The sequence below is a fragment of the Peribacillus sp. NPDC076916 genome (assembly GCF_050269675.1).
Lineage (GTDB): Bacteria > Bacillota > Bacilli > Bacillales > DSM-1321 > Peribacillus > Peribacillus aracenensis.
In genome coordinates this window covers 115,344-173,014 of record NZ_JBNNIU010000007.1, presented here as the reverse complement: position 1 = coordinate 173,014, position 57,671 = coordinate 115,344, and the positions used below count along the sequence as shown (strand labels likewise).

The window sequence follows — 57,671 nt, the reverse complement described above, 5'->3', positions numbered from 1 at the left end:
GTCGATCATCTGATTAATGATATGCTTCCAATCGTCTCTGAAGAAAAGCTTGCTGAATTCAATGATGTTTTTTGTGAAAAGGGGGTTTTTACCCCTGAGCAATCAGAGCGGATTTTAAATGCGGGGAAAAAGTACGGCTTGATCCCTAAAATTCATGCTGATGAAATTGAGCCATACGGTGGAGCTGAATTAGCTGCGAAGATAGGAGCCATTTCAGCTGAGCATTTGTTAAAAGCTTCCGATGAGGGGATTACTGCTATGGCGAAGTCAGGCACCATTGCCTGCTTGCTTCCAGCCACCGCCTTGTATTTACGAGAAGAAGCGGCCCCTGGAAGACGAATGGTTGATGAAGGTGTGGCTGTAGCCATTTCGACAGATTGCAATCCCGGATCTTCACCGACGACATCCATGCCGCTTGTCATGAATCTGGCATGCATTTCGATGCGGCTTACCCCTGCAGAAGCTCTGACGGCGGCGACATACAATGCTGCTTGTGCAATCAACAGGGAAGAAAGGGTCGGTTCCCTCGAAGTCGGAAAACAAGCGGATGTCGTTTTATGGAATGTTGAAAACTATCAGGAGCTGCAATATTTATTTGGGGTCAATCACGTTAAATCTGTATGGAAAAATGGTGTGCAAGTAGTGAATGATAAAGTGAAGACTGATTCCAAAAGCCTGACTGGTCTATAAAATTCACTAAAAGAAGAGAGGCTATACCCATCGACCCTTCATTAGGTTGACCGGATCTCTCATGAAACGCCCATTAAATGAACTTCTATGTATCAGGAGCCTCTTTACATCCGCTGGAATTTTGGCGGATGTAAAAAGGCTTTGATACGTACAATATGATCTAACAGTATTCCGAGTTGCCAAAGCAAGAGATGTATCTGATATTTCAGTTGCACTGGTATACATGCTTCTATCCATGGTGGAATGCCCGCTGATGGTTTTTTAATAGTTTACTAGAATTAAGCCAGTATTCGATTGTCATCATGGCTGTAATTTATTACAGGCTGCATAATGCAAACTAGATTTAGGGTCTTAAGATTACTGTTTTTTATGTTTAAAATCAGTCAGTATTGCTGCTCTCTAACAAACATCTAGGAGTGATTACATGTTGAGAAATAACTATCGTTATTTTATCATTTTTATGATTATTGTTATTACAATCATAAATTATATTGATAGAGGTGCACTTTCATATGCCCAAGCTGAAATAATCAAGGAGTTCAATTTAGATCCAGTAAGTTGGGGAGCAATCCTGGGGTATTTTGGATATGGATATATATTCGGTGCACTATTTGGTGGTGCTTTAGCAGATAAGAAAGGTCCTAAATTCATGTGGATCATTGCCGGAACTACATGGTCTTTTTTTGAAATTGGGACAATATTCGCAGGTCACATAGGTGCAGCATTATTTGGAGGCTCTGCCTTGGCAGGATTTGCGGTGTTTCGTGTTTTATTTGGTTTAGCTGAAGGACCTACATTATCAACGATGAACCGAACGATGGCAAACTGGGTATCTCCTAAAGAAAAAGGGTTTGCTGTAGCTCTTGGATTAGTGGGGACACCAATTGGAGCATTGATTACTGCACCCATCGTAGTAGGTCTTCTAACATTCACTAACTGGAAAGTAACTTTTGTTATTCTCGGTATATTAGGTTTTATTTGGGTAGCAATTTGGAACAAAGTATTTACAAACTTACCTGAAGATCATCCAAGAGTCTCGAAAACCGAACTAGAAGAAATTCGAAGAGCAGATATTTTAATAAAAGGTGAGACGAAATTAGACGAACAAATAAATGTACCATGGTACCACTTTTTTAAAAACCCTACCTTAGTATTTAATGCAATTGGATATTTTGCCTTTTTATATGTAAATATTCTATTACTTACATGGACCCCCAAATATCTGCAAGATGAATTTAATTATTCACTTTCTTCTCTTTCATATATTGGTATGATTCCCTGGGTAGGAGCTATTATCACTGGATTATTAGGTGGTAAAATCTCGGATATATTACGAAGGAAAACAGGGAATTTACGTATTGCAAGATCTTGGTTTACAGTAGTCTCCTTATTTTGTACAGCTGTATGTTTTATGTTGATTCCGACTGTCGAGAGTGCGGCGGCCGTACTTGCTTTAATGTGTATAGGAAATGCCTTTAATTATTTGCCTAATTCCATTTATTGGATCGTGGTTCTGGATACAGAACCGAATAAAGCTGGAACATTTGGCGGGGTAACTCATTTCATTGCGAATCTGGCTACCATAATTGCCCCTACCTTGACTGGAAGTCTTGTCGCCATATATGGATATAATGCCATGTTTATTGCAGCATCAATAGCCGTCACGATTGGCATGTTAGCCATGGTATTCGTGAAGCCTGGCAAAAAAGGCAATTCATCGGAAACCACCACTAATATGGTTAGCTAAGATAAGGCAAATGGATGTACATTGATTACGGATTATGCTTTTCACTTTCAGAAGAAGTTTACAAGAGGAGCCTCCGATGATCTAGTTCCTGCTTTTAAGAGAGCCCGTGCGGTTCCAAAGGATAATAAAGGCCTTGAGCATGAATTTGTCGAGTAAAAACTCTCTTTAACGCCATTTGTGAAGAGTGATTACTAAAGCCTGAATGGCCTTTAAGAATCATTTAATAAAATAAGGTCTTGAACTTCCATTTCAGCAGATGAACTGGGCTTTTAGAAGTATTTATCCACATGTAATGGTGTTGAATAGTAGGATGGTGATTTATCATCCTACCCATTGGCAGCGTTCAATGCTTTACTGCTTTACAGTGAAATTAAATGAAAGTGTTTCAGGAAATCGGGAAATTAATCTTCCATGTGGAGGGAATTTTATGTGGGTAATTACTATCCATTCGAAAAATGGCATAAAAATGTTTGAATTTACCACAGAAAAGGAAGCTAGGGAAAAATTTGAGATAATTGAAGGCTGTAAAATCCTTAGTGAAGTCATTTATTTCAATGATAAACAATTGATCCAATCCTAAAACTATATTTTCAAAATGAAATAGTAATTAAAAGGTATAATGGGTTGATATAAATCATAAAAAGATTACTATTTCATAATATTCTTTGGTGAATTTTAGTACGAGTCTTAACCATAAAATGAAAACTACCTGTAAGTGCTAGATGTTTAACAAACATGGAGGTGTACATTCCATGTTTGAAGGTCAGAAAATCTCATTATTTAGTGTGAACTGAAATCCAGTCATTTCATTTCAGGTTCAATACCGGAGTATTGCAGTAAAATTTTTTTTGATCCACAAATCTGATAAATCAAAAAATGGAGGGGATTCTTTGAACGAACAAAAATACACTATAGACGATGCCCCATTTAAAAAGTTTCATTTTCGAATTGCTGGACTTACCTTTGGATCAAGCTTCTGTGATGGCTATTCCCTAGGGATTATCGCGATGGCCCTGACAGTATTCGGGCCTCAAATGAATATGAATGCGATGTGGACAGGGCTGATCGGCAGTTCTGCTTTAATCGGTCTGTTTGCTGGATCTTTAATACTTGGAAGACTTTCCGATCGTGTAGGCAGACAGAAAATCTTTCTCGTAAACTTTTTACTTATTACGGTAGCTACCATTTTACAATTTTTTGTCAGCAGTCCAGAAGAGCTGTTAATTTTACGGTTGCTAATCGGTTTTGGACTTGGAGGAGATTACGCTGTCGGTACAACTTTACTCGCCGAGTTTTCACCAAAAAAGTACCGCTCCTCGCTCCTCGCGTCCATAAACGTAGTATGGACGATTGGATATGTAGCATCGAACTTTGTTGGTCATTACCTGGGACAGGGTGGTTCAGACTCATGGCGTTGGATGCTTGTCAGCGCTGCCATTCCAGCTGTTGTGGTTTTAATCTTAAGAATAGGAACGCCTGAATCACCAAGATGGCTTGTCAGCATGGGGCGTGTCGAAGAAGCTCGCCAAATTGTAAAAAAACACCTTGGACCGAACGTTGAAATGGGAGAAATGACGACTGGCACTGAAAACCAAAAGACTTTAGGATTTCGTGGACTTTTCAGTAAAAAGCTTCGTAAGCGGATGGCTTTTGGTGGAATATTCAAATTAACTCTTGTTATTCCGTATTTTGCCATTTACACTTTCCTGCCGTCCATACTAAGTACAATGGGTTTTGAACAAAACTTTTTTGCCGATACGATGCTGAATTTATTCTTGCTTGTTGGGGCAATTGTTGGTCTTTGGTTGCTTGCAAAATTTTCTCGTAGAGGATTCACCATCGGGGCATTTACAATCCTTACAGTTTCATTGTTTTCACTCAGCTTCTTACACAATAGTTCTCAATTCTTAATGCTGATAGCCTTTTTGATCTTTACTTTTTTCATGTCAGCAGCATCGAACCTTACACTAGTATACCCAGCAGAGCTTTTTCCAACTGAGATTCGTGGATCGGGAATAGGCATGGTTACGGCAATTAGTCGAATTGGTTCTGCGATTGGAACATTCCTGCTGCCTGTTTCTTTAAGTTCATTTGGATTAGGTGCCTCAATGGCAGGAATGGCAGCCATTCTGCTGGTCGGCTTGATCGTATCGATCGCTTGGGCGCCTGAGACAAAATCGCTTTCACTTAATGATGCCAGTAATCCTTTACTTGAAGCGGGGCACCCTCCGATGGAAACAGATATTCCCTTTACTAAAAAAGAAAAAATAACATAAGATTAATTTTCAAGCAAATAAATGAGAAGGACCAAAACTTTTTCTCCTTCTTGATGAGTCATATGAGAGGAGATGTGTAAGGATGACAACTACTAATTGTTCACATCCTATGGATATTAAAGAGGTGGCACTAGGGGATGGTGCGATTTCGATCAAAGAGGTAATTGCGGTTGCAAGATATGGTGCAAAAGTTACTTTCACTGAGTCATATTGTGAAAGAGTAAATAAATCACGAAGCTTAATAGAAAAGTTTTTAGATGATAATAGAATGATTTACGGTGTAACGACTGGTTTTGGCAGTAATATGACAGAAGTGATTTCCCCACAGGACGCAGAAACCCTTCAACGTAATATTGTTCGTTCACATGCTGTTTCAGTAGGGGATACTCTTGAAAAAGAAGTCGTAAGAGCCATTCAATTGATGATCCTTGTGAATTTAGGCCAGGGCTATTCAGGAGTCCGTTTACAAGTTTTAAATCTGATCGCTTCACTGTTGAATCACGATATACTTCCCTATGTTCCAGGTGAGGGGTCTGTGGGGTATCTGTCTCCTGAAGCACACATGTCTTTATTGGTGATCGGGGAGGGGCGGGCGTGGTACAATGATGAGCTTCTCCCGGGAAAGGATGCGTTAGCGCAAGCTGGATTGAAGCCAGTTACGCTTGGGTGTAAAGAAGGACTGGCTCTTATAAGCGGAACTCCTTCCGTCACTGCGATGGCCGTTCTGGCTTTATACAATAGCATGCAAGCAGCGAAAACCGCGGACATTACGGGAGCTATGTCCTTAGAAGTGCTAAAAGGTACAATAAAAGCATTTGATCCCCGTCCCCATACATTGAAAAAACATGAGGAACAGGCAATGACAGCCAGAAATGTAACAAGGATTCTTGAAGGCAGCCAAATCATTGAAAGATACCAGGATCATAGATTACAAGATGCACTAAGCTTACGTTGCATCCCACAAGTCCATGGAGCGATAAAAAGAGTATTGAAAGACGCAGCTGTTTCGATTGAGAATGAAATGAATTCCGTAAGTGACAATCCTCTGATTTTTCCGGAAGAGGAAGATGGAATTGCACTAATGGCTGGAAATTTTGATGGTTCATTTGTTGGGATATACGCGGATGCGATTTCCATAGCGCTAGCAAACTTAGCAAAAATAACAGAACGCAGAATAGATCGGCTTGTAAACCATCACCTTAGTGAATTACCTAATTTCTTAGTGGTTAATCCAGGATTGAATAGTGGCTACATGATTCCACAATATACAGCTGCTGGGCTACTGAATGAAATCAGGGTGTTATCGCATCCAGCCACTATCGATAATATCCCTACATGCGCAAATCAAGAAGACGTGATAAGTTTTGCTTATTTCGCTTCGAAGAAAGCCTATCGGATTTCGAAGAAACTTGAATATATTTTAGCCATTGAACTGATGACGGCAACGCAAGCAATGGATTTTCATCTGCCATTGAAACCGTCACCGGTCACGGAGGGGGTATATCATTTAGTTCGGAGCGAAGTCCCGATGGTTGAAGAAGACCGCTTTTTCCATCCTGACATTGAAGCGGTTTATCGGCAAATTCATGAAGGAGAAATAGTGAAGCTCGTTGAAATGAAAATCGGGGAAATAGAGTTCTAAAAAACCATGTGGAAGCTGTTTTACTTTATTTTATAAGGTAAAGTGGCTTCCTTTTTTAAAAAAGAAGGTTCATATTTAAAAGAGGAGGGATGCAAGATGCACTATGATGTAATTGTAATTGGAGCTGGATCTATGGGAATGTCTTCAGGATATTACCTTTCAAAAAAAGGACAAAAAGTATTATTATTGGATTCCTTTGCTCCTCCTCATAATAAGGGCAGCCATAACGGGGAAACAAGAATTATTAGACATGCTTATGGTGAAGGAAGGGAGTATGTATCGTTGGCACTTAAAGCCCAAAAGCTATGGGGTGAATTGGAAAGAAATTCGGGGGAACAATTATTTCTTCCAACGGGGGTCCTGAATGCTGGAAGCGAAAATTCCACTTTCATTAAACAAGTGAAAGCTGGGGCAATGGAATATGGTTTACCTATGGAATTCTTGGATTCACATGAAATTCATGATAGATGGCCTGGTATAACACTGCCAGAAGATTACATTGGTTGCTATGAATCGACTTCTGGCGTGTTGAAAAGTGAAGAGTGCATAAGTGCCTATCAACAACTTGCGAAATCTAATGGTGCCGACATCATTGTAAACAGTGAAGTAAGGAAGATAGTTGTGCATGGTGATGGGGTCACGGTTAAAACGGATGAACAGACATTCCACTCAGGATCTTTAGTGGTTGCAGTTGGGGCATGGGCGCCGAAAATACTGGCGATGTTAAATTTAGACCTGCCGCTAGAACCCATTAGAAAAACATTTGCTTGGTTTCATGCAAATGAAAAATTATATAATCATAATGATTTTCCGGCTTTTTCTTTTGATACTTCAATTGGTACATACTATGGCTTTCCTAGTATAAATGGTTCTGGATTGAAGATAGGGAGACATGATGGAGGAAACCGTATAAATCCTGATGGCTGTATTGAAGGGTTTGGTGAATTGGATGATGATGAGGGTGATTTGGTGAATTTTTTAAGGAAATATATGCCTGCTGATCAAAAAATGAAATTTGGGAAAACTTGCATCTACACCATGACCCCTGATGAGCATTTTATAGTGGATAAACATCCTTATTATCCACACATTGCTATAGCAGCAGGGTTCTCTGGACACGGTTTTAAATTCAGCAGTGTCATGGGTGAAATTTTGAGTGACTTGATTATCTCCGGTACTAGCAAGGAAGATATTTCATTGTTTTCTATTAATCGATTCAATAATTGAATGTCATAATATGCTTCACACCTTAATGCTCTAATCATCGCCGTTGCTTTGTTCCAAAGGAAACAACGGCTTTTTTTATTGCTTAATATTTATGAAGAGCTCTTCTTGTATCCAACTTTAATGTTAGGTTATCTAACAAAGTATTGTCGAAATAATTAGAATATGATAGGATAAGAATATTCCGAAATGCGAAACTCAAATTCCGAATTTCGGAACTTATAGTATTGAGTGAATGAAAGAGTACCTACATATTCATATGGATTATTTACTGAAATTTTCGTTAATAAAGGAGAAGGTCGTATGAACACGGTTGATTTGAATTGTGATTTAGGAGAAAGTTTTGGCGCTTACCGTATTGGTAATGATCAAGAGATTTTGGATTATGTAACATCTGTCAATGTAGCTTGTGGATTCCACGCTGGTGATCCGACCGTCATGAGAAAAACGGTTCAGCTTGCTTTAGGGAAAAATGTCAAAATCGGAGCCCACCCAGGTTTACAGGATTTAATAGGATTTGGAAGGCGCAATATGAATATTTCACCACAGGAAGCTTATGATATTGTCGTCTATCAAATTGGTGCATTAAATGGCTTTCTGCAATCCGAAGGCGGAAATATGCAGCATGTGAAACCGCATGGGGCTTTGTACAATATGGCCGCAAAGAATAAAGAGTTATCCATGGCCATTGCCGAAGCGGTATATAAAGTGAATCCCGAGCTTATCTTATTTGGTTTGTCAGGCAGTGAATTAATACGTGCCGGACAGGCTATCGGATTGCAAACCGGGAGTGAAGTATTTGCCGATCGTACCTACCAACATGATGGTTCATTGACTTCTCGATTGGAAAAGGACGCATTGATCGAAAACGATGATGATGCCATTGCGCAAGTCATTCGCATGGTGAAGGAGGGAAAGGTTCTGTCTCAACAAGGATCGGATGTGGCTTTAAAAGCAGATACCATTTGTATTCATGGGGACGGGGCACATGCTTTATCCTTTGCTCGGCATATTAAAGAATCTTTACAATTATCTGAAATAACAGTCAAGTCCTTTTCTTGAAAATTCAAAACCATCAGGAGGTAGTTTCCATTGGAGCCAATTAAAAATACAACAGCACAGGAAAAGAATCCAAATAAGCCAAAAACAAACCGCACTTTATTGTTAGGTGCAGCATTCCTAATGGCAACGTCGGCAATAGGACCCGGTTTTTTAATGCAAACAACCGTTTATACCCAAAGTCTTGCGGCAAGTTTCGGATTCGTCATTCTTATTTCGGTCATTCTTGATATATTTGCCCAAACAAATGTATGGCGCATTATTGCTGTATCCGAAAAAAGGGGGCAAGAAATTGCAAACATGGTCCTACCAGGGTTGGGCTATGTACTGGCAGCCCTGATCGTTTTGGGCGGGCTGGCATTTAATATTGGAAATATCGCAGGAGCTGGATTAGGTCTGAATGCGATGACGGGAATATCCCCCACGACCGGGGCGGCAATAAGTGCAGTCATCGCCGTACTGATTTTTGTGGTGAAAGAAGCAGGAAAAGCGATGGACCGTTTTACGCAAATTGCCGGATTTTTCATGATTTGTTTGATGGTTTACGTTGCTTGGACAACCTCTCCTCCAGTCGGGGAAGCGGTAGTGAGGACTTTTGCACCTGATAAAATCGATATTATAGCAATTGTAACGTTAGTAGGTGGTTCTGTAGGTGGCTATATTACCTTTGCAGGGGGACACCGTCTCTTGGATGCAGGGGTGAAGGGCGTTGACTCATTACCACAGGTCACGAAGAGCTCGGTAATGGGGATACTCATAACGACGGTCATGCGTGTTGCCTTATTTCTAGCCGTATTGGGCGTTGTATCGAAAGGTTTACAAATTAATCCCGATAACCCTGCAGCATCCGTTTTTCAACTCGCAGCTGGTAATGTAGGATATAAAATCTTCGGTATCGTCATGTGGGCTGCCGCAATAACATCAGTAGTCGGAGCGGCATATACTTCCGTTTCATTTATCAGAACTTTCAGCGAAAAGATAAATAAGAAGGCGAACTGGATAATCATTGGTTTTATTGTCGTTTCGACCATTTGCTTTCTATTCATTGGTCAACCGGTTAAAGTACTGCTAGTAGTCGGGGCCATCAATGGACTCATTTTACCAATTGCTCTTGGAACATTGCTAATTGCTGCATATAAGAAAAAGATCGTGGGTGATTATAAGCATCCTTTATGGCTAACGATTTCCGGTGTGTTCGTGGTAGTCATCATGGCGTTAATGGGCGTATATACATTAATGAAACAACTGCCCGCACTTTTTTAACGATTAATGAACGAATATCCATTAAATATAGGTTGAAGTGGTTTGCCAGTTCAAAATAGGAGATGAATACTAATGATCGATCTTTCCCAAGCTACCCCGGCTGAGTTGCGTTCCATGATTCGAAACAATGAATTGATTAAACCGACTGCCGGCATGGCAAACGGTTATGCACAAGCGAACTTAGCCATCTTAAAAAAAGAGCATGCTTTTGATTTTTTATTATTCTGTCAGCGCAACCCTAAATCCTGTCCATTGCTGGACGTTACGGAAATTGGTTCACCCATTCCCGCATTTGCAGCAAAGTCTGGGGATATACGCACCGATATACCTAAATATAGGGTATATAAATATGGAGAATTAGTGGAAGAAGTAACGGATATCTCAAACTACTGGGAAGACGATATGGTTGGATTTTTGATCGGGTGCAGCTTTACATTCGAACACGCCCTTTTGAATAATGATATATCGATACGCCATATTGAAGAGGGATGCAATGTACCTATGTATAAAACCAATATTCCATGCATTGAAGCAGGGATCTTTCATGGGAAAATGGTAGCTAGCATGAGGCCGATTCCACAAAAGGATGTGGTGAGGGCAACTCAAGTGACATCGCGGTTTCCAGCAGTTCATGGGGCTCCAATCCATATTGGTGACCCTGAAGCGATCGGTGTTTCCAGCATTCAGCATCCCGATTTTGGAGATCCGGTCACGATTCGTGATGGGGAAGTCCCGGTTTTTTGGGCATGTGGTGTAACGCCGCAATCCATTGCTATGGAGACCAAACCGGAGATCATGATCACGCATGCACCTGGACATATGTTCATAACGGACATTCGTGATGAAAAATTAGGAGTTTTATAACTGACAGAAAGAGATGAGTCCCTATGCCGGAAAAGCTATTGAATATAACTGCATGTACACTTTCTCCATTGGGCGATTCCGCAATCGTGATTACATTCGGGATTGGAATGGAATACAGCATACACAAAAAAATAAAATTGTTAATGGATTTACTTGAAGAGGAACCTTTTGCAGGATTTATAGAATGTGTACCGGCTTTTACTAATTTGACGGTGTTTTATGACCCACTTGTTGTTTATAAGGATCAAAAACAAAGCAAGAATACGGAAATATCTCCTTATGAAGTGGTCCGTTCCATCCTGGAAAGGAAATTAAAGTGTTTAAAAGAAACTAAGAAACTCTCACATCGAACAGTTTCCATTCCCGTGTGTTATGGGAAGGAATATGGACCGGATTTGGAATATGTTGCCCGTTATAATGATTTGACTACTGATGAAGTCATTCACATTCATTCAACCGGGGAGTATTTGGCCTATATGATCGGGTTCGCACCTGGTTTCCCGTTTCTTGGCGGAATGTCGGAAGAAATCGCGACACCTAGGCGTTCCTCTCCCCGAATGACCATTCCGGCAGGGGCAGTAGGAATCGCCGGTATGCAAACGGGTGTATATCCTATATCAACACCTGGTGGATGGCAATTGATCGGACAGACGCCATCCAAACTATTTTTACCAAATGTAAATCCTCCAAGTCTATTACGAGCAGGAGACATTGTGAAGTTCCATCCGATTTCGGATCAAGAATTTAAAGAAATGATCCTTAAGGAGGGATTACAGTGAGCCTGCGTATAATCAAACCGGGATTATTGACTAGTATACAGGATCTTGGAAGAAAAGGATTTCAGCAACATGGGGTGATTGTAAGCGGGGCAATGGATGGACATTCTTTACGAATTGCCAATATGTTGGTTGGAAATGAAGAAGGAGAAGCGGCATTGGAAATTACTTTAATGGGTCCGACCATTAAAATCGAGAAGAATTGCCTGATTTCGATAACGGGTGGAAATTTATCACCTACAATCGATAATCACTCTGTACCGATGTGGAAGCCTATTCTAGTGAAAAAAGGATCGATTCTTCGCTTTGAAGGGTGTAAATCAGGTTGCAGGGCGCACTTATCAGTGTCGGGTGGCTTCGCCATTCCTGAAGTTATGGAGAGTAAAAGCACCTATCTAAGGGCTGGGATTGGCGGCTATATGGGGAGGGCATTAAAGGCTGACGATGTCTTGGAGTTTAATGAACCTTCGAAAATTATTGGTGATCGGGCGTTCAAAGGTTCATTTTCCTTCCCAATGTGGTTTGTCAATGAGAAGGAGTTCATGCCAAGAGGAAAACCTCTCATCCGTTTCATCGATGGAAGCCAATATGAAAGCTTCACAGATTCAAGTAAAGATAGTTTTGTTGCGGGGGCATTTAAAGTTTCCAATCAATCCGACCGCATGGGATATAGATTATCAGGACCGACACTGGAATTAAAGGATAATGGGGAATTATTATCTGAAGCGGTCACAAATGGGTCCGTTCAGGTTCCTCCTGATGGAAACCCGATCATTCTCCTTGCGGATAGCCAAACAACGGGTGGATATCCTAAGATAGCACAGGTGATCACGGCAGATTTACCAATTATCGCGCAGGTCAAACCAGGTGAATCCATTCAGTTCTCACGGGTGAACTTAAAGGAGGCTGAAAAGCTTTTGCTGCAAAAAGAACGGCAATTGAAGGAATTGCAAGTTTCGATTTCCTTAGCCCTGAACAAGTGGCTGGATATATAATTCCGGTCGCAAACGATGAGAAAGTACTTTTTAAGAGGCTTTCTTTTTTGTTTCATTATACAAGGTAAACGATAAGAGGTTTCCTTTCTTTCCCCTTTACCTATGATACTTTTGAATTTGGCTTTTTTTCGGAAGAGGGGAGAAGCTGAAATACATTTTTTACCCAAAAAATCTTGAACCTAACATCCCCATGCCAACTTATCTCTATTATTACCTAACTTCCAATTAGGAATTTTCAAAAGGGTAATAATGGAATTTAGGAGTAAGGAAGTTCCCCGATATAGAACAATCGGGGAAGACCTTACAATAAGGCTAAGGAATTACCATTTACTGTATTATTCAATCCGCCGGAAGCTCTGGCTCTCTCCTCCATACTGAATAAGCCGACTCCGCGGGTAACTTTTTCTATATCAAAGCCCTTTCCTTTATCTTCTATTTCCACACGAACTTCTTCTTCTATTTCCCGGATTGTCACTGTAGCATCTTCGGTTTGGGCATATTTCCAACCTTATTCTTCATTCTGGTAAAGGAAAAGGGACAAAAGTAATATTGAAAATGCCTTTATAGTGAATGGGTTTTCGTAATGATGAAGAAACTTATTCCTCTTGCTTAAGCATTTCCCATTAACGCTCTTAATATGGAAACTTGCAGGATGTTAAAATTTATTCGATTACGATTAAAATAAAGAAGGAAAATCAAATGAGAATACAGTCAGAGCATTTACGAAAAAACAATGAATACGGTTATATCGCATTACATCCTTTCTTCCATGTTTTATAATAGAATGATAGTTAAGGAAAACATGTATCATGAAAGGAGAAAATGTATGCAGGCACATAACAAGACTGTCGTGAAATCCATGCAAATCCTAACCCTTTTCATAAATCATCCGAAACTGACTTTTAATGAAATGATGGAACTTTCCAATTTGCCGAAAACGTCGTTACATCGTATGGTGGGATCATTAGAGGAAATGGGGTTTTTAACAAAGGACGATGATGGCCATTATTCACTTGGACTGATATTCCTGCAGTTTGGCCAACTGGTAGGAGAACGTTTGGATATCAGGTCTATCGCCTATCCCATCATGAAAGACCTTCGGGACGATGTTGAAGAAGCAGTGAATTTAATTGTGAGGGATAAGGATGAAGCGATGTATATTGAAAAGGTGGACACCCTGCATCCTGTTCGCCTTTATACCTCCATTGGTAGACGTTCGCCATTGTACGCTGGCGATTCTCGAATCATCCTAGCGTATTTGCCGGAAGAAGAGCGGGACAATTATTTGGGAAGCGTTCAATTAAAACCAATCGCCATTGGAACGATAACGGATAAAACTAAACTCCGTCATGCTTTGGATGAAGCGAGAGTGGATGGTTACACGATAACTTCATCAGAACTTGAGGATTATACAAAAGCGGTGAGTGCACCGATACTCAATGGTAAAGGTCAAATAGTAGCCGGTATTAGTGTGGCTGGGATTGAAGCAAGATTTCAGGAAGATCGCTTGCCTGAATTGATTGATAAAGTAACGAAAGCCGCCAAGGCCATTTCCGTGAAACTGGGTTCTCAAACACATTAATGAAAATGGAAAAATCATGTCATTTTCGGAACATATTTTCCTGAAATAAGATAATGTACATAAGATAGTGGATTCTATATGCAGGAAGCAGAGCCACCGCATATGGTGGTTTTTTGGCATGTTGGTATGCAATACTATCTGAGCCAGGACGAAAAGGTGAACCATTCGCGGTTCACCTTTTTTAATATAGTAAGACTTATACGAAAGAGTGATGGTTAGCCATTAAATATGCACAAAGTCAGATTGATTTATATTTCTCGGCACCCCGATGTCAGCCATTGTAAGTAAACCAGGTTTACGGAGGGCATCCATTTGTTTAGCGGTATTGATAATCATCGCAGCAGTTGCGGTATCTCCAAAAATTCCATTGGGAACAATCAGCCTTTGGGATTCGTTCCCATCAATAACGATCTCATCTTCTTGTTTAATACCTGCAGACATCGTTAAATCCAAGAAAATTTCCTTTCCGTCCAGGGTCTTGCCCGTGGAGATTTGATGAAGCCCATTAACATCCCCAGGTTTTATAGTAGTTAGCGGAACGGTCATATTTTCGCTTGCAATCGTTGGTTCAATGGTATTGACAACACTTGAAAGTTCCCAATTCAGCCCATAAGCGATTAACCTAACAGACTCCTCAAGACCTACATGCCCAATTTTATCCCGTTCAGCTAAAAATTCAAACTCTTCTCTGGTCATCCCGATTCCGACCTTTTTTTGTAAGGGGAGGCGCCTTTTCGAAACATCAACTTTACGATTGACCTTGATTTGGTTAACCGTGGTCAATACTGTTGTAAAAGAAATGGCCATAGTATCCATGATGTAACCTGGATTGATTCCGGTCCCAATGACACTAAGCCCTTTTGCTTTAGCATAATCATCAATTTCCTTTGAAAGTTGAGGGTAGCGATGCCAAGGGAAAGAAAGCTGTTCACAGGTGGAAACCACTGAAAAGCCGTGATCTAGAAGCTCTTTGATCTGGGGCCAAACATGTTGTGCATTTGAACCGGTTGCATGTAATGCGATAGGGTGGTCAGCTTCCGTATTTACTTCTCGTATATGGGAAACTACAAACTTGTTCGTTTCCTTTTCATTGATTAGTAAGCCAATATCCTTTCCTGCCTTTTCGGGGTCAATATCGACAACACCGATAATCGATTGAGGATTCGTTTGATAAGCACTGCGTAGAATTTCAATACCGATGGGACCCAGCCCGAATACTGCGAATTCAGAAAATTGCATTGTCATTCATCTCTCATCCTTTCAAATAACTTATAACAAAATGCTAACATTGAGTGATAAATAATAAAAATAGTTAATTTTTATATATTTATAAAGAATCGTTATAAAAGGAAATACGACAATGAACGGAAGGATATAGTGGGAGAATCATAATTCAACGGTGTTACCCATCGAAGGGGTTGTGGAATTGCGGTTGACGAATCATATGCTTTATCACCTCAAGCGGCAGCATATATAGGGGTGTTGGACAGGAATCCAAGGTTATCTGCTTGGAGAAACCGCCATACTTTTCACGTTTAAAACCTTTTACTTGAATGGACCTAGACTAAGTAGGTCTTCAGTCCGTAGTATCCCCGGATTTTGGACATGATGGACATTTTCTTGCTTCGGTTAATGAAGTTTCAAAAAAAATTATTGAGGTGCATTACTTAAGGCTCGGTTAAGGTGTTTTTTCGGGTTGTTTTCATCGAAACAACACCATATTTTGTTCTGTATATAAAACTACTTTTTCTGTTGGAAAAATATAAAACTGAATATTATTGACTATTATGAAAATTAAATATAACATTAAATATCGGTAACATTGTTTTTTATATAAAACAATAGTTGCTGCTGTCTTTGGAAAGGGGGAGTTGATGAAGTTTAATAGTTTAATAGACATTTTCTTCATTGAAATCATGAAAGCGCATTCAAAAGAGCCTGTTAAAAGGGGGAAATAACATGTTACAAGGTCAAAAAAGATGGCTGTACATTGCGATTCCTATTTTTTTCTTCTGGTTTTTCGGCCAGATTGATAAAGTAGGTATCTCTGTTATCCAAACAGATCCGGGATTCTTAAGTGATCTTGGTTTAACTGGCCTGGATAAAAATGCGAAAATTGGCTTGATCTCCTTTATATTCATGATTTCATACTCCTGTTCCAACATTTTTTGGGGAGTTATTATCGACAAGTTAGGGGCAAGGAAAACAGCCGTTTTGGGTTTACTGGTATGGACAGCGACAATGGTCATGGGAGGGCTGTCCACTTCATACGAAATGTTTTTGATTAGTAGGGTCATCCTCGGAATTGGGGAAGGTATGATGATCCCGATATCGGGTAAATTCATCTCGAATTGGTTTAATAAACGAGAGCTAGGAAGGGCACAGTCATTCTGGATCACAGGTAACTACCTTGGCCCGGCAGTGGGTACTGTTATGCTCATTCTAATTATTTCAACGTTTCATTGGCAGGCCGCGTTCTTTGCTCTCGCCGCCTTTAACTTGTTTATAAATATTCCCATGTTCCTGTTTTTGACTCGTAATACGCCAGAAGAACATCCACGCATGAGTGAGGAAGAAGTCTCCTATATTCGCCAAAAAGACGAAGCGGATGCTGCTCAGTCGAAGCAATTCTTCGCAAAGGATTATCGTTATTGGATTGTTTGGTTCGGCAATTTGATGTCGTCCTTTCTTTTCTTTGGAATCAGTATTTGGCTGCCTACATATCTTGTTGAGGCCAAAGGCTTTGAAAGGGAAGCAATGACTGGCATTACTTCATTATCGTGGCTTTTCGCGCTCGGATTTGTCCTGGCTGGAGGATTTCTGGCGGACAAAACGAAGCGCCCGAGTTTGCTTGCGACGATTCTGTTCATACTGACAGCTATATTTTTGACGATCGCTGTCATTGCACCAAATCCTATTTTTGCCGGCGTTTCCATGGGGCTCGCAATGGGAACTCAGGGGGGAATGTTCCATCTAACCAATTTCTTCATCATCAAGTTTTCAACGCCTGAAACAGCGGGTCGCGCAGCCGGTTTAATGGGGTTCACAAATATTATGGGTGGATTTTCAAGCTATATTATGGGGTGGAGCCGCGATATGTCCGGAGGTGATTTTGGTCCATCCATTGCTATGCTGATCGTAGCAGCCACTCTAGGGTTTGTGGCGTACTTGTTTATGATTAAACAAGAAGTTGCCGAATATCACCTAAGTAATACGACAGGAAACAAATTAACTTTATAGAGAGCAAAAAGTTAATATAATCCTTTTTTTAGTAGGGTCTCTCAGTAAGAAGAGTGCTGGATTCTTACTGAGAAACCACTATGAAATCTTGAATACTCATTGAAGGGTACATAGGAGTAAGGATAACCACAGATTGATAGAGAACAAGTAACGTTTTTTCCCGAACGATGGCTTCAGTTTTTTTGCAGCTTACATTGACAATAAAGCGATTACATTTTAGAATTGTTTATATGAAGAAACATTGTTTTGAATATAAAACAAACTACACTCGCGTACAAGTCGTATGCTTGAATGGATCTTAGGATAACCGTTCATCACGGTTGAAAGATAGCAGAAGGGGTGGAGACAATGGGCATGGCCTTAAAAGATAAAGTCGTATTGATTACAGGGGGAGCTTCTGGAATAGGGGAAGCTGTCACACGCCGTTTTATACAAGAAGGAGCAAAAGTGAGCATTATCGGCCGCTCTATAGACAAGTTAGCGAAAATGAAAGAAGAATTTGGTGAAAATATCCTTACTTATCAGGGAGATGTAAGCAAATACGAAGACAATGAGCAAGCGGTCCAAGCTACTGTTGAGCAATTCGGAAAGTTAGATGTTTTCGTTGCGAATGCCGGCGTGTTCGATGGATTTGCCAAATTTGCCGATGTGACTCCTGAGGCGCTTTCCGAAGCGTATGATTTCCTTCTAAACATTAACGTAAAAGGCTCTTTTTTCGGGGCTAAAGCCGCTCTTGAAGAACTGAAAAAAACAAATGGCAATATTATTTTTACCGTATCCGGTGCAAGTTTTTATCCAGATGGCGGCGGTGTTTGGTACACAGCGAGCAAACACGCCCAAATTGGATTGATGTGCCAGCTTGCGTTCGAACTATCTCCTTCCATCCGGGTAAATGCGGTAGCCCCAGGGGGGACATTGACAGCACTCACGGTGATTCCACCGCTGCGCCCATTTGTGAAAATCGTCGATAATGATACGAAAGCAAGCAGCATTAAAAAACGGAATATTCTTCAACTTGCACAGATGCCGGAAGATCACGTTGCGGCGTATGTACTGTTAGCTTCTGACGAATCACGCGCAATCACCGGTGAAATCATTTCCAGCGACGGCGGATTGTCAGTGCGAGGACTTGGCTAAGCTGGCACAGTTTTTGAATACTGTTTAAGTTAAGTTGTAAGACGGGAACGAAAGTCAATTTCCCTGCTTATCTTCAAGAAAAAGGAAGCAATTTCTTAATCAAATCAAAACGAAAGCTTTTTCCAGGCGAAATATTAATTTAGTAAATCATTTTCTAGTTTAAGTATATATTTCAAGTTATTACAGCTTTCAAAACTGTTTGTTAAAAGTTTTGCCAAAAACAAATAAGGGGGACTGATAGCATGCCATACGTAAAAGTAGAAGATTTAAACATTCATTATGAAATAGAGGGCACTGGGGAACCTTTAGTATTATTACATGGTATGAGCAATAATTCACAGTCTTGGAAGGAACAGATCCAGGAATTAAATGAGCATTATACAGTAATTGCCTGGGATGCCCCGGGTTATGGGAAAAGTTCAGATCCAGCAGAAGAATTTAGAAGTTTTAAAGAGTTTGCGCGTATTCTGAACGGCATGATGGATCAGCTAAAGTTGGGAAAAATCCACCTGCTCGGCCATTCAATGGGAGCGGCAATTGCGATAGAGTACTGTAGCCTATACCCAGATAAGATTAATAAACTAATATTAGCCGATTCGACAAGAGGGGCTGCTGCTCTAACTCCGGAAGAGAATGAGACAAAATTGAAAAATCGATTATTTTCAATTGAAAACCAATCTACTGAGGAGATAGCGGAAAAGAGGATACATGCACTGCTATCCCCCCATGCTTCAGAAAAAGTACATACACGAGTAAAAGAGATTATGACACAGATAAGACCAGCAGGATATCGTTCGGTAGCATATTCACTTTATCATCTAAATCAAATGAAATCGTTATCTCATATAGATGTTCCTGTTCTTGTAATTTGCGGTGAGTTGGATACTGTAACTCCAATTAAGGAGTCGGAAGCAATTCATGAAGAGTTAATAAACTCCCGGCTAGTGATAATTCCAGAAGGCGGTCACCTGTGCTACCAGGAAAATCCTGAAAAGTTTAATTCAAGCATTTTGGAATTTTTGAACGATATTGAGTAAGGAAAAAACAAATTCGATTGCTTAAGGCTTCTCTAAATGCCTTAGGAAAAAAGGTTTTAGATTATATAGAGGAATGGAAAGTGAAAATGGCTAATTTTACAATCGTGGATAAAGAAACTTGTATTGCCTGCGGAGCTTGTGGTGCTTCAGCTCCGGATATTTATGATTACGATGAAGAAGGTATTGCGTATGTTATATTGGATAATAATGTCGGGGCAGCGATTATACCTGAAGAACTCGTGGAAGATATGATAGATGCTTCAGAAGGATGTCCAACCGATTCTATAAAAGTGGCTCAAGTATCCTTTGATGGTAATCCTAATAAATTTGAATAATATATATAGAAATATATTCAATGAGGGCGTTTCTACTGATTATAGATTTAAAGATTTTAAAACTAAGGAAATTGAAGTCACTAGTTTGTCTTTTGAAAGGGTGGATATTTAACCGATCTTCTCCATCATTATTAGAAGAGGAAAAGGAAGAAATACTTGTGGAGACATTACAAGTCAATCCCTTACAACCTGTAGATCATGTTCAGTAAGAACAACCAACTTAGAAAAACAAGGAGTGATTACATTGACAGAAGATAAGAAGGTCTATGACATAACAATTATTGGCGGCGGCCCAGTTGGTTTGTTTACGGCGTTCTATGGCGGAATGAGGCAAGCAAAGGTGAAAATCCTTGAAAGTCTTCCTCAATTGGGAGGACAGCTTTCGGCTCTTTATCCCGAAAAATTCATTTATGATATAGCTGGATTTCCAAAAGTAAGGGCGCAGGAATTGATAGAGAATTTAAAAGAACAAATGAAAGTATTCGAACCAACCATTTGTCTTGAAGAAGCAGTTGAACAGATGGAAAAGCAAGAAGACGGAACATTTAAGATCACCACAAACCTCGATACTCATTTTTCTAAATCAGTAATCATTACTGCTGGAAATGGAGCCTTTCAACCCCGTAAACTGGAATTGGAAGATTCAACACAGTTCGAAAATAAGAATTTGCATTATTTCGTGAATGATATGAACCGATTTAAAGGAAGAAAAGTGGCGATTCTAGGCGGGGGGGATTCTGCTGTTGATTGGGCCCTTATGTTAGAGCCGATTGCAAAAAAGGTAACATTGATTCACAGAAGAGATAAATTCCGTGCCCATGAACATAGTGTAGAAAAATTAGTGAATTCCTCCGTTGAGGTCAAAACACCTTATATTCCCTCCGAGCTGGTTGGAGCAGATCAAATTACTCAAATTGTTTTAGAGCATACAAAGACTCAACAAAAAGAAGTGGTTGACGTAGATGATTTAATTATTAATTACGGCTTTGTCTCTTCTCTTGGAGCGATTAAAGAGTGGGGTCTAAACATCAATAAAAATGCAATTATCGTAAATTCCAAACAAGAAACGAACATTTCAGGCATTTACGCGGCCGGGGATATTTGTACGTATGATGGAAAGGTTAAATTAATTGCTTCCGGATTTGGTGAAGGTCCTACGGCAGTTAATAATGCCAAAGCCTATATTGACCCCATGGCGAAAGTTCAGCCATTGCATAGTACTTCCTTATTTGGTTGATATATTTGGCATCAAGACTCTTCTGAAGAAATGAAAGTACGTAGCGAGAATCCAGAATAAAAGTGATGAATAGGGGTCTCGATAGTCCTGATTTTGGATGGAGATGAACCTTAAAGCAGAAATCGGGGCTTTACAGGTTTAGTTGCCTTATGAACTAACAGGTTGATAGTTCAGCAAAGGAGACAGGCCAAGATGACTGAAAAATAAAAGTCGAATTCCTTCACGGTTAGGAATTCGGCTTTTTAGTTTGTTTAAGTAACGCCCCTATAGCGATTCTTCACAATATTAATTTTTGCAAGTAAATGATAGAAATGATCATGCTTGTTAATGGTAAATAGTGGGTTAGTTTCTAACGACATCCACGGTAATTCTGCCACACATGGGGCGGTTCGGTTATACCTTTGGTGAAATAAGATCCCATTGCCCCTATGATGGCTGAAACAAATAATTTAAGAGCTGAATCGATCGGAACAACAAAATATTCATAATGGCCAGTGACAATGCTTTTTTAACATTGCATGAATATGATTAAATTAGGATGGACTTCTACGAAATACGGACCAAAGGATAGGTGATACTTAATACGAAATCTTAAAAAATGCGAGTCGTGAAAATTTTTCGATAACGGGTATCTTGTCTAAACTCATTCAAATGTTCCTTTTATCAAAGGAATGCCCTTTTCTACCATAACTTGTCCTCTTGCCATTACCGTGCTGATTGCCAAATTTTCCTTTTGCAATAGTACGATATCTGCATCCTTCCCGGTTTGGATACTTCCCTTGTTTGATAGTTTCAGCACTTGTGCGGGATTAGTGGTGATGACCTTCAGTGCCGTTTCAAGGGGGATTCCTTCTTCTAAAACAGAATCACGCACTTCCTGATATAGCGAAGATACTTTTCCCACTTGAAGGCCCGCATACTCCCCATGGGTGTTGAAAAACGGGAGGCTGGCCTGTCCGTCAGAAGAGAAGGTAATGTGTCCGACTGGTATCCCTTCTTCAAGCATCATTCGCAAGGCAATGCTGCACTTCACTTCGCCATCATCCAGAAACTGAGGAATGGTGCTTGTTGTAAAGTCTACGTACCCGCCGCGCTTAGCGTAATCAATTCCCGCCTTGAATAATTCTTCATTTCGGTTGATATGTGTCGGGTGGAGCTGCCGAATCGGAATGTTGGTTTTATCAGCAATAGCATGTAACAACGAGAGCTCGCCATCTCCATCTCCTACATGAACTTCTAAAATACCTGCTTTTCCTGACAGAATACCGCCGTTGCGTGCCGCTGCGGCGATTTTGGTCAATTCTTCAAAAGTGGGTTCTGATGATCTATGGTCCGAGATGGCAATCTCTCCGACACCGATGATTTTGTCGATGAAAATAAGGTCATCTTCGATTTTTCCTGTCAATGTTTTTACTGGCACTTGGTAGGAACCTGTATGAATGAAGCAGGAAATACCCTCTTCTTCAAGCGCCCGGGCCTTGGCAAGGAGGCTTTCCATTCTACGCGTAGTTCCGTCCGTACCGAGCAAGCCGACCAGGGTTGTAATGCCGGAAGTCGTAATATCCGTAAGCATCAGCTCGGGGGTGCGGGTTTTGAATCCGCCCTCACCGCCTCCGCCAATAATATGAACATGTGAATCTATGAAACCTGGAACAACTAGAAGGTTGGTCGCATCAATGATATGAATAGGAGCAAAGTTGTTAGGAATTTCGATTCTGTCATCGATGAATGCAATTTTATCATTTGTGATCAAAACGTCTTTCCGTCCTAAGTAATTGGGTGAGTATATCTCGCCATTTTTGATTAAAGTAAGCAATGTGTTTTTCCTCCTGTGATTAATTCATGATTTTTATCAGAATGGACCATATCCGATGAAGTGAGCCATGATGACTGCTATTAATCCGATGAGATATTGAATGAGTACCAGGGGCAGGATCCACTTCGCCCATTTTGTCCAAGGTATGCCTGCAATTGCCAAGCCCGCCATCAAGGTGGTCGCGGTCGGGAAAATCATATTTCCAATTCCGTCCGCAAAAGAGAAAGACAACACTGCAGTTTGACGTGTAATATCCAATAAGTCTGCGAGCGGGACCATAATTGGCATGGTCAACATCGCATGACCGGTGCCGGAAGCTAAAATAAAATGAATGAGAGTTTGGAAGCTGTACATGCCGGCAACGCTTAAATAGGCCGGAATATGCTGAATGGCTTCAGATATTTGATGGAGCATAGGGTCGACGATATGTCCCTCATTCAATACAACAAGAATGGCGCGTGATACGCCAATAATCAAAGCACCGCCCAGCAAGGCTGCAGATCCATTGGTAAAGGAGCTGACGATGTGATCGGCAGACAATTTTCCGATGATTCCAATGACAATTGTCAATATGATGAATAAGGCAGCGATTTCTGTCATGTACCATTGGAACTTGATGACCCCAAACGCCAAGACGATATAGTTAATTAAGAAACTAGCTAAGATGAACTTATGTCTCGCAGTTAACTTCACACTTGATTGCAGCAGTTTTTTCGATTCTTCTTTTGTATATTTTCCATAGATTCCGGTGGAAGGATTTTTCTTTACCTTCATTGCGTAACGATGGATATAAAGAACGGAAACAAGATAGACGATAATAAATAAAATAAGGCGCAACCCTATTCCTGAAAACATCGGCAATTCAGCAATTCCTTGCGCAAGTCCTACTGTGAATGGATTCATGATGGCAGTCGTGAATCCCGACAATGCCCCAACAATGACGATGGCGGTTCCTGTAATTGTATCGAATCCGAGAGCCAACGCTAGCGGAATGATAAGAGGGAGATATGCTAGAGTTTCTTCCGCCATTCCCATTAAGGAGCCGCCTACAGCAAAAAACAACATCACGACAGGAATTAATAGCTTTTCACGTGTCGCCAACTTCCGAGCCATTGTGGCGATCAGCACATCAACCGTCCCTGTTGCTCTTAAAACACCGAAAAACCCTCCAATAATCAACAAGAAAAAGATGATATTGCCGGCTTCAACCATTCCTGTGTGAATAGCTTTTATCATATCGAACAATTCCACCGGAGCAGATTCTATCCATTTAAAAGAAGTGGCGTCAACAGTTGTCCGTCCATCTGCTTCGATCCGTGTATATTCCCCGGCCGGCAAGATGTAAGTAAATAGGGTTGCTATTGCGAGAATGCAGAGCAGCAATACAAAAACATTGATTTTTTTTTCCCCCGCTGTTTCCAGCAAAACAGCTTTCTCTTCTAATCGGCTCATAAGTGTCTCTCCTTTGTAATAAAATGAGTGCATGAAACTAATATGCTTACAAAATATTGCCGGCCTATCACCTTCATCTGTTTTTCTAGTATTCTGCTTTTTCCTCCTTTTCAAAACCATAGGCATGTCAACGGACGTCAATGTCATCAATGTCAATAGATATGCAAAATCTGTGCCAATACGGGGTAATTGATTTTTATGAAAACTTAATGGTTGAATTGAAGTTTTAGGTCTTTATTGGTTCTTTTTGGTGATATAATAGTACCAATTAAAGACAGGTAGGTGTTTTATGTCAAAATCCTCACTTACACTTATAGCGGGAAGCTCAAAAACTAAGGAAGCCTTGCAGGAGCAACTGGAACAACTGCTTGGAGACTACGTGCATGTCAAAAGCCATTCTACCGATGAGGGAATACCTCGTTTTCTGGGAGATGGAATGATCTTGTTTTCATCAGATGCCGCTTATGACAAGAAAGAGGGAATGTATAGCGTAAATCCCGAGAAAATAATCGTCGGAAAGAGAACGGTTAATCATGAATACATTGACAAGCTATTAAGAATACCAGCGGGTTCGGCCGTTCTTTTGGTGAATGATGATGATGATGCAACTATAAACCTTATTGAATCCTTATATCAGCTTGGTGTCGATCATGTTCAATTTATTCCTTTCAGGAAGGGGATATTATTTTATGAGAATGTCCAAATCGCCGTTTCACCAGGAGAAACTCACCTATGTCCCTCTTACATAAAAGAAGTAATCGATATAGGTGTGCGTCTTTTTGATATAACAACAATTTTGGAAGTTGTAGAATGCTGTGGTCTACACAAGGATATATCCTCGAAGATTTCAGAAAGGTATATTAGCAATATCATTGAATTACAACGTAAGCTGTTATATGCAGAGCGTGATGCCAAGCAAATGAGCGATCATATCCAAAATGTGTTGGGGACTGTCGATGACGGCATATTGGTCGTTAACGAGGAAGGGCTGATAACGGTATTCAATAACCAGCTTGCGGCATTGTTCCATGTTGATGCAAAAGATGTAGTTCATCAGTATCTAGAGCATGTATTGAATCGCCGGGATATTATCGATTTCATCATGGGAAGTAATGATGAAAGCAAGTTCTTCAACATAGACGGAGTGGATGTCGTGATTTTTCGATTGCAAATGATGAAAGAAAATACAATCGTCGCAACCTTCAAAAGCGTACACCAAGCTTTCGAAATAGAAAAGACTGCACAAAGAGAAATGCGAAATCAAGGCTTTTATTCAAAATACAACTTTGAAGATATTATTGGCGAAAATGAAGTAATGAAAGAGCGTAAGCAGATTGCCAAGAAGCTTGCCCTGTCTGAGCATCCGATTTTGGTTCAGGGAGAAACAGGAACCGGAAAAGAGCTGTTTGCTCATGCGATTCATGAGCATTCATTGCGAAAGAACGGGCCGTTTCTAGCGGTCAACTGCAGCGCTTTAACAGAAACTTTACTTGAAAGTGAATTGTTTGGTTACGAAGAAGGGGCATTTACAGGAGCACAAAGGGGAGGCAGGAAAGGACTGTTTGAAATGGCGGATAACGGGACGATCTTTTTGGATGAAATTGGTGATATAAGTCTCACAGTTCAATCCCATCTGCTTCGAGTTCTTCAGGAGGGTGAAATACGCAGAATTGGCGGCAAGAGAATCATTCCCATAAATGTTAGGGTAATCACCGCGACGAATAAAAATCTTCACGATAAGATGCGGGACGGTTCATTCAGAACAGACTTGTTTTACCGTCTGAATGTACTTAATCTTTACATACCGTCACTAAAAGAGAGAAGAGCGGATATTCCACTTTTGATAAAGCACCTCATCACAAAAAGCGGGAAGTGGGTAAAAGTGGAGCAAGACGTTATGGAGTTTTTCATGCAATATGAATGGCCCGGCAACATTAGGGAACTTAAAAGCACGATCGATTACATGCTGACGGTTTGTGAGGGGAATGTCTTGACGAAGAGTGACCTTCCGTTCATGCACGGGCATGGGGAAGAAAGTGTTACGGCAGATTATCCCGTCTGTGAAAGTATACTGGAAATTCAGGAGCGAATTTTCATCTTGGAAGTAATCAAGCAATACAACGATAAAGGAAAAGCGGCAAGTCGAGAACTTATTGCTAGTCAGAGTAAAGAATCGGCCTTTGTCTTGTCCCCTCAGCAAATCCGTCGCCGCCTGGATATTTTGGAAATCGAAGGATTTGTCGTCAAAGGCAGAGGAAGGGCCGGCACTAAGATCACCGCTGAGGGGATGGAGTATTTATATTTTCTTAAGTCAAAGCATGCTATGCATGGATATAATTAGCCACTATCTAAAAGAAGAATTTGCAATTTCAAGGTTTTAATAAGTGATGGAAGGGGTCCCGCCAAACGCCAATAAGTAGTTTAAGAGATGAAATTACAATTTTTATAGCCCCATTTCTCAGTGTCACAAGAGAAATGGGGCTTTTTTAATACCGATTAGTATAGTTCTTAATTATAATTGACCCTTTTTCACTCCGAGTTTTATTCGCAACATTTTTACTACCTCATATGTCTTTAAAATCATGATCATTCTCTAACGTTTTCAAAATATGCTTAGTCAGATTTGATGCATCCGTGTTTTTCCAAACTGCCGATATGGAACTGAATAATTCCGAATTATCGATGTTTAAGGCTTTGACTTGGCTTTTTCCCAACAAACTCACCATATCTTCCGGCATGAGGGCTACGCCTAAGTTATTGGAAATGAGATTGGCGATCGTCAGTAATTCTGAGCCTTTACATAATTCTTTAGGTGAAAATCCCGCAGTTAGACAAGCCTTTTCTAAAAGGAATTGAAGGGAGTGTGCTTGAACGGCATCATAATGGATAAAAGGTTCGTCTTTAGCTTCGAATAATTGTATGGCATCTTTTTGGGCTAGGGGATGATCAATGGAAACGACTAATTGTAAAGGGAACCTCATGAATTCAATCATGCTTAATCCTTCATTGGCGATGATGTTACTGTGGATGGGCGTTCGGATGAAACCGATGTGATAGTTTTGTTGGTTTACGAGTTTTACTGCCCTTGAAGATGTTGTTTCATGCACGTAAAATTCCGTTTCCGGGTATTCACCCACAATCTTTTTCAATAGCTTAGGGATAAATATGCTAGCTGCAGAGGGGACGGTGGCAATCTTCAGTTTAGGTTTGGGAATGGTTTTATTTTCAACTATGTAATTCACTGTTTTCTCAATATCTTCAAAGGAAGGAGCTAGTTTTTTATAGATGTACTCTCCTTCTTCCGTCAATGTAATTTTTCTTGTCGTTCGATTCAATAATTTAAATCCTAATTGTTTTTCGAGGGATAAAATCTGTTGGCTAAGTCCGGGCTGGGATATATGCAGGGTTTTTGAAGCCTCACTGAAACTCAGATGGTTAGAAACCTCTATGAAATAGCGGAGGGATAGGAAATTCAAACAATCACCCACTTCAGTTGGATTTGAAAGTGAAAGGCTAAAATGGCCGGTAAAAGAAAGGGTTGACTTCTAATATTCCCTCTCAAACAAAAGCGGGAAATAACTAATTAAAGGCTAGAAAGATGCTAGGAAAATCATTTTATAATATAGACTTATAAGTTTATAACAATAATATATTTCTAAAATGGAAGAGTCAATATTATCCTTAAAGAAAGGGGAAATAGGTAATAAAGGGTAAAATATTACTATATGATAACGGATTTTCTTTGTTTTTAATAGTTTTTTTTACACATTTATGCTTGTTATTTCGATTTCTATAAAAATTTTATAGTCAATTACTAGTGCTTTAGATTCATATGTCTTATTTTGTAAAAAAAGGAAAAGCAAGGTGTTCGGTAGAATAATAACACTATCATCTCTTGCGGATGAAGAAAACACATAAGGAGGGAGTTTTATGAAAAAGTTTAATAAGTACTTTTTATTGGTCATGATTTTGACGGTCACCGGTATTATCACGGCCTGCGGAGACAGTAAGGAAAAGGTATCCGGAAGCGGAAACCAAGACCTGAGTTTGTTGACTGGTGGAACGGGAGGTACATACTATCCACTTGGGGGACAAATTGGAAAAATCATTTCCGATAAAACAAAAGCGAAAATAACACCTCAGACATCTGGTGCCTCGGCTGAAAACATGGAAACTTTAAGAGCTGGAGAAGCTGAAATAGCTTTTTCGCAAACGGATATTGCCGCATATGCACTTGAAGGAAAAGAAATGTTCGACGGGAAACCTATAGACAATATACAAGCGATAAGCTCTTTATATCCTGAAACGGTTCAAATTGTAACGACGGCAAAGAGTGGAATTAAATCAGTCGAGGATTTGAATGGTAAAAAGGTATCGGTAGGTGCACCGGGTTCTGGTGCTTACATCAATGCCATGCAAATCCTGGAGATCCATGGATTGACTGAGAAAGATATTAAAGGACAAAATCTTTCTTTCGATGAGTCGACGGAGGGAATCCAAGCAGGAAGTATTGACGCAGCTTTCATTACGGCCGGTACACCAACTGGTGCGGTTGATGCGCTATCCGTACAAAATGATATTATTATCCTGCCTATTGCAGAGGACAAGATTCAAGCGTTGGTTAAAAAATACCCATACTATGCAGAAGACACGATTCCAAGCGGGACGTACAAAATCAAATCCGAGGTGAAAACAGTTGCTGTTAAAGCAATGTTAGTGGTTACAAAGGATCTTGATGAAGATTTAGTGTATGAAATGACAAAAGCGGTATATGACAACACGGATAAAATTACACATGCCAAGGGCAAGTTCATTACAGCAGAGACTGCACTTGAAGGATTAGGGGATATGGAAGTTCATCCTGGCGCAGCAAAATACTTTAAAGAAAAAGGTGTTTCCAAGTAATGCAATTTGGTCGGTAGCTCGCTATATGTGGCCTATCGGCTTCGTTTTTTCTGAATGGGATTTCAGATTTTGAAAGGGGTACCTATGAAATTCAAGAGATTCATGGCTTTTGGTACACCTCTGATCATCGCTTTTCTATTATTTTTTCCGTATAAGCATGTAATTGCATTTTCCTACCAGGACCAAGGAGAATTAGTCGCATACTTGCCATTGAAAAGAGAGAAAAACTTCCAGATTAAGTATACACACTCCATCCACCTCTCGGAGGTACTGGAATCATATCGTTTATCAGATCAACAAATCGAACAAACCGAACTTGCTTATAATGACTTTGCTGTCGGTATGCCTTCTAATGCAGAGGGGGAAGAAGTATTCGAAGAGAAAGACGGTACTTACTTCATAAAAAATATGAATCGCAATTTCGCTTATATAGATTTACGAGTAGGAAAAGTTAGAGCTAACCATCGGTTAATATATGATGAAAAAACATACACATTGGCAGACTTTATTAAACCAGGGACATGGGTCAGGATTTCATCAGAAAGAATTTCATTATGGGAACAGTTGAAGGGAGTGAAGATTAGTGGCTGATCAAGAAAAAACGAAGTATTTAACCGAAGCAGAACAACAGGAGTTATTGGAAAAATATGATCCTGAAGCCGGGACAAGGAAATTAACTGGTGTCTTGGGCCACATTGCATTTTTTGGACTCTTAGCTTTTTCGTTATTCCAATTATATACTGCTGTTTTTGGTGTTTTTACAGCACAAATCCAACGGACGATACATTTAGGGTTTGCACTCTCCTTGATTTTTTTACTTTTTCCTGCAAACCGGAAGAAGCGTCAGAAAGGAAAATTTCAAGTTGCTTGGTACGATATCATTTTAGCAATCCTTAGTATAGGCGTAGGTGCGTATTGGCCATTATTTTTCGAGGATATCGTCATGAATGTAGGACGTCTGGGTGCATTGGATTTTGCGGTTGGTTTAATGGCCATTCTGCTAGTTTTAGAGGCAACTAGGCGTGCTGTAGGGCTTCCTATTATGATCATTGCTTTATTATTCGTTTTCTATGGGATTTTTGGTCAGTATATGCCAGGCTTCCTCTCTCATCGAGGTTTAACGCTGGAACGTTTGGTGCAAACGATGTTCTTCTCGACAGAGGGCATTTTAGGTACACCTCTAGCGGTTTCATCGACATTCATCTTCCTGTTTTTATTATTTGGTTCCTTTCTTGTCCGTACGGGTGTCGGTCAATATTTCAATGATCTTGCAACGTCTATTGCCGGTAGAAGGATAGGGGGACCTGCGAAGGTTGCGATTTTTTCCAGTGCTCTGCAAGGAACGATCAGCGGAAGCTCTGTGGCTAATGTTGTCACTTCTGGATCCTTTACGATACCGATGATGAAAAATCTTGGATACAAGAAGGAATTCGCCGGGGCAGTGGAAGCAGCCGCGTCTACTGGCGGTCAATTAATGCCTCCGATAATGGGGGCGGCGGCATTTTTAATGGTTGAATTCATTGGGAATGGGATTACGTATTGGGATATAGCAAAGGCAGCTACGATTCCAGCTATCCTTTACTTTTCAGGAATTTGGATCATGACCCATTTTGAAGCGAAACGACTTGGATTGCGTGGATTAACGAAAGAAGAAATGCCAAATAAAAAGGAAGTGATCAGCAAACTTTATTTGTTAATTCCAATCATCGCCATTATCTTCTTGCTCATGCTGAATATAACGGTTACACATGCAGCCTTGTATTCCATTCTTATCTCGGTTCTTGTAGGATTCATAAACAAGGATGTCCGCATGAAATTCATCGATATCATTTATGCATTGGTGGATGGAGCCCGGACAGCACTTGCGGTTGCAGCTGCAACCGCAGCAGCCGGCATTATTGTAGGAATCGTTACGAAAACGGGGCTTGGGCTGAAATTGGCAAATGGATTAATCGATTTCTCTGGTGGATATTTAATTCCAACACTGATGCTAACGATGGTAGCGGCAATTATTTTGGGAATGGGATCACCTACGACCGCCAATTATGTAATCACATCGACGATTGCAGCACCTGCGATCATTTTGCTTGGCGTCCCTGATTTATCTGCACATCTATTTGTCTTCTATTTTGGCATTATAGCAGATATAACTCCTCCAGTTGCATTAGCGGCATTTGCTGCGGCGGGGGTAGCGGGCAGTGAACCGATAAGAACGGGGATACAGTCATCAAAACTTGCTATTGCTGCATTTATCATTCCGTATATTTTTGTTCTCTCTCCACAATTACTTATGATCGATACAACTTGGATGGAGGTCGCCTGGGTCGTTCTTACAGCGATGTCAGGTATGATTGCAATCGGTGCTGGAGTTATAGGTTACTGGATGAGGGGGATGCACTGGATAGAAAGAATCCTCGCTATAATCGTCGGTTTACTATTAATCTATCCTGAAACGATATCGGACATCGTTGGGTTAACTACATTTATCGTATTGCTGGCTTTACAGTATCTTTGGAAGAGCGACAAATACGACAGCCCCAATATCTTGGAACATAAGCAAAGTATAGAGAAAAGTTGAGGCTTCGATTATCATCGGGATGTAAAGGTTAGTTGAAGAGTCATGCTGAAAATTGGGGAGGTGATTTTTTGAATTGAATCATCATTTGAGAGAACTTACCCAACAGCCAAAGGGAATGTGAATACTGCTTCAATTTAGAGATTAACCGGCATATTCCAGACTTGCAGATCGAGGGTCATCCGTAAATCCACTTGCCGTATGGTGAAATCCCAATTTTGTTTTTGAAAGGAGACTAATTCATGAAATTTTTAAAAAGTTTTATTTTAGTTACTTTCAGTTTCTTTTGTATGATCACACCAGCTTTTGCAAGTGTCCCTGGAGTGGATAAGTCAATGGGAAAGGGGGCAACAAAAGGAATCGTATCAGTTTCTCATCCGTTAGCAGCTGAAGCGGGTATAAAGATACTAAAACAAGGTGGAAACGCAGTCGATGCAGCAGCAGCCATTCAATTATCGTTAAATGTAGTTGAACCAATGATGTCTGGAATCGGTGGCGGCGGTTTTATCATGATTTATAATAAAAAGGAAAATAAAATAACGATGATTGAAAATCGCGAAATGGCACCGAAAAATGTTACGCCTGAACTTTTTTTAGATGGAAAGGGAAAACCTGTTCCTTTTAGTAAGCGGCACACATCTGGTAAAGCGGTTGCAGTTCCTGGAACTCTGAAGGGTGTAGAGACTTCTCTTGAGAAATATGGAACATTGAATTTATCACAAGTCATAGGCCCGGCCATTAAACAAGCTGAACAAGGGGTAAAAGTCAATTGGGCAACAGCACAATATATCGATGAAAATGTAACAAAGCTTAAAAATAACCAAGCGGCTGCAAAGGTTTTTGTACCAGACGGAAAGCCTTTGGAAGAGGGAGACACCCTTGTTCAGCCAGATCTGGCAAAGACTCTTAAGTTAATAAAAAAACAAGGTTCCAAGGCTTTTTATAAAGGTGAAATCGGGGAAGCCCTAACCAAAGAAGTTCAAAAGCGTGAAGGAACGATGACAACTGAGGATTTGCAAAACTATGAAGTGAAAGAAAGAGTGCCGATTAAATCGGAATATAGGGGATTTGAAGTGGTAGGGGCAGCTTCACCAAGCTCAGGCAGTTTGACTGTTCTACAAATCCTGAAGCTTATGGAAGGATACGATGTACAAAAGATGGGGGCGAACACACCTGAGTATCTTCATTATCTCACGGAAGCCATGCATCTTGCTTTTGCCGATCGAGCTGCCTATATGGCAGATGAAGATTTTTATGATGTACCTACAAAAGGACTATTGGATGAAGATTATATTAAAGAAAGACGAAAACTCATCAATCCAAAAAGATCAACAGCTGATGTCAAGGCAGGCGATCCATGGAAGTATGAGGGCAAAGAACCTACTTCAATGAAGAAGGTAAAAGAGGAGAAAACACCGATCGGTCAAACAACCCATTTCTCTGTAATGGATAAATGGGGAAATATGGTTGCTTATACGACTACAATCGAGCAAGTATTCGGATCGGGTATCATGGTACCTGAATATGGATTCATGCTAAATAATGAAATGACGGATTTTGATGCAACACCGGGTGGAGTTAACCAGGTGGAACCAGGAAAAAGACCAAGAAGCAGTATGTCACCGACCTTCGTATTAAAAGATGGCAATCCCTTCATGGCCATTGGTTCACCAGGAGGAGCGACGATAATAGCATCTGTATCTGAAACGATTATGAACGTGCTTGATCATAAAATGCGAATCCAAGATGCAATATTAGCGCCACGTATTTATTCCGCTGGATATCCGACAGTTAGATGGGAACCGGGAATTGAACAAAATACAAGGTTGGAGTTAATGGCAAAAGGCCATGTTTATGAAGAAAAACCCCAGCATATCGGAAATGTGCAAGCTGTTATTTATGATTATGAAAAGGGGAGAATGTATGGGGGAGCCGATAATACGAGAGAAGGAACTGTTCAAGGAGTGTATAATGTCTCCTATAAATCGAAAAAGCCAAAAGAAATAAAAGAAGAAAAAAAGGGACCGTTTACCTTAAAAGTGAATGGAGCCGTTTATCCTTATTCAGCTGAACAAATGAAACTGATAGATGAAAAACCCTATATCCAATCAGATAAATTGTTACTAGGTTTGGGTGCAATTGGAACAGGGGACTTGGAAACATTCAAACCAGATAAAAAATCGTATCTACCGGTATTAAGGGTTGCGCAATCATTAGGATATAAAACAAAATGGAATGAAAAAGACAAAGAGGCACTATTGGAAAAAGATTCGGCGGATATTGGAGATCCAGACGATGATGGCAGTGTCACGAATTAATTTACCCTGACGAATTTAGACTGAAACTGCTCTAGCAAGCAGTTTATAAGGAAATCGAGGGAAATGGCCAAAGCAATAAAATCAAACATTCCCCCTGTGCAATGTGCATTTGGGGAATGTTTTTTTGTCATTACCTTTGATTTTTTTAGTCACCGTTCCTGACATCACTCTTAAAAAAGCTATGTATGTCCTCGATTAACCTACATACCGCAGGAGACAGATATCGATCTTTCAAATAAGCCAGGTAAACAGTCCTTTCCAAATAATTTGAATCGATCGAGCGAATTGCAGTATTGGTTGTTGCAGCGGATCTTATATAGTTTTCCGGTAAAATTGTAACCCCAATCCCTGCTTCCACCAAACTGCAAGCCGTTTCAAGCCTTTCTATTTCGTATAGGATATTGGGAATTGCATTTTCATCCTTAAATGCTTTTAAGATATCATCTCTTGTTTGAAATCCAGTTGTACTGATGATCAATTCTTTCTTTGCTATGTCTTGGAAGGTGATGGACTCTTTTCCGTTTAAATCGTCATCTTTATGGATCAAAAGCATGAATCTTTCATTATAAAGGGGTGTGGACAGAATTTCATCGTTGTTGATGGGCTGGTTCGTGATGGTGAAATGAACATTATACCGATTTAACGAATCGAAAACCTTCTCTTCCCCTAATATTTCCCTGACTTTTATATGAATTTTAGGATAATTGATTTTAAAATTCCTGATGATCTTCGGGAACCAAAATTTGAATGATTCTATGGAACCTATTGATACGGTTCCGCTTCCGACATCCTTCATTTCTTTAAGCTCCACCTGCATATTATCGAATCTTCTTAACAGATCAACAGATCTCGTATAGAAAATCCCCCCTGATTCCGTGAGCTCAAGCCCTCTTGTATTGCGTTCCAAAAGCTGAAAACCAACTTCATTTTCTAATTTCATTATGGCATTACTTAGGGAAGGTTGTGATATATGCAGCGTTTTTGCTGCTTTTGAGAAATTCTTTTCCCGGACAATTGTAGTGAAATATCGAAGTTGACGAAGATCCATATATTCTCCTTTCTATAGCTTTAAGCTATAGATATATTGAAATTTTGTATTGGTAATTATATATTATCTCATTTATAATTTTGAAAAAAGATATTTCGGAATTTTTTAAATAAAGGAGAAATTATGTATACAAATCCGACTTTAAATTATTGGAATGGAAGAATTGATTCCCAATCTGACATGGACAGCTTCAGATACCACCAAAGAGTACGTTTGGCACCGATTTCGGAATTAGCCATCTCTTCCAATTCATCCAGGACCTTTGGATTGATTGGCTTCAAATGTGATGAAGGCGTCAAAAGGAATAAAGGCAGGATTGGTGCGGCAGAAGGGCCTGATCATATTAGGCAGTCATTGGCGAAATTACCCTGTCATTTACCTTCCCGAACCGAGCTGTTGGATGCTGGTGATGTAATATGTGAAGGTACAGAGATGGAGGCCGCTCAATCCCAATTGGGTTCGGCTGTTACCCGGATATTGGAGAGTAGAGCGATTCCTATCATACTTGGCGGAGGGCACGAAACCCTGTATGGCCATTATCTTGGGATTAGGGAATCCATTGGACCAAAAGCTAGCTTGGGAATCATTAATATTGACGCTCACTTTGATATGAGGCCTTATGAAAAAGAAAGTTCATCAGGAACGATGTTTAAGCAAATTTTGGACGAAGATAAAAATTGTGGCTATTTATGTGTCGGAATTCAGAAGCAGGGGAATACGAAGGCACTGTTTGAAACTGCCGAGAGAAGTAAGGTCGATTACATATTGGAAGAAGATTTGTCATTGAATGAAATGGATGAAACTAAGCGGCGGATAAATGAATTCGCTAAGGGATATGACTACATTATTCTTACATTATGTACAGACGTTATTGATTCAGCCTACGCACCTGGGGTAAGTGCTCCATCGCCTTTTGGACTGAATCCGAAATTGGTCCGTGCCATTATCAGGCATATCGTATCGAATGAAAAGATTCTCTCCTTTGATATCTCGGAAGTGAATCCTTCGTTGGATGAAAATAATAAAACCGTTACATTGGCAGCACATTTAATAAATGAGGTTTTACTTCATTTTAAATAATGAATGGCCTTACTAAAATGCCATCTCCGTAATCAACTATCTGTATTGAAGCGAAAAACCTTTTACAGCGCCTGACTGTCCATGAATCATTCATGGGCAGTCTTTTTTATGCCGCCAATTCAAGGATTTATGCTCCCGGGCTTTGTTCGACTAACCCTTTAATGTGTAAAGGAACCTACATGCGGCCTCTTCATTAGTAGATTAACCCATGAATCTGCAAGAGTTCAATACTGATACTTGTGGTCTTTTGGTTTATAATAACAAGCATCTAGCCTTATGAGGGGGGATTCCATGAATGAATATAAAGTAACGGTAAGGAATGGTAGTACCTTGATTTTGTCGGAAATCATTAAAGCTGAAGATGAAAGAGAAGTCCTTGGCACCCTTTTGATTTCCAGCGAATTATTTAATCAGCCATTTACCGACATCAGGATTTTAGAACGCTGATTTGTGCCTGCTTGTTCCATTTGTTACACTGTAATAAATCTTAATACGGTAGGCGATATTATGTGTGGACGTTTCACCCTTTTCACTGATATTGAGGAAATAAAAGATCGGTTTGATATTCAAGGATCATTTGATGAGGAATACCAATTCAGCTACAATATTGCTCCCTCCCAATCCGTGCTATCCGTCATTAATGACGGGGCAAGGAATCGACTTGGATATCTTCGGTGGGGACTCATTCCTTTCTGGGCAAAAGACGAAAAAGTGGGCTATAAAATGATCAATGCCAGAGCGGAAACCATTGCAGAGAAAACAAGCTTCAAGAATGCGTATAAGAAGAAGAGATGCTTGATAATCGCTGACTCATTTTATGAATGGAAGAAGACACCAGAAAGAAAAATACCGATGCGAATAAAACTGAAGAATGATGCTCCATTTGGAATGGCCGGTATATGGGAATCCTGGAAATCTCCTGAAGGCCTCAGCATCTACTCGTGCTCCGTTATAACAACCGTTCCTAATGAGCTGATGACCAGCATTCATGATCGTATGCCTGTCATCCTTAAACCAGAAGATGAAAAAGATTGGTTGAATCCATCCATTAATGATCCTGCATATCTGCAGCAGTATTTAAAGTCATTCGATTCGGAACAAATGGAAGCTTTTGAGGTATCGACTGATGTGAACTCGACTAAAAAAAATTCACCTAACCTAATACAACAAATTTGCTGAGAGGTCATTAGACCTCTTTTTATGTTAATTCCGTCCCGATTAACTGCATATGTCAAGATTCCTAATTAATCATTAAGAAGTGCATGGAAATACTTTAAAACTAAACCTTGCGAAAATAGACAAAATGCTGTACTCTTATATTTGCTTTTCAAAACGACTTCGATGTCTCTTTCAAAAACTCAGATTGGTTTCGGCAACTTTCCAACCTGGTGCTTTTCTGGCAGGCATCGTAATATTTGATAAATTATATAAATTTGATCTTCTTATCAAGAGAGACGGAGGGACTGGCCCGAAGATGTCTCGGCAGCGGACTTAATGGGAGTGCTGTGCCAAATCCAGCAGGCTGATTTTCGCCTGAAAGATAAGGAGGGTGTTTTTTATAAATTAAAAGACCTCTTCTTGTTGTTAAATAGAAGGGGTCTTTTTTATGCCGGCAGTTTTTTAGCTATAGCTCCATGACTGGAGAATCAAGTTCAAGTTGGTGTTATTTGCGAAAACTGTTAAAAGGATAAAGGCTATGACACATGTCATGGGAAAAATAAAAAGAGGTGTACATCATGAGTGCAAACAATAAAGGGAATCCATGGGCGTTGATTCCATTTGTCGTATTTTTAATTTTATTTATAGGGTCCGGGATCATCACTAAAGATTTTTATTCTTTTCCGGTGATTGTAGCCATTTCTATTGCATCAGCGGCTGCATTGGCAATGAATCGGAAAGAAAGTTTCAATCAAAAAGTTGATATTTTCTGTAAAGGTGCAGGGGACGCCAATATTATGTTAATGGTTATCATTTTCCTTTTAGCCGGCGCTTTTTCCGAAGTTGCGAATGGCATGGGGGCGGTTGAATCAACGGTGAATCTTGCCTTAGCCGTTTTTCCGCAAAATCTTTTGATGGTAGGGATATTCATTATCGCTTGTTTTATTTCTCTATCTATGGGGACGAGCATGGGAACGATTGTAGCCCTAGCACCTATCGGGGTCGGAATTAGCGAGCAAACCGATATTTCGCTTGCCCTTTCAATGGCGGCCGTTATTGGTGGTGCGATGTTTGGGGATAATCTATCCTTCATTTCAGATACGACCATCGCTGCAGTTCGAACACAGGGAACGAAAATGAAGGATAAGTTTAAAGTGAATTTTTTCATCGTTTTACCTGCGGCCATCATCACCTGTGCTATCCTAGGAATATTAACGATGGGTGAACAAGCCGACATCACCCAAAATTCTTATAATTGGGTGAAGATTCTTCCATACCTTTGCGTATTGATCACTGCATTGGCAGGAGTCAATGTGTTCCTGGTCCTTTCCAGCGGAATCGTCTTTGCCGGAATCATCGGCTTGGCTGATGGAAGTTATCAACCGTTGGGTGTCATTCAAAAAGTTGGTGAAGGAATGGCGGGAATGTATGAAATATCCTTCCTTGCCATATTAATTGCAGGTATGGTTGCTGTAATCAAACATAATGGTGGCATTGATTATCTACTCCAGCTCGTGACCCGAAATAGCAAATCAAAAAAAGGGGCGGAATTCAGTATTGCCGGGCTTGTTGGCTTGACGAACCTTTCCACGGCAAATAATACGATTTCGATTATCATTGCCGGGCCACTTGCCAAAAATATCGCTGAAAGGTATGGGATTGATCCGCGTAAATCGGCGAGCATACTTGACGTTTTTGCCTGTTGTATCCAAGGGTTGATACCATATGGGGCACAACTGCTTGTTGCAGCAGGGGTAGCAAAAATCTCTCCGATAAGCATCTTGCCGTATTCATATTACCCGATACTAATTGGACTTTGTGGAGTCGTGGCCATCTTGATTGGTTATCCACGGTTTCACTCGGATGAAACGAAGAAACGGACTTCTTAAAAAGAGGACAAAAATGAAAAAAACACCCTGAATCATTGGATACAGGGTGTTTTCTGTATGGGTGAAATCTTCGCATTCATGTCAGTATCAGTGTTCAAAAAGTAATCAAGGCAGTTTTCAATTCATCTGTTTGGTATTTCTTTTATTTATGGTATACCATTTTATTTATAACTAAAATAACTGCTTCAATCCGGTCCATATTGATAATGGTTTTGCGTGCGGCATTTGTCATGAATAGAGGACAACACCAACTAAACCAGAAAGTATAATTACATAAGCTGGGTGCCAGCGTAATTTCATCAGGGCAAATAACGATAATCCAAATACGAGTAATAAGCTTATCGTATGCCATGAAAAGTTAGGGGCTATCATATGATTGGAAAGTGATAAACTGATTGCTGCAAAGAGGATTAGACTAGTGACAATGGGTCTTAATCCATAAAACATGGATTGAATAACTGGATAATGATTCAATTTGCTGAAGAAGGTGGCTATAACGGTCACGAATATTATAGCAGGTAGCAAGATTCCGAGAGCGGATGATATGGCTCCTGCTAATCCAGCAGTAGAATAGCCAACGAGAATGGCACTATTGGCTGTGACAGGTCCTGGGGACATCCCGGAAATGGCGATTATATCGGTAAATTGTTGCGTCGTCAGCCATCCATGCTGTGAGACTTCCGATTCTATTACGGGAATCATGGCGTATCCGCCTCCGAACGATACAAAGCCGATAATAAAGAAGGTGCTAAACAACTCCCACAATTCCATCATTCTACCACACGCTTTCTTGAAAATTAGTTAGACCCTTTTTGATTTACCTATATGCCAGCACCCATGTAAGGTTCGAAATCATTTTCTTCTTTTGTCATATCTTTTCTGTCCAACTTGACATCGTATCCTAATTTTTTCTTGATGGAGATTGTCACAATACCCACTACAGCTCCTGCCACTATAACTATCACAGGGTGAAGAAAGAAGAGAACTGGAATTCCTGCTAATAAAATACAGAAAGTTGATTTGTCTACAACAGCCGTTTTTCCTATCTTGATAGCCGCATAGGCGATGATCGCTACTATGGAAGCTCTGATCGATATGAATGCGGATTCTATCTTCGAATTATCCTGGATGAAAAAATACAAAATGCCTAGGAGCAGGACAATTAAAAAGGTAGGCAATGAAACACCGATCATGGCTGCCATTGCCCCCCTCATTCCGGCAATTCGATGGCCGATAAAGGTGGCGGAGTTAATAGCGACAGCTCCCGGTACGGACTGAGATAACGCAAAAACATCCGTAACTTCTTCGCTATTCATCCATTTCCTCTTTTCGACCACTTCTTTTTCGATTAAAGGGATCATCGCAAACCCGCCTCCGAATGTGACAGGTGCTATTTTAAAAAAGGTCCAAAATAAATGGAATAGAGTTTTCCATTGTCCTTTCATTACATCAGTCACCTTCCTTTGCCGCTAAGTTTAAATCTTATTACTAACATATCAAAGAAAAAGGAATGGGTAAATTGCAACAAAATCATCGGGTATAACAAAACGTTATACCCAGAAGATTTATCCGTTTTATAAAGAATGCCGCCAATAATTTAATAGCCTCACTTATCAGGGAAGCAGCACTCTTTTTTCATTTCACCATTTACCTTTATGATGCTATCATTTTAATGAACTATCTAAAAACATGGAGGTCGTTTTCTTGAAATTAGAAAATCTAAAAATGTTTTGTTTAGTGGTGGATGAAGGAAGCATAAGCCAGGCAGCGAGGTTAAGTTTCCTATCTCAACCCGCTGTAACAAGACAAATCCATCAACTGGAAAATTATTATAACACTTTGTTATTCGACCGTGAGGAAGGAAGGCTGAGAGTTACAGAGGCAGGTAAGTTGTTATACCCTTTTGCAAAAGCTATTGTAAATGACTTCAACCATTCAAAAGAAGTGATTCAGCAATCGACTGGCAAGTACAATGCAAACCTCATAGTAGGGGCATCCTTGACTATTGGTGAGTATTTGTTGCCGAGCTTGCTTGGAAGATTCAAAAAACAACAGCCTGAAATAAAAGTGACATTAACGATAAAAAATACCCCCCGGGTTCTGCAGGATCTTACAAACGATGTCATTGATTTGGCCTTGGTAGAAGGGCTTGTGGAAAACAGCGATTTTATTGTAGACAAGTTCGCCGAGGACGAATTGATATTGGTATGTCCATCCGACCACCCCTGGAAAGACAGAAAAGAAATCCAGCTTGAGGAATTGGGGAATGAAAGAATGATTTGGCGTGAATCCATTTCAGGAACACGGCTTATAGTGGAAAACATGTTAAGGGAGCATGGGGTTTTAGAAAAAATAGAAAGCTACATGGAGATTGGTAGCACACAAGCGATAAAAAGTGCGGTTGAAGCTGGACTTGGAATCAGCATTCTGCCCAGGTTGACAGTGGCCAGGGAATTGGAGCAGGGCTTTTTGCGGGAAGTGGGTATTTCAAGAATAGATATAACTAGAAATTTATGGCTAGTCAGGAAAAACAATCGTTTTAATAAAATTGGGGTGTCTAAATTTGTTGATTTCCTTCAATAATAAGGAAGGATAGCCACTTTGGTTTACTATTACAATTTTTCAGCGTTTTCAATTTCGTGGTTAAAGATGTGCCCAAGGCCCCTTACCCTGAAAAAGTCATGGAAAATTGAATATACCGCATGATTATTCATAAAAGCTCTTCTCTATCGGGAGGGGCATTTTGTATTTGGATGTGCAGTTCACCGCTATACGAACTAACATTCGTTAATAAGTAGTTTATATATAAATAAAATTGAAGTTACTATTAGAAATAGGAAATATACTTAATGGCTAATTAATTATAAAATAAATTCATATTATTCTAAAAATTTATACAAAAAGAGTAAGTTTACTTCTTCGACAAAAGGAATATAGACATGATATCTGCTTATTCAAACGAGAAAGGGGTATGAGATGTCCAGAGTATCTATTATTAAAGGCATTGTTTCCGTTCCCATTGTTTTTGCTATGCTCGCAGGATCTTCTGTTACAAATGCTTCATCTGGTGAGCCAATGCCCGCAACATATGCAACTATTTCAGCAAATAAAGCATTTTATGAACAGTTGAATTTTAAAGACAAGGAAGATTTCAAGGATGCACATAAAGGGTTCATTGCACCCTTGAATATGAATCCAATAAAAAATTCAAAAGGTGACGTAGTATGGGATAGTAATCGATATTCATTCATCAAAGAAGATCAGCCGGCAAGTAATACTGTAAACCCTAGCTTGTGGAGACAGGCACAATTACAAAATATAACAGGCTTATTTAAAGTGGTAGATGGCGTTTATCAAGTTCGGGGTCAGGATTTATCAGTGCTTACCATTGTGGAAGGAAAAACAGGATTAATAGTTTTGGATACACTTTCTACAATTGAAACGGCCAAAGCAGCGATGGAGCTTTATTTTGAACATCGATCCAAAAAACCGGTAAGTGCCATTGTTATTAGTCATAGTCATGCGGATCACTTTGGTGGTATAAAGGGCATTGCTCAGTACGCTGAAAATCCAGCTAATGTGCCCATCATTGTTCCCGAAGGTTTTAACGATGAAGCGCTAAGTGAAAACATTCTTTTAGGTAATATAATGTCTCGCCGTGCAGGTTATATGTTTGGAAATCTTTTACCCGCAAATGAAAGAGGGTTTGTTACTTCTGGTATTGGCCCGGGATTAAGTAACGGAACTTTTAGCTATTTACCTCCAACAATGGAAGTAAAGGATGATATTCAAACGGTGGAAATAGACGGAATAACTTTTAAGTTTTTATTGACGCCGGATTCAGAAGCTCCATCTGAGATGCATTATTACATCAAAGATTACAAAACTTTAGTGGTAGCCGAAAACACCGGACACACGTTACATAACATTTATACATTAAGGGGAGCTAAAACCAGAGATACCTTAAAATGGGTTAAAGCACTTGATGGAACAGTCGATCTGTTTGGAAATGAAGATATAGATGCCATGGTTACCGCTCATACATGGCCCATATGGGGAAAAGACCATGTTCTGGAGCAGTTGGAAAGTCAGCGTGATTTGTATAAATATATTCATGACCAAACGATACGATTAGCTAATTTAGGACTCACACCTGATGAAATCGCGGAAAAGTTGAAGCTTCCTGAAAAGTTGGATAAAGTTTGGGCCAATCGGGGGTATTACGGAACATTGAAACAAAACGTAAAAGCGGTGTACAACTTTTATTTAGGATATTTCAACGGTAATCCATCCGACTTGGATACTTTACCACAAGAAGAATCGGGCGCTAAATATGTGGAGTATATGGGTGGGGAAAAGAAGGTCATTAAACGGGCAAAACTTGATTATAAAAAAGGGGAATATCGCTGGGTGGCTCAAGTTTTAAAGCATGTAGTCATGGCTAACCCCAAAAATACAGAAGCAAAAAATTTACTGGCTAATGCTTATGAACAATTAGGATACACCGCTGAATCCTCTGTGTGGCGTAATTTCTATCTTACCGGCGCAGATGAGTTAAGGAATGGAGTGGCAGACACGAAAGGAACTGGCGGAATGATGAATCTCGATACGCTGCTCAATATGCCAATGGATGATTTCATGAAATTCTTGTCCATTAAGTTAAATGGAACAAAAGCGGAAAATAAAATTATGACATTCAATTTGACATTTACAGATTCGAAAACCAATTACATGTTTGATCTGGATAATTCTGTATTGAACTTCGAAAAAGGGAAAATGGCGTCCAACCCTGATGCAACATTAACATTAGATAGTATGACCTTTTATCAGATTGCTCTAGGACGTGAAGATTTATCCAAAATGGAAGCGGCCGGTAAAGTTTCCATTTCCGGTGATAAAGAACAGTTCGAAGATTTCCTGTCTTTGCTTGATCAATTTCAACCGAAGGTCAATATCGTTACTCCATGATAATCAATTACTTTATAGCATGATGGATCAAGTGACCAATGTTTCTACCCGCGAGTCTACTTATTAGTCCCGTGGGTTTGAATGTATCTAATAATCTTGTAGGCATTCCAGTTTCGTTTTTTAAAATCATTATTGTCTTTTAATGAAAAAACGCTCCTAATAGTCACAGAACAAAAATCAATAAGTAAAAAGTAAATTTTCAGTCTTGGGCATTTTGAAAGGGATTGTAAGCGCTTCCCTTATATATCCAAAAGTTTTGTGAAAATCTAAAAAATGGAGTGATGAGGAATGCAGCTGTATGCAAGTAAGAAACGAAAATTAGTGATCAGCGGCCTTTTATTTGTTGGAATGATTTTAAGCTTTTTTGATCGCGTTGCCATTAATGTCGGAATTATTCCCATTGCAGATGAGTTTCATCTCAATACGTCCCAGACAGGGTTTTTAATTAGTATATTTTTTGTTAGTTACTCACTCATGCAACCGCTTGGCGGATGGATGACCGATAAATATGGAGCAAGAGTCATGGTTACTGTTTCTTTGTTTAGTTGGTCACTGTTCACTGTTATGTCCGGGTTTGCTTGGTCTTTCATGTCTTTATTATTCATTCGTTTTCTGTTCGGGTTAGGTGAAGGGCCTTTCTATCCTGCCAGTATGTCCACTATAAGAAATAACTTCCCGGAAGAAGAACGGGGCCGGGCAAATTCATTTTTCCTGTCTGCCCAGAATATTGGCGGGATATTAGGTACCGCTCTTGCCGCTTCGATGGTTGTAGCTTTCGGTTGGCGGGGCATGTTTACCATTGCCGGGATTCTAGGGATATTAATTTCTTTCGGTATTTGGTTCATTCTAAAGCCTCAAGGAACTCAGGTTAAAACAGACAATCCGAAACAAAAAAAGGTAGCTCTGAAACTATTATTTAAAATCGAAAATATTTGGAAACTCATAACTTTCAAGTTTATCTCAAATATTATCAACTATGGTCTGATCACTTGGATGCCTATATATTTGGTTAAGGAAAAAGGGGTTGATTTAATAGCCGCTGGGGGTTTATTGGCAATCCCTTATGTTTTTGGTTTCTTGATGTTTAATGTAAGCGGATGGCTTCTGGATAAGCATATGGCTAACCGGGAGAAGTATCTTGCTGCTGCAGGAGCTTTATTATCGGCAATTTTTCTCTTTTTAATGTCTAACGCCACATCCATAGCACTTTTCATCACTTATCTCACTCTTAACTCCATAGCGCTGTCTTTCTTTGGAACCGTTCTATATACGATTATCATAAAATACTCACCAAAGGAACTTACGGGCTCTGCCTCCGGACTCGTAACTTTTGCCGGTCAAATTGCAGGTGCGGTTTCTCCTTTAGCCCTAGGTTTGATTATCAGTTTGTTTAATGACTCCTATGACGCAGCTTTCCTGTTTTTGGTGATAATGGCGTTGTTGGGAACGGTTGTTGCCGTTTCTATTAAAAATAATCGGGCACAACCCGCTAAAGAATACGAAAAAACAACTACCATTGTATGAAACCGGCACTCTGCCTTTGTGGAGACAGTTCGAGGGGGCCTGAATCTCCTTCTCTAAAATTGAAAGGGCTTTCTGTTCGAGGTATGATATGGGTAATAGGCCAGAAGGAGAATGAACCATGAATATTGAACAATTGGAATATATAATAAAAGTGGCCGAGGTAAACTCGATTTCCATGGCTTCAGAGAGCCTCCATATCTCTCAATCTGGAATCAGCATGGCCATTACCAGTCTGGAGAAGGAATTAGGTATAAAAATCTTTAAGCGGTCACGGTTAGGAACCATACCTACAGAGGACGGAAAGGAAATCATCCAGAAAGCTCTTGAAGTATTAAGCAAATTGGAAGAAATAAGAGACAGTGCGCAAATACATTCAGATACGATGGAAAAAGAGTTACGCCTATCCTCTACACAAGGTTTATTTCTTACGGTTTTGCCTAAATCATTGGCGTTATTTAAGAAGAAGTATCCCAAGGTGAAAATCGTGATTGAAGAAAAAGGGGGACAAGAGATAACCGAAGAAGTACTGAATGCTAAGATAGACATCGGGCTCTTGAATATTCCAAAGATTAAGCCAAAAGAAAATGAGTTGGAATTTCAACCTTTAATGGAAGCAAAAGTGATTGTGTCGGTCAGTAAGAATTCCCCTTTAGCCAACCGTAAAAGCATAACCCCACAAGAGCTAATGGACCAAAATCTGGTCGTTTACAATGGACCAAGGATGAAGGCGTTCATCAAAGGTTTTTTCGATCATTACGGTGAGATGAATATTTTGTTTTTCACAAATAATACAGAAATCATCAAAAAAACCGTCGCTGAGGGATTAGCCATTGCCTTTTCCTATGATATTGGAGTGAACAGTGACCCCTATTTCCTAAGCGGGGAACTTGTGGCCATTCCTTTGGTTGAGCTAGAAAATAATACAATGGAATTCGGTTATGTTCGCTCTAAGAAGCAGTATTTTTCAAAAGCTGCCAGGGAGTTTATAAAATGTCTCGAATTCTATACTGCTCTTAAATATTAGTTTCCCATGATGAAGGGAACTAATATTTTTTTGTGTTTTTTTTACATCAATTTTTCTTATGTGTATATCATATTTCATTATTTTACTTAAATATTATTTACCTTTAAAATTATTTTTATAACATTTTAAATATTTGAACAGTTTGACAAAAACAAGAAATGAAAGGGGAAACTTATGGTAACAACGCAGGAAGAGAAATTAGAGGTACTTCAAACAAAGTTGCAGGCTTTCATTCAAGATGAATTGCTTCCATTTGAACAGGAGCATGGATTGAACGCTGAAGAGGATATCCCGATGGAAGCCATACGATGGGCAAGAAAACGATCCAGGGAATTGGGTTTTTACGGAATTAACCTCCCTGAAAAGTATGGTGGACAAGATGTTAGCTTAAAAGGATTATGCATGTTCAAGGAAGAATTGGCCCGTTCCGGAGCAGTGTTATGGGGGCAGGTTATCGGCGAGATTGGCGGGCCACTAAGAATTGGTCAGATGTTGGAAAGCTTTACAACGGAGCAAATAGAAAAATATGTGATGCCCGTCGTGAAGGGGGAAGCGAGCTGCTGCTTTGCCCTTACAGAACCAAATGCCGGATCGGACGCCTTTGCTATCGAAACAACAGCCGTTAAAGACGGAAATGATTATATATTGAATGGAAAAAAACATTTTATCAGTGCTGCACCCTATGCTGATTTCGCCATTGTCATAGCGAAAGAATCTCAGGAAGGAGAGAAAGAAAGAATCACTGCTTTCCTAGTAGATAAAAAAACACCCCAACATTCGGGGTTCGAACTAGGAGACATTCAAGTTCCCCTATCAGGGGAGCGCATACATGCTGAATTGAATTTCAATCAATGTCGAGTGCCTGCCGCCAATATTATCGGAGAACCAGGAAAAGGGTTGCTGCTCGGATTGAAGAGAATAAACACAAATCGCGCTTCCCATGCGGCCGGCTTTATCGGAATGGCTCAACACCTTCTCAATTTATCTATTGAGCATGCTAAAACGCGAGTCCAGCACGGCCGGCCCATTGGTGACTTCCAGGCAATTCAGCATATGCTCGCAGAAATGGCGACGGAAATCTATGCAGCAAAGTGCATGGTCTATGATGTGGTTGAAAAAATTGATCAAGGAAAAGAGGATCGCGCCGGCACATCCATGGCAAAGCTATTTGCTTCAGAAGTAAATAGCCGTGTGGCTGACAAGGCCATCCAAATCTTTGGCTCCAAAGGCCTGGTAAAAGGCCATCCTGTAGAAAAAATGTACAGGAGCGCACGGATGTATCGGATTTTGAGCGGAACCTCGGAAATTCAAAAAAATACAATTGCCAAAGCATTATTAAAAGGGTAAAACCGAAGGAGGAAAAAATACATGCTGCATAAGTTGACATTTCAGTCACTGTTGAATAAAGGAATGAAACGATTCGGCGAACTGCCCGCAATTACCTTGTTGCCAACCGGGGAAACGATAACCTACGACGAGTTATGGAAGAAAACAAACCTTATCTCTTCTTATTTACTTCGCTTAGGTGCAGGAAGGGGTGTCCGCATAGCGACCATCATTCCAAACAGCTTGGAAAGTGTGATGTTTGGTTTGGCCATCCAGCAATGTGGAGCTACCTTAGTGCCATTAAGTGAAAAACTGGGGAAACGAGAAATACAATTCATCCTTAAGGAAGCAAAACCAGAAGTGGTCATAATAGCTACAAAGACGCACTTTGATACCTTCTTTGAGTATTTGGAAGAAATGAAGCAGGAAAATGTCCATGTCATTGGGCTTCCTGGCTTTGCTATTAATTATCCAGAGGAGTTTGAACGGTTTCAATGGCCCGATGAAATAAATGATTTAGACTTGCCATTAGCTGAAGCGGAAGACATTGCCCTTCTCTCATATACAGGCGGGACAACGGGTACACCGAAAGGCGTCATGCATACCCAGAAAGGACTCGGCGCCGCCATACTTTCTGCCGCTATCGAAGACCCACTTGACGACCGAGACCGAGTATTGCTAAGTACGCCTATTGTGCATTCAGCCGGTTCTTTACTTTGGAGATCCCTTGTTTCGGGCGTCCATGTCTATGTGATGGGCTCATTTGACGCTGCAGAATTCATACGGGCGATAAAGGAACATGAAATTACGACGACATTCATGGTACCGACCATGTTATACAGACTGCTTGATCAGACAAAGAAGATGGAATATGATATGAGCTCCATGCGCAATATTTTCTACGGCGCGTCACCAATTTCACAAAAGCGCCTTAAAGAAGCCTTTGAAGTATTCGGGCCTATCATGCGCCAGCAATACGGCATGACTGAATGTAATATTGTCATTACAAGACTATCGAAAAGCGCTCATGTATGGGCTTATCATAACAATTCGGAAATTTTGAAAAGTTGTGGAAAACCGTGCATTCTTACCGAAGTTCGACTGATCGATAATGAAGGAAATGATGTAAAACCTTCCGAGCTTGGTGAAATTATCGTAAAATCGCCAGCGATGATGGCAGGTTATTATCAAAGACCTGATCTTACCCAGGAATACATCCGTGATGGCTGGTTCTACACTGGTGATATTGGCAAATGGGATGAAAGCGGTTACCTTTATATTGTGGATAGAAAGAAAGATATGATCATTTCAGGCGGGATGAACGTATATTCTTCAGAAGTTGAGCGGGTGGTGAACCTGCACCCTTCTGTTGCATTAAGTGCTTGCATAGGTGTTCCACACCCAGATTGGGGAGAAGTAGTGTGTATCGTTGCATCACTGCAAGATGGATTGAACTGTACTAGTGAGGAATTAATTGATTTCTGCAAACAAAGAACCTCAAAGTATATGATTCCTAAAGTAGTCTATTTTCTAGATAAGTTTCCATTAACGCCGATTGGAAAAATTGATAAGAAAGAATTAAGGAAGATGTTTGCACAAGGTATTCTAACCATATAGGAGAGGCAGAAAAAAGGATATCATAAAAGATTTAATTTCAACATTGGGACCTACAGCAATCCTGAATCAGATAATTGCAAAATAAGCCTCGCACGTTAATCTGGAAACAGGTCGTGTGAGGCTTTTCTATATCCAGGTTGTTTTGATTAGGAATTTAAATAACGTTGCAGTGAATGTTAAATGAAGTGAGGATGAAAGATTATTATATAAAGGAAATGATATTGAAATATTATATATTTCGATAGATTACACTAATTCATGAATGAAAAAAATAGAGTGTTAGGATATAATATATAATGGTATTGGAGATTCATTACGGAATTTCCTTTTTTTATGGCTTCATTTGTTTATCTCCTAAATGAATAGGGAAATAAATTATAGCTGTATATGTTTTTGTAATAACAATTAGCGTGAAGTAGAGGGGTTTGTTTTAATGGAGATCTTAGAAAATTTTATTAGTGAGGCAAATGATGTGTTATGGTCTTCCATATTGATCATCATGTTGATTGGATTGGGTCTTTATTTTTCCGTCCGTACGAAGTTTGTTCAATTCAGAATGATAAGGGAAATGTTCCGGCTATTAGGCGAAGGGGCCACTGCGGAAAAAAAAGGTGTGACATCCTTTCAGGCATTTTGTATAAGCACGGCTTCCCGGGTAGGAACGGGTAACCTTGCAGGTGTTGCAATAGCGATCACGACGGGCGGCCCTGGAGCCGTTTTCTGGATGTGGTTAATAGCACTGATCGGATCTGCTTCGGCTTTCATTGAAAGTACACTTGCTCAAATCTATAAGGTCAAGGATGGGGATGCATTCCGCGGCGGTCCTGCGTATTATATGGAAAAAGCATTGAATGCCCGCTGGATGGGCATCACTTTCGCTGTGTTGATTTCGCTGACATTTGGACTAGCTTTCAATTCGGTACAAGCCAATACGATTACAAGCGCATTCAACGAATCGTTTGGGATTGAAAAGTGGGTTACGGCTGTCATCCTGGCAATCGTCACGGCGGTCATCATTTTTGGCGGGATCAAAATGGTTGCAAAGGTCTCTGAGGTCATCGTTCCGATCATGGCAGGAGCCTATGTGATAGTGGCGTTGATTATCATCATCATGAATATTACGGAGTTACCGGGTGTTTTTGTTCTGATCTTTGAAAGTGCATTTAATGGCATAAAAGAAGTGGCTGGCGGAGTACTGGGAGCAGCCATGATGCAAGGAATCAAGCGCGGCCTATTTTCAAATGAAGCCGGGATGGGTAGTGCACCTAATGCTGGCGCGACGGCAGATGTCAGTCATCCCGTCAAGCAAGGCCTCATTCAGTCACTGGGTGTTTTTGTCGATACGCTCATCATTTGCAGTTCGACTGCCTTCATCATTTTGTTTTCAGGTCTTTATACATCGAAGGAAACGGATGGAATCGTCCTTACCCAAAATGCCCTTGGAACGGCATTGGGGCCTTGGGCGGGTATTTTCCTTGCCATCATTGTACTGTTATTCGCTTTTAGCTCCATTGTGGGCAACTATTATTATGGAGAGTCGAACATTGGCTTCATCAATGAAAATAAGGTTTGGTTAAACATCTATCGTATCGCAGTCGTAGGGATGGTGATATTCGGTTCTCTTGCCTCACTGGATTTTGTTTGGGGATTGGCTGACTTGCTGATGGCCCTTATGGCCATTATCAACCTGATTGCCATAGCATTACTAGGGAAGATAGCATTTGCTGCATTGGCGGATTATCAAAAGCAAAAGAAAAGTGGGAAAAATCCTGTCTTCCATGTGAACAATATCAAAGGCTTGAAGAATGTGGAATGTTGGGGTGACCCATCCGATAATGTGGATGTGAAGAAGGAAGCCTAAGCTCTCAATAAGCTTACATGTAAAGTCCTTGAAAGGGGATTTTACTTGTAAGCTTTTTTTGCCTTTTTTAATCATTATTGAATATTGCTTCAGTTTTTACACAAAATACCTTTGTCTTAATACTGCTGTCAATGGATGATTGGAAAATTTAAAAACCAGGAGTGAAAAAAATGGATAGCAAGCAATCAAAAAATGAATCTTCAGAAATTGCCGGAAGAATATATGATGTTAGTGATTATAAACGGGAAGATAATTTATCTTCTGGACTGGCTACAACACACGAACAAGTTTCGGATACTTATGCGGAAGGGGAGGTAAAAGCAGTCGTTGATGATGTGAACGGAAGAGATATTGAGCTTGCAAAAAAAAGAACTGAGGAAGAAAAGTAATAAATAATAAGATTTTTGGTTTTTAGGAACAAGAATGATCGCCTGCTATTTTAAAGATCCCCTAGCTTTTGGAAAGAGGAAACAATAGCTAGGGGATGCTTAATTAATAAATCCTTTCGGTCTCCAACATTTGAAGCAATTCTTCCTTCGTTCTTGGGAAAAGGTCCCGTTCAGACGGTTCCCTTGATTGAAGAAGGGCTTGAAACATTTCAAAAACCCACGGCTTCTCCAGATGTGCCTGCAGCAAAACGTCTTCATCATGGAAAACGGATACGGGATCCCCTTGGTATATGACCTTACCATCGTTCATGACAACCACTTCATCAGCCCATTGATATGCTAAATTAACATCATGAGTTGATAGGATTATCGTTTTGTCATGGTGGTGGATATTGTCCAGCAGAGCCATGATCTGTCTTGAGAAATAAGGATCCAATCCAGCTGTAGGCTCATCCAAGAGCCAGACATCAGGTTCCATGGCGAGTACCCCTGCAATGGCGACACGTTTTTTTTGCCCAAGGCTCAAAAAATGGGTGGGTCTGTCTTTAAGTTCCGTTATTTCCGTTTCAGCCATCGCCCAATTTACTTTCTCCTGGACTGCTTTTCTATCCCATCCTAAATTCATCGGTCCAAACGATATATCCTGTTGTACATTAGCGGAAAAGAGCTGCGAGTCGGGATCTTGAAAAACAATCCCGACTTGCTTTCGTAATGATAATAATGCTTTACGGTCATATTTCATTTTCTTGCCCTTAAATCTGATCTTTCCTGCCGTAGGTTGTAAAAGCCCATTTAAATGGAGGAATAAAGTCGATTTGCCGGCACCATTATTGCCTAGTAATGCTATCTTTTTACCGTGTTGGATCGTTAGCGAAAGGTCGTTTAAAGCAAACGTTCCATCCGCGAATTGATGGGTGAGGCCTTCTATATGAAAAATATGCTCGTCCATTCTTGGGTTGCCTCCAATTTACAAATATCCATTAATAAAGATTAAGCTTCCTAGTATTACAATCGCGATCAGCCAATTGCGTGAGGAATAGGTGTAAGTATCCTCGATATAGGAAAGGTTCTCCTGATAGCCTCTTGCGTTCATGGCCATCGTCAAATGTCCAGAGCGCTGCAATACTCCTAAAAATAATGATGAGGTTAGTAATCCGAGAGATCGAATGCCTTTCCTTAACGAACCATACCCCAGCCGTGAAGCTTGTGATTGGTGAATGGCCAAAGCCGTTTCTAAAAAAATAAAGATGAAGCGATAGGTCAATTCTATTAAATCGACCAATAAGGAAGGCACTTTAAGTTTTCGCATCACAGATAGTATGACGGTAATGGGTGTAGTTAAGGTAAGGAAATATAAACAGCTGATGCTGCCTAATACGACAGTGATCAAATTGATCACTGTTCCTATGCTGTCATCGCTGATGAATATTTGCCAGTTCCCGACCTTCCAGGACCACCATATATTCGAAAACGAAGTAAATTTGCTTGTAAAAGAAAAAAGGATGGTAATTGTTCCTGATAGTATAAAAAATCCCGGTAATAGAAGTAATTTAAGATAATAAGAAAGCGGGATTTTTGCCGCAAAAATGATTAAAGCGCTCATCACCGTAAAAGTGATGAGCGAAACGGTCATATCCCTTACCGTTAACGAAAATAGCATAAGGGAGAGTGCAAAAACCATCTTTTCCAACGGATGTACATCCTTTAGCCCATTGAAATAGGCATATTTATCAATGAGTAACATGCTTCGATTTTCCGGGAATTTCCTGTTTGGTTTGTTTATTCCGTTGTCTCGTTACACCTATGAAATAACCAATGAAACCGGCTCCGATTGCAGCTTGCAGCGCAAATAATAAACTTTCGGTTTCCGCACCTGGCGGCTCCCAAATACTGTTGAACCATGGTTTGTATTCCGGCTGGATTTTGGTGATGGCTTTTTCAGCTTCTCCATCGGCACCGCCAAATTCCGTTCCTTGTTGGGTGAGTAACGGTATGGTAGCAAGAACGACGACCAGGAAAAGCAACAGTAAACTTTTTTTCATGTTAACGGGCCTCCTTAGATAAAACTCGCAGCAATTTCAATTCGCCTAGATTGTATTTTTTTAAGAAATTCATCACGACGACTGTCAATAACCCCTCACTGATTGCCAAGGGAATTTGGGTCAGGGCAAAAATCCCTGCAAATTTACTGAAAGAGGCCATGAACCCTCCTACCTCGGATGGAAAAGCAAGAGCAAGTTGAATGGAAGTTACCACATAGGTTCCCAAATCTCCAAAAGCAGCAGCCAAGAACACGGAAAATGAAAAGGACCAACCTAATTTAGTTGCGCCCTTGAAGACGAAGTAAGCAATGAGCGGTCCGCAAACGGCCATGGAAAATGCATTGGCCCCTAATGTCGTCAATCCTCCGTGAGCCAGTAAAACGGCTTGAAATAACAGAACGATGGAGCCAACGACACTCATGGCCAATGGTCCGAATAAAATGGAGCCCAAACCAACTCCGGTAGGGTGTGACGAACTTCCGGTAACGGAAGGAATCTTTAGGGCAGATAAAATGAATACAAATGCACCCGATAAGCCAAGCATCATTTTTGTTTCTGGGTTTTCCCTTACTTTGGATCTAATGGACCGGTAACCCAGGATTAAAAATGGAAGCGTCACGGCCCACCAGAATATAGCCCATTCAATGGGTAAAAAGCCCTCCATGATATGCATGGCCATTGCCCGTTTTGGAACGAAAAGCAGTAAAATGACAAAATAAATGGTCTTCCAATTGGTTCTTTTCATTCTTTCTCCTTTCAAAACTTTTAATTTTTCTGATCAATCTTGAGAAGAAAGGCGCGCCCAACATAAAAAGCACTTCTCTCAAAGGAAAGAAGTGCGTAATGAACAGGAATTTTGCAGCATAAACCAACCATGGGCCTTTCTGCCTGATCCGCACACCCATCCTCGTAGGTTGAAACAGTTTCACGCTTCATGGCAGGTCTCCTGGCTTTGGTTCATCATCCCATTACATCCTTCCCATCTCATTTGACAGTGGAATAGTTAAAGTAATAGGACTCCCCTTTACAGTGGCGGGACCGCTCCGGATTTTCACCGGCTTCCCTTTTAAGCTGAATTCCGAAAAATTCAACACCATAAAACTTATGTAATTATTTAGAAAATTCTCGTATAGTGTACCATAAAGAAATAATTCCAGCTACACTATCTTTTTTTTTTTGACTAAATTTGTTGCAAGGAAAGGCTTGTTGACAGGATATACACTATTAAACTTTTCTAAACAGTCGGAATAAACTATTGAATTTTGATAAAGTTGTTATATGATAGATAAAGTTAGTTAGAAATGTATAATAAAACCAAATATTTCATTTTAAAAGTGCCCTTGTGTGAATAAGCAAGGGATAATAGGGAAATCGGTGAAAATCCGATGCAGCCCCCGCTACTGTAAACGCTGATGAAATTGTCGATAGCCACTGGCATTGTTGCCGGGAAGGGACAAGGTAAAATGAAGCGTAAGCCAGGAAACCTGCTTTTAAAATTGCATGATACTTTTCGGAGGGAAAGGTAGAAGGACTATGACGATTTTGGGAGATTGGGCATTCTTGCCTGGGGCTCCTCATCCATATAGTTTTTTTAAACCTTGACTCTTATGTTAAGGTTTTTTATTTTGCCTTTTCCCTGAACGCAGGAGGAAGAACATGACTACTTGGAACTTAATGGGTACAAATACACATCTGTTGATTTGTAATGGAAGCAGCTGTATGAAAAAGGGCGGGGAAGAAGTAACCCAGGCGATTCGCGATGAAATTACTTCCAAAGGACTGGACATGAAAATCCATACAACCAGGACACGGTGTAACGGAAGATGTAAGGATGCCTGCGTTGTGATTGCCTATCCTCAAGGAAACTGGTATCGAGTGGAGACACCTGATTTCGGTCGCCAAATTGTCAGCCATATCGATGATGGGGAGTTTGTTCCACAAATGATCTACCAATTCAATGATGGGGAAATGGCACCCAATCCAAATTTTCCTGCTCATACGGGTATTTCAAAGAACAAAGCGTGAAAGGAGATGTCTTAATGAGTACAAACGGTAAATTATTCGTCGTGGGCTTTGGACCAGGGAATTTTGAACACATTACCAAACGTGCTGTCGAAGCCCTTCAAGAAAGTGACTACATCATTGGTTATAAAACTTATGTTGAACTCATTCAGGGACTGCTTACAGATCAAACGATTATTAGTACGGGGATGACTGAAGAGGTATCACGTGCTCAGGAAGCAGTGAAACAAGCGGAGCTGGGTAAGAAAGTTGCGGTAATCTCCAGCGGGGATGCTGGAGTTTACGGGATGGCTGGGTTGGTTTATGAAGTATTGATTGAAAAAGGCTGGAAAGAAGAAACTGGAGTGGGCATTGAAGTCATTCCTGGCATTTCTGCAATAAACTCTTGTGCATCTTTACTTGGGGCACCAGTCATGCACGATTCGTGTACAATCAGCCTCAGTGATCATTTAACTCCTTGGGAACTGATCGCTAAAAGGGTTGAAGCAGCTGCAATGGCAGACTTTGTCATTGCCCTGTATAATCCGCGCAGCGGCAGGCGGACGAGACAAATTGTTGAAACACAGAACATTCTCCTTAGCTACCGTTCGCCCGATACACCTGTCGGGTTGGTGAAAAGTGCATATCGAGATAGGCAGGATATTGTCATAACCAATTTGAAAGATATGTTGAATCACGATATTGGAATGTTGACCACCGTTATTATTGGTAATTCATCCACCTTTTTATATGATGACAAAATCATCACACCAAGAGGGTATCAGAGGAAATATACTTTGAATTCGGAAAAGCAACCATTGAAGCCGCATCAGCGTCTGCAAAAAGAAGCGGAACCGTGGGCATTAGATCAAGAAGCCTTCACCGAATCCTCTGGAGGAGTTGGATTACTTACAAAAGCACCTGAAAAGAAGCCAGATTCCTTTGAAATGGCAATGGAAGCACTGTCAAGAGTCAAGGGGCAAACCGTTCAGCAATCCTTTGAGCCGATCGTTCAGCAAAAAATGGAGTCGGTATTCGAACTTGCCGTTAGTCCAGGTGTGGCGAATAAACAATTCACTCCCAAACAAATGATGACACTTGCGGAAGTTGTCGGGGAAAAGGGCACGATGGAATACACGCCAAATCATAAAATCGTATTAAAGATTCCGACAATGGATCCGGAAGTCATTACGGGGAAATTGCAATCAGCAAACTTTCTATTATCACCGATTGGAGATGTACTGACATTAAAAGCATGTGATTTCTGTGATGGTGAAAAAACCGAATCCATTCCTTATGCGGATGAAATACATCGGGTGCTTGGCGGAATGAAAATGCCAAAGGAACTTAACATCGGTTTTAATGGGTGTGGAATGGCTTGTTATAGTGCTGTGATGGATGATATCGGGATTGTCTTTCGAAAAGGGAAGTTTGACTTATTTCTTGGAGCTAAACCGGTTGGAAGAACAGCCCATCCAGGTCAGCCTGTTGCGGAAGGCATTGAACCTGAACAGCTTGTTGAACTGATTACTGATATTGTCACGGAGTATAAGCAAAATGCCCATCCAAATGAG

At 40.3% G+C, this 57,671-nt stretch carries 49 protein-coding genes and 3 riboswitches (2 of these 52 cut by a window edge); of the genes, 36 read left to right on the top strand and 13 right to left on the bottom strand.

Annotated elements, in window-relative coordinates:
* The 11 genes from hutI to ACQKFG_RS19875 all read left to right on the top strand — a co-directional run.
* On the top strand, positions 1 to 690 hold the 3' portion of the coding sequence (gene hutI / locus ACQKFG_RS19925; RefSeq protein ID WP_427562078.1) for an imidazolonepropionase. It extends 609 nt beyond the left edge of the window; only the last 690 of its 1,299 coding nucleotides appear in the window; its start codon lies beyond the left edge, outside the window; the stop codon is at positions 688 to 690.
* Positions 691 to 1,114: 424 nt separating this feature from the next.
* On the top strand, positions 1,115 to 2,437 hold the full coding sequence (locus tag ACQKFG_RS19920; RefSeq protein WP_192204492.1) for an MFS transporter: 1,323 nt from the start codon (positions 1,115 to 1,117) through the stop codon (positions 2,435 to 2,437).
* 427 nt (positions 2,438 to 2,864) lie between these two features.
* Complete coding sequence (locus ACQKFG_RS19915) at positions 2,865 to 3,017, top strand: hypothetical protein (protein ID WP_192204493.1); 153 nt, start codon at positions 2,865 to 2,867, stop codon at positions 3,015 to 3,017.
* A gap of 310 nt (positions 3,018 to 3,327) precedes the next feature.
* Positions 3,328 to 4,713 (top strand): MFS transporter, encoded by a 1,386-nt coding sequence (locus ACQKFG_RS19910; RefSeq protein WP_427562074.1) that lies wholly within the window; start codon positions 3,328 to 3,330, stop codon positions 4,711 to 4,713.
* An 82-nt stretch (positions 4,714 to 4,795) separates the two neighbouring features.
* A complete protein-coding gene (hutH, locus tag ACQKFG_RS19905) occupies positions 4,796 to 6,355 on the top strand; it encodes a histidine ammonia-lyase (RefSeq protein WP_427562071.1) in 1,560 nt (519 codons plus the stop codon).
* Between the two features lie 96 nt (positions 6,356 to 6,451).
* Entirely contained in the window at positions 6,452 to 7,582 is a 1,131-nt protein-coding gene (gene solA / locus ACQKFG_RS19900) for an N-methyl-L-tryptophan oxidase (RefSeq protein WP_427562068.1), read from the top strand.
* Positions 7,583 to 7,882: 300 nt separating this feature from the next.
* Positions 7,883 to 8,641, top strand: coding sequence for a 5-oxoprolinase subunit PxpA (gene pxpA, locus ACQKFG_RS19895; RefSeq protein ID WP_427562065.1), 759 nt, complete (start codon positions 7,883 to 7,885; stop codon positions 8,639 to 8,641).
* Positions 8,642 to 8,761: 120 nt separating this feature from the next.
* Positions 8,762 to 9,901: an NRAMP family divalent metal transporter gene (locus tag ACQKFG_RS19890; protein ID WP_427562105.1), complete on the top strand. Its 1,140-nt coding sequence runs from the start codon at positions 8,762 to 8,764 to the stop codon at positions 9,899 to 9,901.
* 72 nt (positions 9,902 to 9,973) lie between these two features.
* Positions 9,974 to 10,765, top strand: a complete 792-nt coding sequence (locus tag ACQKFG_RS19885; protein ID WP_427562062.1) for a putative hydro-lyase — start codon at positions 9,974 to 9,976, stop codon at positions 10,763 to 10,765.
* A gap of 23 nt (positions 10,766 to 10,788) precedes the next feature.
* Positions 10,789 to 11,544, top strand: a complete 756-nt coding sequence (gene pxpB, locus ACQKFG_RS19880; RefSeq protein ID WP_427562059.1) for a 5-oxoprolinase subunit PxpB — start codon at positions 10,789 to 10,791, stop codon at positions 11,542 to 11,544.
* Complete coding sequence (locus ACQKFG_RS19875) at positions 11,541 to 12,536, top strand: biotin-dependent carboxyltransferase family protein (RefSeq protein WP_427562056.1); 996 nt, start codon at positions 11,541 to 11,543, stop codon at positions 12,534 to 12,536. Before pxpB ends, ACQKFG_RS19875 begins: the two co-directional genes overlap by 4 nt.
* A gap of 301 nt (positions 12,537 to 12,837) precedes the next feature.
* On the opposite strand, the gene ACQKFG_RS19870 is transcribed toward ACQKFG_RS19875, so the two are convergent.
* Positions 12,838 to 13,011 (bottom strand): hypothetical protein, encoded by a 174-nt coding sequence (locus ACQKFG_RS19870; protein ID WP_427562053.1) that lies wholly within the window; start codon positions 13,009 to 13,011, stop codon positions 12,838 to 12,840.
* A gap of 351 nt (positions 13,012 to 13,362) precedes the next feature.
* On the opposite strand from ACQKFG_RS19870, the gene ACQKFG_RS19865 reads away from it, so the two are divergent.
* Positions 13,363 to 14,118 (top strand): IclR family transcriptional regulator, encoded by a 756-nt coding sequence (locus ACQKFG_RS19865; protein WP_192204502.1) that lies wholly within the window; start codon positions 13,363 to 13,365, stop codon positions 14,116 to 14,118.
* A gap of 222 nt (positions 14,119 to 14,340) precedes the next feature.
* Here the strand turns inward: ACQKFG_RS19865 and ACQKFG_RS19860 are convergent, their stop codons facing one another.
* A complete protein-coding gene (locus ACQKFG_RS19860; RefSeq protein WP_427562049.1) occupies positions 14,341 to 15,363 on the bottom strand; it encodes a hypothetical protein in 1,023 nt (340 codons plus the stop codon).
* A 714-nt stretch (positions 15,364 to 16,077) separates the two neighbouring features.
* On the opposite strand from ACQKFG_RS19860, the gene ACQKFG_RS19855 reads away from it, so the two are divergent.
* From ACQKFG_RS19855 to ACQKFG_RS19835, 5 genes are all read left to right on the top strand, one after another.
* Positions 16,078 to 17,358 carry an MFS transporter gene (locus ACQKFG_RS19855; protein ID WP_427562046.1) on the top strand — a complete coding sequence of 427 codons (1,281 nt, stop codon included), beginning with the start codon at positions 16,078 to 16,080 and terminating at the stop codon, positions 17,356 to 17,358.
* A gap of 348 nt (positions 17,359 to 17,706) precedes the next feature.
* Positions 17,707 to 18,495, top strand: coding sequence for an SDR family NAD(P)-dependent oxidoreductase (locus tag ACQKFG_RS19850; protein ID WP_427562043.1), 789 nt, complete (start codon positions 17,707 to 17,709; stop codon positions 18,493 to 18,495).
* 242 nt (positions 18,496 to 18,737) lie between these two features.
* Positions 18,738 to 19,532, top strand: coding sequence for an alpha/beta fold hydrolase (locus ACQKFG_RS19845; protein ID WP_427562040.1), 795 nt, complete (start codon positions 18,738 to 18,740; stop codon positions 19,530 to 19,532).
* A gap of 86 nt (positions 19,533 to 19,618) precedes the next feature.
* Positions 19,619 to 19,867: a ferredoxin gene (locus tag ACQKFG_RS19840; protein ID WP_427562102.1), complete on the top strand. Its 249-nt coding sequence runs from the start codon at positions 19,619 to 19,621 to the stop codon at positions 19,865 to 19,867.
* A 244-nt stretch (positions 19,868 to 20,111) separates the two neighbouring features.
* A complete protein-coding gene (locus ACQKFG_RS19835) occupies positions 20,112 to 21,104 on the top strand; it encodes an NAD(P)/FAD-dependent oxidoreductase (protein ID WP_427562037.1) in 993 nt (330 codons plus the stop codon).
* Between the two features lie 643 nt (positions 21,105 to 21,747).
* Here the strand turns inward: ACQKFG_RS19835 and iadA are convergent.
* Complete coding sequence (gene iadA / locus ACQKFG_RS19830) at positions 21,748 to 22,920, bottom strand: beta-aspartyl-peptidase (protein ID WP_427562034.1); 1,173 nt, start codon at positions 22,918 to 22,920, stop codon at positions 21,748 to 21,750.
* 36 nt (positions 22,921 to 22,956) lie between these two features.
* Positions 22,957 to 24,372, bottom strand: a complete 1,416-nt coding sequence (locus ACQKFG_RS19825) for a YfcC family protein (protein WP_427562031.1) — start codon at positions 24,370 to 24,372, stop codon at positions 22,957 to 22,959.
* 289 nt (positions 24,373 to 24,661) lie between these two features.
* On the opposite strand from ACQKFG_RS19825, the gene ACQKFG_RS19820 reads away from it, so the two are divergent.
* The gene (locus ACQKFG_RS19820) at positions 24,662 to 26,713 is read left to right on the top strand and encodes a sigma 54-interacting transcriptional regulator (protein WP_427562028.1); all 2,052 of its coding nucleotides are present in this window, start codon (positions 24,662 to 24,664) and stop codon (positions 26,711 to 26,713) included.
* Positions 26,714 to 26,936: 223 nt separating this feature from the next.
* On the opposite strand, the gene ACQKFG_RS19815 is transcribed toward ACQKFG_RS19820, so the two are convergent.
* The gene (locus ACQKFG_RS19815; RefSeq protein WP_427562025.1) at positions 26,937 to 27,860 is read right to left on the bottom strand and encodes a LysR family transcriptional regulator; all 924 of its coding nucleotides are present in this window, start codon (positions 27,858 to 27,860) and stop codon (positions 26,937 to 26,939) included.
* Positions 27,861 to 28,302: 442 nt separating this feature from the next.
* On the opposite strand from ACQKFG_RS19815, the gene ACQKFG_RS19810 reads away from it, so the two are divergent.
* The 4 genes from ACQKFG_RS19810 (at position 28,303) to ggt (ending at position 34,170) form a co-directional block, all read left to right on the top strand.
* Positions 28,303 to 29,277, top strand: coding sequence for a TAXI family TRAP transporter solute-binding subunit (locus ACQKFG_RS19810; protein ID WP_427562022.1), 975 nt, complete (start codon positions 28,303 to 28,305; stop codon positions 29,275 to 29,277).
* Between the two features lie 84 nt (positions 29,278 to 29,361).
* Entirely contained in the window at positions 29,362 to 29,868 is a 507-nt protein-coding gene (locus ACQKFG_RS19805; RefSeq protein ID WP_427562019.1) for a DUF1850 domain-containing protein, read from the top strand.
* Positions 29,861 to 31,855 carry a TRAP transporter permease gene (locus tag ACQKFG_RS19800; protein WP_349729451.1) on the top strand — a complete coding sequence of 665 codons (1,995 nt, stop codon included), beginning with the start codon at positions 29,861 to 29,863 and terminating at the stop codon, positions 31,853 to 31,855. Before ACQKFG_RS19805 ends, ACQKFG_RS19800 begins: the two co-directional genes overlap by 8 nt.
* Before the next feature lie 239 nt (positions 31,856 to 32,094).
* On the top strand, positions 32,095 to 34,170 hold the full coding sequence (gene ggt, locus ACQKFG_RS19795; protein ID WP_427562016.1) for a gamma-glutamyltransferase: 2,076 nt from the start codon (positions 32,095 to 32,097) through the stop codon (positions 34,168 to 34,170).
* A 145-nt stretch (positions 34,171 to 34,315) separates the two neighbouring features.
* Here the strand turns inward: ggt and ACQKFG_RS19790 are convergent, their stop codons facing one another.
* A complete protein-coding gene (locus tag ACQKFG_RS19790) occupies positions 34,316 to 35,218 on the bottom strand; it encodes a LysR family transcriptional regulator (protein WP_427562013.1) in 903 nt (300 codons plus the stop codon).
* Positions 35,219 to 35,341: 123 nt separating this feature from the next.
* Here ACQKFG_RS19790 and hutG point away from each other — a divergent pair, with 123 nt between their 5' ends.
* From hutG to ACQKFG_RS19770, 4 genes are all read left to right on the top strand, one after another.
* Positions 35,342 to 36,298, top strand: coding sequence for a formimidoylglutamase (hutG, locus tag ACQKFG_RS19785; protein WP_427562010.1), 957 nt, complete (start codon positions 35,342 to 35,344; stop codon positions 36,296 to 36,298).
* A gap of 291 nt (positions 36,299 to 36,589) precedes the next feature.
* On the top strand, positions 36,590 to 36,745 hold the full coding sequence (locus ACQKFG_RS19780) for a hypothetical protein (RefSeq protein WP_153246094.1): 156 nt from the start codon (positions 36,590 to 36,592) through the stop codon (positions 36,743 to 36,745).
* A gap of 60 nt (positions 36,746 to 36,805) precedes the next feature.
* Positions 36,806 to 37,477 carry an SOS response-associated peptidase gene (locus tag ACQKFG_RS19775; RefSeq protein ID WP_427562007.1) on the top strand — a complete coding sequence of 224 codons (672 nt, stop codon included), beginning with the start codon at positions 36,806 to 36,808 and terminating at the stop codon, positions 37,475 to 37,477.
* 260 nt (positions 37,478 to 37,737) lie between these two features.
* Positions 37,738 to 37,845: riboswitch (SAM riboswitch) on the top strand.
* Between the two features lie 189 nt (positions 37,846 to 38,034).
* A complete protein-coding gene (locus tag ACQKFG_RS19770) occupies positions 38,035 to 39,345 on the top strand; it encodes a Na+/H+ antiporter NhaC family protein (RefSeq protein ID WP_427562004.1) in 1,311 nt (436 codons plus the stop codon).
* 228 nt (positions 39,346 to 39,573) lie between these two features.
* Here ACQKFG_RS19770 and ACQKFG_RS19765 read toward each other — a convergent pair whose 3' ends face one another.
* Together ACQKFG_RS19765 and ACQKFG_RS19760 are read right to left on the bottom strand one after the other, a co-directional pair.
* Positions 39,574 to 40,119, bottom strand: a complete 546-nt coding sequence (locus tag ACQKFG_RS19765; protein WP_228467391.1) for a chromate transporter — start codon at positions 40,117 to 40,119, stop codon at positions 39,574 to 39,576.
* A 47-nt stretch (positions 40,120 to 40,166) separates the two neighbouring features.
* The gene (locus ACQKFG_RS19760) at positions 40,167 to 40,790 is read right to left on the bottom strand and encodes a chromate transporter (protein WP_427562000.1); all 624 of its coding nucleotides are present in this window, start codon (positions 40,788 to 40,790) and stop codon (positions 40,167 to 40,169) included.
* 259 nt (positions 40,791 to 41,049) lie between these two features.
* Between ACQKFG_RS19760 and ACQKFG_RS19755 the strand changes: the two genes are divergently transcribed.
* From ACQKFG_RS19755 to ACQKFG_RS19720, 8 genes are all read left to right on the top strand, one after another.
* On the top strand, positions 41,050 to 41,928 hold the full coding sequence (locus ACQKFG_RS19755) for a LysR family transcriptional regulator (RefSeq protein WP_192204520.1): 879 nt from the start codon (positions 41,050 to 41,052) through the stop codon (positions 41,926 to 41,928).
* Between the two features lie 393 nt (positions 41,929 to 42,321).
* Positions 42,322 to 44,313, top strand: coding sequence for an alkyl/aryl-sulfatase (locus tag ACQKFG_RS19750; RefSeq protein ID WP_427561995.1), 1,992 nt, complete (start codon positions 42,322 to 42,324; stop codon positions 44,311 to 44,313).
* 288 nt (positions 44,314 to 44,601) lie between these two features.
* On the top strand, positions 44,602 to 45,837 hold the full coding sequence (locus ACQKFG_RS19745; protein WP_192204522.1) for an MFS transporter: 1,236 nt from the start codon (positions 44,602 to 44,604) through the stop codon (positions 45,835 to 45,837).
* Positions 45,838 to 45,955: 118 nt separating this feature from the next.
* Positions 45,956 to 46,861, top strand: coding sequence for a LysR family transcriptional regulator (locus tag ACQKFG_RS19740; RefSeq protein WP_192204523.1), 906 nt, complete (start codon positions 45,956 to 45,958; stop codon positions 46,859 to 46,861).
* Positions 46,862 to 47,035: 174 nt separating this feature from the next.
* Positions 47,036 to 48,208 (top strand): acyl-CoA dehydrogenase family protein, encoded by a 1,173-nt coding sequence (locus ACQKFG_RS19735; protein ID WP_192204524.1) that lies wholly within the window; start codon positions 47,036 to 47,038, stop codon positions 48,206 to 48,208.
* Positions 48,209 to 48,229: 21 nt separating this feature from the next.
* Entirely contained in the window at positions 48,230 to 49,804 is a 1,575-nt protein-coding gene (locus ACQKFG_RS19730; protein WP_427561989.1) for a class I adenylate-forming enzyme family protein, read from the top strand.
* 433 nt (positions 49,805 to 50,237) lie between these two features.
* Complete coding sequence (locus tag ACQKFG_RS19725) at positions 50,238 to 51,665, top strand: alanine/glycine:cation symporter family protein (RefSeq protein WP_342615622.1); 1,428 nt, start codon at positions 50,238 to 50,240, stop codon at positions 51,663 to 51,665.
* A 170-nt stretch (positions 51,666 to 51,835) separates the two neighbouring features.
* Positions 51,836 to 52,054 (top strand): YozQ family protein, encoded by a 219-nt coding sequence (locus ACQKFG_RS19720; RefSeq protein WP_349729461.1) that lies wholly within the window; start codon positions 51,836 to 51,838, stop codon positions 52,052 to 52,054.
* Positions 52,055 to 52,157: 103 nt separating this feature from the next.
* On the opposite strand, the gene ACQKFG_RS19715 is transcribed toward ACQKFG_RS19720, so the two are convergent.
* The 5 genes from ACQKFG_RS19715 to ACQKFG_RS19695 form a co-directional block, all read right to left on the bottom strand.
* Positions 52,158 to 53,003, bottom strand: a complete 846-nt coding sequence (locus ACQKFG_RS19715; RefSeq protein WP_342615624.1) for an energy-coupling factor ABC transporter ATP-binding protein — start codon at positions 53,001 to 53,003, stop codon at positions 52,158 to 52,160.
* Positions 53,004 to 53,021: 18 nt separating this feature from the next.
* The gene (gene cbiQ / locus ACQKFG_RS19710; protein WP_427561984.1) at positions 53,022 to 53,798 is read right to left on the bottom strand and encodes a cobalt ECF transporter T component CbiQ; all 777 of its coding nucleotides are present in this window, start codon (positions 53,796 to 53,798) and stop codon (positions 53,022 to 53,024) included.
* Positions 53,785 to 54,096 carry an energy-coupling factor ABC transporter substrate-binding protein gene (locus ACQKFG_RS19705; protein WP_342615626.1) on the bottom strand — a complete coding sequence of 104 codons (312 nt, stop codon included), beginning with the start codon at positions 54,094 to 54,096 and terminating at the stop codon, positions 53,785 to 53,787. Before ACQKFG_RS19705 ends, cbiQ begins: the two co-directional genes overlap by 14 nt.
* A 1-nt stretch (position 54,097) precedes the next feature.
* Positions 54,098 to 54,841, bottom strand: a complete 744-nt coding sequence (locus ACQKFG_RS19700) for an energy-coupling factor ABC transporter permease (RefSeq protein ID WP_427561981.1) — start codon at positions 54,839 to 54,841, stop codon at positions 54,098 to 54,100.
* A 20-nt stretch (positions 54,842 to 54,861) separates the two neighbouring features.
* Entirely contained in the window at positions 54,862 to 55,032 is a 171-nt protein-coding gene (locus tag ACQKFG_RS19695; protein ID WP_179086154.1) for a hypothetical protein, read from the bottom strand.
* A riboswitch (cobalamin riboswitch) is annotated at positions 55,016 to 55,209 on the bottom strand. It overlaps the preceding gene by 17 nt.
* Before the next feature lie 202 nt (positions 55,210 to 55,411).
* Positions 55,412 to 55,602: riboswitch (cobalamin riboswitch) on the top strand.
* Positions 55,603 to 55,752: 150 nt separating this feature from the next.
* Here ACQKFG_RS19695 and ACQKFG_RS19690 point away from each other — a divergent pair.
* Together ACQKFG_RS19690 and cobJ are read left to right on the top strand one after the other, a co-directional pair.
* A complete protein-coding gene (locus tag ACQKFG_RS19690) occupies positions 55,753 to 56,121 on the top strand; it encodes a (2Fe-2S) ferredoxin domain-containing protein (RefSeq protein WP_192204532.1) in 369 nt (122 codons plus the stop codon).
* A 14-nt stretch (positions 56,122 to 56,135) separates the two neighbouring features.
* Positions 56,136 to 57,671: the 5' portion of a precorrin-3B C(17)-methyltransferase gene (cobJ, locus tag ACQKFG_RS19685; RefSeq protein WP_427561976.1), read on the top strand. Its footprint extends 102 nt past the window's final position; the window shows 1,536 of its 1,638 coding nt (coding positions 1–1,536); its start codon is at positions 56,136 to 56,138; the stop codon falls past the right edge of the window.

Coding starts and splice junctions, on each gene's coding strand:
- ACQKFG_RS19885 (WP_427562062.1), top strand. CDS start 9,974: ATGATCGATCTTTCCCAAGCTACCCCGGCTGAGTTGCGTTCCATGATT.
- ACQKFG_RS19825 (WP_427562031.1), bottom strand. CDS start 24,372: ATGAGCCGATTAGAAGAGAAAGCTGTTTTGCTGGAAACAGCGGGGGAA.
- ACQKFG_RS19860 (WP_427562049.1), bottom strand. CDS start 15,363: ATGACAATGCAATTTTCTGAATTCGCAGTATTCGGGCTGGGTCCCATC.
- pxpA (WP_427562065.1), top strand. CDS start 7,883: ATGAACACGGTTGATTTGAATTGTGATTTAGGAGAAAGTTTTGGCGCT.
- ggt (WP_427562016.1), top strand. CDS start 32,095: ATGAAATTTTTAAAAAGTTTTATTTTAGTTACTTTCAGTTTCTTTTGT.
- ACQKFG_RS19790 (WP_427562013.1), bottom strand. CDS start 35,218: ATGGATCTTCGTCAACTTCGATATTTCACTACAATTGTCCGGGAAAAG.
- ACQKFG_RS19715 (WP_342615624.1), bottom strand. CDS start 53,003: ATGGACGAGCATATTTTTCATATAGAAGGCCTCACCCATCAATTCGCG.
- ACQKFG_RS19810 (WP_427562022.1), top strand. CDS start 28,303: ATGAAAAAGTTTAATAAGTACTTTTTATTGGTCATGATTTTGACGGTC.
- ACQKFG_RS19865 (WP_192204502.1), top strand. CDS start 13,363: ATGCAGGCACATAACAAGACTGTCGTGAAATCCATGCAAATCCTAACC.
- ACQKFG_RS19770 (WP_427562004.1), top strand. CDS start 38,035: ATGAGTGCAAACAATAAAGGGAATCCATGGGCGTTGATTCCATTTGTC.
- ACQKFG_RS19915 (WP_192204493.1), top strand. CDS start 2,865: ATGTGGGTAATTACTATCCATTCGAAAAATGGCATAAAAATGTTTGAA.
- ACQKFG_RS19730 (WP_427561989.1), top strand. CDS start 48,230: ATGCTGCATAAGTTGACATTTCAGTCACTGTTGAATAAAGGAATGAAA.
- solA (WP_427562068.1), top strand. CDS start 6,452: ATGCACTATGATGTAATTGTAATTGGAGCTGGATCTATGGGAATGTCT.
- ACQKFG_RS19740 (WP_192204523.1), top strand. CDS start 45,956: ATGAATATTGAACAATTGGAATATATAATAAAAGTGGCCGAGGTAAAC.
- ACQKFG_RS19705 (WP_342615626.1), bottom strand. CDS start 54,096: ATGAAAAAAAGTTTACTGTTGCTTTTCCTGGTCGTCGTTCTTGCTACC.
- ACQKFG_RS19780 (WP_153246094.1), top strand. CDS start 36,590: ATGAATGAATATAAAGTAACGGTAAGGAATGGTAGTACCTTGATTTTG.
- ACQKFG_RS19850 (WP_427562043.1), top strand. CDS start 17,707: ATGGGCATGGCCTTAAAAGATAAAGTCGTATTGATTACAGGGGGAGCT.
- ACQKFG_RS19855 (WP_427562046.1), top strand. CDS start 16,078: ATGTTACAAGGTCAAAAAAGATGGCTGTACATTGCGATTCCTATTTTT.
- hutH (WP_427562071.1), top strand. CDS start 4,796: ATGACAACTACTAATTGTTCACATCCTATGGATATTAAAGAGGTGGCA.
- ACQKFG_RS19725 (WP_342615622.1), top strand. CDS start 50,238: ATGGAGATCTTAGAAAATTTTATTAGTGAGGCAAATGATGTGTTATGG.
- ACQKFG_RS19775 (WP_427562007.1), top strand. CDS start 36,806: ATGTGTGGACGTTTCACCCTTTTCACTGATATTGAGGAAATAAAAGAT.
- hutG (WP_427562010.1), top strand. CDS start 35,342: ATGTATACAAATCCGACTTTAAATTATTGGAATGGAAGAATTGATTCC.
- ACQKFG_RS19920 (WP_192204492.1), top strand. CDS start 1,115: ATGTTGAGAAATAACTATCGTTATTTTATCATTTTTATGATTATTGTT.
- pxpB (WP_427562059.1), top strand. CDS start 10,789: ATGCCGGAAAAGCTATTGAATATAACTGCATGTACACTTTCTCCATTG.
- ACQKFG_RS19765 (WP_228467391.1), bottom strand. CDS start 40,119: ATGATGGAATTGTGGGAGTTGTTTAGCACCTTCTTTATTATCGGCTTT.
- ACQKFG_RS19735 (WP_192204524.1), top strand. CDS start 47,036: ATGGTAACAACGCAGGAAGAGAAATTAGAGGTACTTCAAACAAAGTTG.
- ACQKFG_RS19745 (WP_192204522.1), top strand. CDS start 44,602: ATGCAGCTGTATGCAAGTAAGAAACGAAAATTAGTGATCAGCGGCCTT.
- cbiQ (WP_427561984.1), bottom strand. CDS start 53,798: ATGTTACTCATTGATAAATATGCCTATTTCAATGGGCTAAAGGATGTA.
- ACQKFG_RS19720 (WP_349729461.1), top strand. CDS start 51,836: ATGGATAGCAAGCAATCAAAAAATGAATCTTCAGAAATTGCCGGAAGA.
- ACQKFG_RS19695 (WP_179086154.1), bottom strand. CDS start 55,032: ATGAAGCGTGAAACTGTTTCAACCTACGAGGATGGGTGTGCGGATCAG.
- ACQKFG_RS19820 (WP_427562028.1), top strand. CDS start 24,662: ATGTCAAAATCCTCACTTACACTTATAGCGGGAAGCTCAAAAACTAAG.
- ACQKFG_RS19690 (WP_192204532.1), top strand. CDS start 55,753: ATGACTACTTGGAACTTAATGGGTACAAATACACATCTGTTGATTTGT.
- ACQKFG_RS19760 (WP_427562000.1), bottom strand. CDS start 40,790: ATGAAAGGACAATGGAAAACTCTATTCCATTTATTTTGGACCTTTTTT.
- ACQKFG_RS19750 (WP_427561995.1), top strand. CDS start 42,322: ATGTCCAGAGTATCTATTATTAAAGGCATTGTTTCCGTTCCCATTGTT.
- ACQKFG_RS19840 (WP_427562102.1), top strand. CDS start 19,619: ATGGCTAATTTTACAATCGTGGATAAAGAAACTTGTATTGCCTGCGGA.
- ACQKFG_RS19845 (WP_427562040.1), top strand. CDS start 18,738: ATGCCATACGTAAAAGTAGAAGATTTAAACATTCATTATGAAATAGAG.
- ACQKFG_RS19700 (WP_427561981.1), bottom strand. CDS start 54,841: ATGAAAAGAACCAATTGGAAGACCATTTATTTTGTCATTTTACTGCTT.
- ACQKFG_RS19890 (WP_427562105.1), top strand. CDS start 8,762: ATGGCAACGTCGGCAATAGGACCCGGTTTTTTAATGCAAACAACCGTT.
- ACQKFG_RS19805 (WP_427562019.1), top strand. CDS start 29,362: ATGAAATTCAAGAGATTCATGGCTTTTGGTACACCTCTGATCATCGCT.